This window comes from Actinoallomurus spadix (genome assembly GCF_024055725.1).
Taxonomy (GTDB): domain Bacteria; phylum Actinomycetota; class Actinomycetes; order Streptosporangiales; family Streptosporangiaceae; genus Actinoallomurus; species Actinoallomurus spadix.
Window position 1 is genome coordinate 1 of the sequence record NZ_JAMXMX010000017.1, and the last position, 57,040, is coordinate 57,040.

Genomic DNA, 57,040 nt, shown 5'->3' on the forward strand with positions numbered 1-57,040 from the left:
GGCCGGGCCCACGGGCGCGGCGGGCACGGCGGCCACGCCTCGCCCCACCGGCCGCTCCACGACCGCCGAGAACGCCTGACGGCCGGCCGGGTTCCCGACTCATGCCGCTGCGAGGCCTGCTCCGGACCGCGTCCGGTCTGCTCCAGACGACGGCGACGGCCCGCGGCACGGCCGCGCGGGCGTCGGGCACCCTCCCGGGCGCCGTGCGCCGGGCCTCCCGTGAGGCGGTGCGCCTGCCGGGCCTGCTGGCGCGTCTCCCGGCGGCCACCGTACGGGCGTCCGAGGCGGTCGTCCAGGATCCGGCGGCCGCGCTGCGCGCCGCCATCGAGACGGTCGAGGAACGGCGGGTACACCGGGGCGAGGAGCGGACCAGCATCCGGGTCCGCGGCCTGCACCGCCCGGACCGCGCCGGCATGGCGAGCGACCTCACCGCCGGGCTGAACGGGATCGCGGGAGTGCGCCGCGCCGAGGTGAACGGCGTGCTCGGCATCGTCATGGTGGTCCACGACGGCGACGTGCCCGTCGCCGCGCTCACCGAGGTGGTCGACGCGGTCGAGAACCGGCACGGCGCCGCCGCCGAGCCGTACGCAGCACATCCCGACCCCGGCCACCGGCAGGCGGTCCTGCGGGAGACCGCGCTCACGGCGGCGTACGCGGCCGGCGCGACCGCCGCCATCGCGGGCAGGTTCGTGCTGCGCGCCGTGCCGATCCCCCCGGCCGTGGGCACCCTCGTGGCGATGGCGGACTCGACACCACAGGTACGGGAACGGCTGACGCGGCTGATCGGGCGCCCGGCCACCGACGTCCTCATCGGCGGTGGCCTCGCGAGCCTGCAGGCGCTGGCGCAGCAGCCGACCGGTCTGCTGATCGGCTCCGTGCACCGGCTGTTCCGTGTTCAGGAGGCGCGCGGGTACCAGGCCCTGTGGCACCGGCGGGCGGGGCACCTGATCCGGGAGGAGGGCTCCTTCGAGGCCCCGGCGCTGCGGGTACCCGAGCGGCCCGTGCCGCTGCCGTACGGGCCGGTGGAGCGCGCGGCCTGGACGGTGCCGACGGCGATCACCGGCGCGGTGGGCGCGTACGCCTTCACCCGCGACGCCGCGCGGGCGCAGGGAGTGCTCGCCGCCGGCGTGCCGAGGGCGGCGCGGATGGGCCGCGAGGCGTTCGCCACCCAGCTCGGCCTGGTCCTCGCCGGCCGGGACGTCGTCGTCGTCGACCTGGAGAGCCTGCGCCGGTTCGACCGGGTCGACCACGTCATCGTGGACGCGTCGGTGCTGCGCACCGGCGACATGGTGATCGAGGACGTCGTCCTCCTCCCGTCGCCGGTCACCGCCGAAGAGGCGCACGACCGCGCGCACGCCCTGGTGGACCTGAGGCGCCCGGAGGCCCGGCGGGAGGAGGGCCCCTGGGCGGTCTCCCCGCTGCGGCCGGCCGTTCTGCCGGCGGAGGCCCGGGCGCGCGCGGCCGAGCTGCGGGAGCGCGGCGCGACCGTGCTCCTGCTGACCCGGGACGGCGAACCGGCCGCCCTCGTCTCCGTCGTGGCCGAGCTCGACCCGCTCGCCGAGGCCCTGATCGACGCCGCGCGAGGAGCCGGGTCGGTGGCCGTGGCCGGCGCCTCCGCGCTGGCGCAGCGGCTGTCCGTCGACGACGCGGTCCCCGGCGGCGACCGGCTCCTCGGCTCCGTGCGCGAGGCCCAGGAGGCCGGCCGCGTCGTCGCGCTCGTCGCCGCGGGCGACGGTGCGCCGCTCGCGGCGGCGGACGTGGGGATCGGGGTGCTGGGGCCCGGCCGCCGTCCGCCCTGGGGCGCCCCCCTGCTGTGCGGGCCCGGTCTGGCCGAGGCGTGCCTGCTGCTCGGTTCCATGCCGCCGGCCCGGCGGATCAGCACGCGCGCCGCGCGGATCGCGAACGTGGGGTCGGTGGCGGGGGCGCTGCTGGCCGCGGCCGGGTCGTCCGCGCGGGCGCCCCGGCGGGCGCTGCTGGCGGTCGACCTCGCCACCGTGTCGGCGTTCACCGTGGGGTCCCTGTCGGGCCGTGCGCTGGCCCGGCGGCCCGCTCCCGTACCGCAGGACCGTACGGCCTGGCACGCGTGGCCCTCCAGAGCCGTGCTCAAGCGGCTGGGGTCGTCGGCGTCCGGCATCGACGAGGAGGAGGCCGCGCGGCGCCGCTCGGACCTGGGCGAGGTGACCCGCCCGCCCGGGTTCGCCCAGGTGACCGTCGACGAGCTGGACAACCCGCTGACGCCCGCGCTCGCGGCCGGCGCCGGGGTGTCCGCGGTGGTCGGATCGATCATGGACGCGGCCCTCATCGGCGCGGTCCTCGGGGTGAACGCGATGATGTCCGGCCTGCAGCGGGTCCGCGCCGACCGCGCGCTGCGGCAGCTCGTCGACCTGAGCGCGGTCCGTGTCCGGCTCCGGCGGCCCGGCGCGGCCGGCGCCGAGCCGCGGGCCACCGCCGACCAGCTCGTTCCGGGCGACGTCGTCGTCCTCACGGCCGGGGACGCGGTCCCGGCGGACCTGCGCCTGTTGTCGGCCAAGGACCTGGAGGTCGACGAGTCGAGCCTCACGGGCGAGTCGCAGCTGGTCACGAAGAACCCGCGGCCCAGCATGGCCCGGTCCGTCGCCGACCGGCACTCGATGCTGTACCAGGGGACGGTGATCGCGGCGGGTGACGCGGTCGGCGTTGTCGTCGCGACCGGCGCTCAGACCGAGGTGGGGCGGACGGCGCGGCAGGGCGGCGCCGAGGACCGCCCGGGCGGGGTCGAGACGCGCCTGCGCGCGCTGACCCGGGTCACCCTGCCGGTCGCCCTCGGGGCGGGTGTGGTGCTGTTCGGGACGGACCTGCTGCGCGGGGCCACGCTGGCCCGTGCCCTCGGCCCGGCGGTCAGCCTGGCCGTCGCCGCCGTGCCCGAGGGGCTGCCGTTCGTCGCCACGGCGGCCGAGCTGGCCACGGCGCGGCGGATGTCCCGTCGTGGCGCGCTCGTCCGCAATCCGCGCACGATCGAGGCGCTCGGCCGGATCGACGTCCTCTGCTTCGACAAGACCGGCACGCTGACGGAGGGGCGGCTGCGGCTGGGCCAGGTGTCCGACGGCATGGCGTCCCGTCCCGCCGAGGAGCGGCTGTCGCCGGCGTTCCGGGAGATCATCGCGGCCGCCGTCCGCGCGACGCCGGATCCCGGCGGCGGCCGGGTGCCCCACCCGACCGACCGGGCGATCCTGCGGGCCGCCCGCAAGCTCGGCATGGACGCCGCGGAGGGGCTCGGGTCGTGGGAGCGGGTCGACGAGCTGCCGTTCGAGCCCGCGCGCGGCTACCACGCCGTGCTGGGCCGTACGAACCGTCGGCAGCGGCTGAGCGTGAAGGGCGCGCCGGAGATCGTCCTGGAGGCGTGCGACACCTGGCGGCGCGACGACGGACCCGTGCCGTTCGACCAGGAGGCGCGGGAGAAGGTCGATCAGGAGGTCGACCGGCTGGCCCGCCTCGGCTACCGGGTGCTGGCGGTCGCGGAGCGCGCGGCGTCGGGACGCCGGGACCTCACCGCGGAGCGCATCGACCGGCTCGGCTTCCTCGGCCTGCTCTGCATCGCCGACCCGGTCCGGCCCACCGCCGCCGAGGCGGTGGACCGGCTGCGCAGGGCGGGCGTCGACGTGATCATGATCACGGGTGACCATCCGACCACCGCGGAGGCCATCGCGGCCGAGCTGCGGTTGCTGAACGGCCGGATCATGACCGGGCCGGATCTCGAGGCCCTGCGCGACGACGAGCTGGCCGGCGCGCTGTCGAAGGTGGCGGTCTTCGCGCGCGTCAGCCCGGCGCAGAAGGCCCGTGTCGTCCAGGCGCTGCGGGCCGCCGGGCGGGTGGTCGCCGTCACCGGCGACGGCGCCAACGACGCCCCGGCCATCCGGCTGGCCGACGTCGGCATCGCGCTCGGCGAGCGGGCCACTCCCGCCGCGCGGGAGACGGCCGACGTGGTCATCACCGACGACCGGATCGAGACGATCACCGACGCGATCGCCGACTGCCGGGCGATGTGGCGCTCGACGCGGGACGCCCTCGCCGTGCTGCTCGGCGGCAACCTCGGCGAGATCGCCTTCACCGTCGGGACCGGGCTGCTGAGCGGGCGCAGTCCCTTGAACGTACGTCAGCTGCTCCTGGTCAACCTGCTCACCGACATGCTCCCGGCGATCGCCCTGGCGGCCCGCCCGCCGTCCGGCGTGACGAGCGAGGAGCTGCTGGCGGAGGGCCCGGATCGCTCGCTCGGGAGCGCGCTCACCCATGACGTCACGGTCCGCGCGGGCACGACGGCGGGGGCGGCGCTGGCGGCCTGGACGCTGGCCCGGACCTGCGGAACGCGCGGCCAGGCCGACACCACGGGCCTCGTCGCGCTCGTCACCACACAGCTCGCGCAGACGATCGTCGCGGGCGGGCGCGACCCGCTGGTGCTCGGCTGCGGTCTCGCGTCCCTCGGCGCCCTGGTGTTCATCGTGCAGGTGCCGGGCCTCAGCCACTTCTTCGGCTGCCGGCCGCTGCTGCCCCACTGCTGGGCCATCGCCCTCGGGTCGGGTCTGGGCCTGGCGCTGACGGCCGTGCTGCTCACCCGGATCCGGCGACCAGCCGTCTGACTTGGGAAAATGTTCACCTACCCGTCACCTGCCACCGTAACCATCGATCCGGACAACAAGGCATAATTCAGGCGGAAGGTATCCCCACTCACCCCGTAGGTGCCCCACCATGCCTGACCTCGTGTCGACCGTCCTCGCCAAGGCCCTCGTGATGCTCGTCGAGGCGCTCGTGACCCGGCTGGCCCTCTACCTGGTCCGCACCGGAACGTCCGGACAGCTCTGGGCCGCCGCCTGAGCCGCGATCTCCCGGCGTCCCCACCCGGCCCCGCGGCCGCGCGTCGTCCCGGGCCCGGCCCGCGGTCGCTCGTCGTCTCCTAGAAGTCGGCGAGCAGGCGGGCCGCCGCGATCTCCAGCCGCGCCTGGATCTCCTCGTTCGTGGTGTGGCCGCGGAGCATCTCGATCATCTCCATCACCCACACGCTGCCGAGCGAGCGCAGGAGGATCCGGCTCTCCTCGCCCTCCGCGGCGTGGAGGTCGGTCCCGGTCACCCGGGCCAGCATCCCGGTCATGCGGTTGCCGAAGTCGGTCTTGACGTCCGACAGCAGCAGTGACCGGATCAGCGCGTCGGCCAGCTCCGGCTCGCGCATCAACCCGCGCGTCGCGCGCATCAGGACCTCGACGGCGCGCCCGGCCGCGGTCGCCGAGCGCGGCGGCCGGCGCTCCAGGCTCCCCTCGAGGGTGTCCATCTCCTCGCTGACGACCGCGACGACCAGGTCCATCTTCGACGGGAAGTAGCGGTAGAGCGTGCCGAGGGCGACGCCGGCGCGCTCGGCGACGGTCCTCATCTGCATCGCCTCGACCCCGCCGCGAGAGGCGAGGGCCGCTGCCGCCTGGACGATGCGCCGGCGGCGCTGGTGCTGACTGCGGGAGCGGACCCCCGGGTGGCTGGCGGCTGTGGACTCTGCCGTCACGACGACTCCTCGGCTGTGGGCGCGGTGCCCCGCCCGCGCGTTCCGGAGATCAGCCTACCGCCCGGTGAGAACACGTTATGCATGGCCGTTTCCGGGACGCCTGGGGTCCGGTCGGCCGAGGTAAGCGGAGCCTGACGTGACCGGGAGGCGGGCGGGCGATCACCGATGGTGGACACTTACTAGAATCTGTTCTAGTTTTCTTCCGGTGAGCCCGGGAGGTGACGCGGTGTCCATGACGGTGGCCGGGCTGCTCCGGGAGCGGTCCGCCGACGACCGCGTCGGACTCCGCGCCGCCGGCGACGCCTGGACCTGGCGCGCGGTCACCGGGGAGTGCGCCGAGCGCGCCGGCTGGATGGCCGGGATCACGGGCGGCCGACCCGGGGCGCGCCCCCTGCACGTCGGCGTCCTGCTCGACAACGTCCCCGAGATGGTCTTCCTGCTCGGCGGCGCGGCCCTGTCCGGCAACGTGATCGTCGCCCTCAACACGACGCGCGGCGCCGGCGAACTCGCCGACGACGCCGCGCGCGCCGACTGCGACCTGCTCGTGACGGAGCCGCGCCACGCCGCCCTCGCACAGGAGATCGCCGCCCGCACGGGCCTGCCGGTCACCCCGCCGGGGCGCGCCGCGCCCATCGGCGAGCCCGCGCCGGTCGCCCCGGACACCCTCCTGATGCTGATCTTCACGTCCGGCACGTCGGGGCGGCCCCGGGCGGTGCGGGTCACCCACCGCAAGATCGTCGTCCCCGGCACGGTGCTGGCCGGCCGCCTCCTGCGGCCCGGCGACGTCGTGTACTGCCCCATGCCGCTCTTCCACTCCGGCGCGATCATGGCGGCGTACGCCCCGGCGCTGGTCGCCGGCGCGCAGCTCGTCCTCCGCGCCCGGTTCTCCGCCTCCGGGACGCTCCCGGACGTCCGCCGGTACGGCTGCACGTACCTGCACTACGTCGGCACGGCGCTGTCCTACGTCCTGGCGACGCCCGAGCGCGCCGACGACGCGGACAACCCGCTCCGCGTCGCGTTCGGCAACGAGGCCGCGCCCCTGGAACAGCGGCGGTTCGCCGAACGGTTCGGCTGCGCGGTCGTCGACGGGTACGGCTCGACCGAGACCGCGATCACCCTGTCGCCCGATCCCGCCGGCCCGCCCGGGGCGCTCGGCCGCCTCGGCGACGGGATCGAGATCCTCGACCCGGCCACCGGCCGGGAGTGCCCGCCCGCGCGGCTGGACGCCGCCGGCCGCGTCCTGAACGGCGACGAGGCCATCGGCGAGCTCGTGAACACCCGCGGGCCCGGCCTCTTCGACGGCTACTACGGCGAGGACGGCGGCGACCGGCTCCGGGACGGCATGTTCTGGAGCGGCGACCTCGCCTACCGGGACGCGGACGGCTTCGTGTTCTTCGCCGGGCGGGACGCCGACCGCCTGCGCGTCGACGGGGAGAACTTCGGCGCCGCCCAGGTCGAGCGGGTCCTCGGCGAGCTGCCCGGCGCCGCGGCACTCGCCGTGTACGGCGTGCCGGACGCCGCGGCGGGGGATCAGGTCATGGTGGCACTGGTCGGCTCCTTCGACCCCGGGCGGTTCGCCGCGTTCCTGCGCGGGCGCGCCGACCTGAGCCCCAAGTGGACGCCGCGCTACGTCCGGGTCGCCGAGCGGCTGCCGTCCACCGCGTCGAACAAGGTGATCCGGCGCGCGCTGGCGGCGGACGCCTGGAACACCACGGACCCGGTCTGGTGGCGGCCCGGCCGGGAGCTCCGGTACCGCCGGCTGACCGGCGAGGACACCGACCGGCTGCGCGCTGCGTTCGAGAGCCGGGGCAGGGGACACCTGTGGCCCGCCGGAACCGGCCGGGCGGCGGGAACCGCGACGTGAGGAGGGCGACGATGGACTTCGACCTGGACGAGAACGCGCGCGAGCTGCGGGACCTGGCGGCCGGTCTGTTCGACCGCGAGGTGACGGCGGAGCGCCTGGCCGCGCACGAGAGGTCCGGCGCGCCGTACGACGCCGGGCTGTGGCGGGCGATGGCGCGGGCCGGCCTCCTCGGGGCCTGCCTCCCCGAGGAGGCCGGCGGCGCCGGCCTCGGCGCGGTGGAACTCGCCGTGCTCCTGCGCCAGGTCGGCACGCACGTCGCCCCGGTCCCCGCGTGGGGCTCCCTCGTCGCGGCGGCGACCGTGGCCGCACACGGCACCGGGGAACAGCGAGCCAGGCTCGCCGACCTCGCCGCGGGCGGCGCGGTCCTCAGCGTGGCCGTCCGCGAGCCGGGCGCCGGCGCGACCACCACGACGCGCCCCGGGACGGGTTCCGGCCGGACCACGGCGGCGGCCCACGGACCGGGCTCCGGTCTCATCACGACGGCGCGCCGGGACGGGGACGCGTACGTCCTCGACGGGGTCAAGACCTTCGTCCCGTACGCCGAGCAGGCCGACGCCGTCCTCGTCCCGGCGCGGATGGGGGAGGAGACCGGCGTCTTCCTCGTGGAGCCCGGCACGGTGGCGCTCGCCCCGCAGCCGTCCGCCACCGGCGAGCCGCTGTGGCGCATCGGCCTGGACGGCGTACGGGTCGGCGCGGACGCCCTGCTCGGCGGCGGCGCGCACGAGACCCTCGCCGAGTACGCCACCGCCGGCGCGGTCGCCATCGTCGCCGGAGCGCTGGACGCGGCCCTCGAACTGACCACCGCGCACGTCAGGACCCGTGAGCAGTTCGAGCGGCCGCTCGCGGAGTTCCAGGCCGTGACCATGCAGATCGGCGACGTGTACATCGCCAAGCGGGCGCTCGACGTGGCGGTCTGGGCGGGCGTGTGGCGGCTCGCCGAGGGCCTCCCCGACGCGGCCGAGGTGCTCGCCGTCGCCGCGTACAACGCGTGCGACCCCGCGCTGCACGCCTTCTACACCTGCCAGCACCTGCACGGCGGCCTCGGCCTGGACGTGACCTACCCGCTGCACCGGTACTTCGCCTGGGCCAAGCACCACGCGCACCTGCTGGGCGGCGCCGAGGCGCAGTTGGACGCGATTGGAGCTCTGGTGGCCTGATGTTCATCGACCTGACCGGCGAGCAGAAGACGCTGCGCTCCGAGCTGCGCGCGTACTTCGCCTCGTGCCTGACCGACGCGCAGCGGAACGAGATCGCCGACGACCCCTTCGGCACCGCGTACATGGCGCACTGCCGGCGGCTCGGCCGGGACGGCATGCTCGGCCTCGCGCTGCCGAGGGAGTACGGCGGCGGGGGGTTCGGCCCCGTCGAACAGCAGATCTTCGCCAACGAGATCGCCCGCGCCGAGGTCCCGTACCCGATCATCACGCTGAACACCGTCGCGCCGACGCTCGTGCAGTTCGGCACCGACGCGCAGAAGAAACGGTTCCTGCCGGGCATCCTCGCCGGGGAGTGCCACTTCGCGATCGGCTACAGCGAGCCCGGCGCCGGAACGGACCTGGCGGCGCTGCGCACCACGGCCGTACGGGACGGCGACCACTACATCGTCAACGGCCAGAAGATCTTCACCTCGGGCGCGCACTACGCCGACCACATCTGGCTGGCCGCGCGGACCGACCCGGACGCCGAGAAGCACAAGGGCATCTCGATGCTCATCGTCGACTGCCGGGACCCCGGCTTCTCCTGGACGCCGATCGTCACGATGGACGGCCGCCACCACACCAACGCCACCTACTACCAGGACGTCACCGTCCCGGCCGACCTGCTCGTCGGCGAGGAGAACCGGGGCTGGGACCTCATCGTCAACCAGCTCAACCACGAGCGGGTCACGCTCGGCCCCGCGGGCAACATCGGGCATACCTACGACCGGTTCGCCCACTGGGCGCGGACCAAGACGGGACCCGACGGCCGTCCCCTCATCGAGCACCCCGACGTACGGCGCGCGGTCGCGCGGGTCCACGCGTACCTGCGGGTCAACGAGCTGCTGAACTGGCAGGTCGCCGCCAATATGGACCTCGGCTGGCTCGGCGCGCCCGACGCGTCCGCCACCAAGATCTACGGGTCGGAGCGCATGCAGGACGTCGGCCGCGTCGTCGGCGACGTCCTCGCCCGGTACGGCGACCCCGGCGACGAGGAGACCCGCGACCTCATCGAACGCCTCGACCACGGCGTGAAGGGCGCGATCGTGCTGACGTTCGGCGGCGGCGTCAACGAGATCCAGCGGGAGTTGATCGCGATGATCGGCCTCGGACTGCCGCGAGCCCCCCGGTGACCGCCGCGAGCCCCCGGCGGGGGGACGCACTGCACGATCGGTTGACGGTCCTCGCGGAGGAGCTGACCGCCCTCGGGGAGCGGCCCGCCGGACCCTGCCCGGACCCGGTGAACGCCCCGATGATCCGTAACTGGACCCAGGCGCTCGGCGACCACGACGCCCGCTGGGCCGAGACGGCGCCGCCCGCGATGATCCAGGTCTGGTCGATGCCCGGCCTGAACCGGGACAAGCCCGGCACCATCGCCGACCGGATCCTCGCCCTGCTGAACGAGTCCGGCTTCACCGGCGTGGTCGCCACCAACTGCGAGCAGACCTACGACCGGTACCTGCGGCACGGCGAGGAACTGCGCTCGACGATGCGCTTCGGCGGCCTCACCGGGCCGAAACGCACCGGCCTCGGTGAGGGCTACTTCGTCACCTGGCACCAGACCTGGTACGCCGAGGGCGAGCGCGTCGCCGAGATGATGTTCCGGGTGCTGAAGTTCCGTCCGCGCGCGGCGGGCGGCCCGCCGGCGAAGGGACGCCGGGCCCGGCCGGCCATCGGCCCGGACACCCGGTTCTTCTGGGACGGCCTACGGGACGGAGAGCTGCGCGTCCAGCGCTGCGCCGAGTGCGGACGGCTCCGCCATCCGCCCGGCCCGATGTGCCCGGAGTGCCACGCGACCAAGCGCGAGCACGTCACCGTCAGCGGGCGTGGCACGCTCCACAGCTACGTCGTCCACCACCATCCGCCGGTCCCCGGGTTCGACCCGCCCTTCGTCGTCGCGCTCGTCGACCTGGAGGAGGGCGTGCGCATGGTCGGCGACCTCCTCGGCTGCCCACCCGACCAGGTACGGATCGGCATGCCGGTCGAGGCGGTCCTCCAGAAGATCGACGACGACCTAGTCCTGCCCCAGTGGCGCCCGGCCGGCTCCGCCCCGAAGCCGCCGCCCGCACAGGGCGCGGAGCCGGCGGCGCAGGGCGCGGAGTCGGTCGCCCAGGGCACGGAGCCGGCGAAGGCCGCGGCGGAGCTGGCCGCGCTGAGCGTCGACCTGACGCCGACCTTCGTCATCTCCACCGCCCTCGCGACCCGCGACTTCACGCCGGTCCACCACGACACCGCACTGGCCCGGGCCCAGGGATCCACGGACATCTTCCTGAACATCCTCACCACGATGGGCCTGGTCCAGAGGTACGTCCTCGAACGTCTGCCGGGCGCCGTCCTGGAGGGCGTCTCCGTACGCCTCGGCGTCCCCGCGTACGCCGGGGACACGCTGACCCTGACCGGCCGCGCTCTCGATGACCGCACCGTGGAGGTGCGCGGCGCCGTGAGCCTCGGCGACCACGCCATCGCCACCGTACGACTCAAGGGGTGACCATGAGCATCTCCGGGACGGCGGCGATCGCCGGGATCGGGGCGACCGAGTTCTCCAAGGAGTCGGGCCGCTCGGAGCTCCAGCTCGCCGCCGAGGCCTGCATCGACGCGCTCAAGGACGCCGGGCTGACGCCGGCCGACGTCGACGGCCTGGTGACCTTCACGGCGGACGCCAGCACCGAGATCGCGGTGGCGCGTGAGCTCGGTGTCCCGGGCCTGTCCTTCTTCTCCCGTGTGGACTACGGCGGCGGCGCGGCCTGCGGGACCGTCGCGCACGCGGCGATGGCGATCGCGACCGGGCTGGCGGAGACGGTCGTGTGCTACCGGGCGTTCAACGAGCGCTCGGGGCGCCGCTTCGGCCGGGCGGCGGCCCGCTCCGAGCACGCCGCCGGCACCGCCGACCTGGAGTTCTCCTGGCACCTGCCGTACGGCTTCGCCACGCCGGCCGCCTGGGTCGCGATGTACGCCCGGCGGTACATGCACGAGTACGGGGCGACCAGCGAGGACTTCGGCCGGGTCGCCGTGGCGATGCGCCGCCACGCGGCGACCAACCCGAACGCGTGGTTCCACGAGCGGCCGATCACCCTGGAGGACCACCAGGCCAGCCGGTGGGTCGTCGAGCCGCTCCACCTGCTGGACTGCTGCCAGGAGTCCGACGGCGGCGTCGCGATCGTCGTGACGAGCGCCGAACGCGCCCGCGACCTGCCGCACCCGCCCGCCGTGATCGGCGCGGCGGCGCAGGGTTCCGGGCCCGGCCAGATGATGATGTTCTCCTACTACGAGGGCGACCTGACGACCCTTCCGGCGATGGGCCGCGTGGGGGAGACGCTCTGGCGGCAGGCGGGCCTGGGGCCCGCCGACGTGCAGGCGGCGATCCTGTACGACCACTTCACGCCGTTCGTGCTCGTGCAGCTGGAGGAGCTCGGCTTCTGCGGACGCGGCGAGGCGAAGGACTTCGTCGCGGACGGCGGCATCGAGGTCGACGGCCGGCTCCCGGTGAACCCGAACGGCGGCCAGCTCGGCGAGGCGTACATCCACGGCATGAACGGCATCGCCGAGGCGGTCCGCCAGATCCGCGGCACGTCCGTCAACCAGGTCCCCGGCGTCGCGAACGTCCTCGTGACCGCCGGCACCGGTGTCCCCACCAGCGGCCTCATCCTCACCCGCCCCTGACCCTCACGGGGCGCCACGCCGCGCCGCTTCTTGAGGCGCCGACCACTCAGGCACGTTGGCGCCGCCGTTGACGGAGCGGACCTGGCGAACCGGTCATCGACCCGGCAACCTCGACGGCGAAGTGACCACATCGGTGGCGCGAAGCGGGGCTGGAGCTCGTCGCGGCAGCGTGGACAAGGTGCGGGCGGCGGCACATCCTGGAGGCATGAACGAGGATCAGGATCGCGGAGCCGGCGCACCCTCTCAGCGATGGCGCACTCTTCCGCCGCGAGTGGACCTCCGGGACACGATCGCGGTCCAGGAGACGCCGCCCAAGCCAGAGGTGATCAGCACTCCGGCGGACCCCCTTCGCGAGGCCGTCAACGTCGGCGGCTGACCGCGCGGACCGATGAGGCGAAGTGGCCCGTCCCGGACGGCGATCCCCTCACCCGGGCGTGATCGATCCCTGGGAGCGGGTCTCAGACGGTCCAGTCCACGATCGGTGTCCTACGGCTTGTAGTACATGGGCCGGTGGAGGCCCGATCGTGTGCGGACGAGGGCGTACGGGCCGGGTCAGCGCGCCAGGCACTCGCGCAGGGCGGTGATCAAACGGTTCGCGCGGTCGTCCCCGTGTCCGACCATGCGGTTGGCCAGGTACGCGAACCCGACGCCGAACTCGTCGTCGCCGAACGCGAACTGGCCGCCGGCCCCGTCGTTGCCGAAGCTGCGCCGGCCGAGCATCGGCCGGAACGACGAGTCGAGCAGAAAGCCCGAGCCCCAGCGCACCCCGGCGTCGAAGCCCAGATATCCCGTCCCCGACGACACCTCCCGGACCGCGTCCGTCACCGTGTCCGGCGTGAGCAGCCGTTCGCGGCCCTCGACGCCGGTGACCGCCGCCGCGTACAGCCCGGCGAGCCCGCTCGCGGACGCGGTGCCGCCCGCACCGGGCAGTTCCACGCCGAGCAGCGCCGGGTCGTTCCAGCCGTGCGGCTCGTCCAGGCCGGGGAAGGCCAGCGCGCCGTTCATCGTCACCATGCGGGTGAGCAGGTGCTCGGGCCCTGGCATCGCGGGACGGCCCTCGGCCTCGGCGAGCCAGGCCCGGCCGTCCATCTCCTGTTCCGGCAGGGCGATCCAGGCGCGCAGCCTCAGCGGGTCGCCCACGGCCTCGCGGAAGTAGGCACCCGGGGTCAGCCCGGTGACGCGCCGGATCACCTCACCGAGGAGGAAGCCGAAGACGTGGCCGTGGTACTCGTACGCCGTGTCCGGCTCCCACAGCGGTTTCTGCTCCTCGATGGCGCGGATCACCGGCGTCCAGGCGGCGATCTCCGCGAACGAGAGCGTCTCGTCGAGGACGGGGACTCCCGCGCGATGCCCGAGCACCATGCGGCATGTGATCGCCTCCTTGCCGTTCCGCGCGAACCCGGGCCAGTAGCGGCTGACCGGCGCGTCGAGATCGAGGCGTCCCTCCTGCGCGAGGAGGTGGACGCACACGCTGACGATGCCCTTGGTGCAGGAGAAGATCGGCACGACCGTGTCCCGCTCCCAGGCCCGGCCGGTCCGCTCGTCCGCGACCCCGCCCCAGAGGTCCACGACCTTGCGGCCGCCGGCGTAAACCGCGACCGCGGCCCCGAGTTCGGGGAAGTCCGTGAAGTTACGCGCGAACGCGTCGGCGACCGCTCCGAAGCGCTCGTCGGCCCATCCGTGATATCGCTCCACTGTTTCCGTCCTTACACGTCGTCGATCAGGGCATGCGTTCGTCGCGCCCGCCCGCTTCGGGAGGCTGGTGCGACGGCCAGTTCTCCAGGAGGACATGGAGCGCGTCGAGCGAGCGCGACCACGAGTCCTCGACCTGGCGGGAGTGTGCGAAACCGCCGCTGAGCTCCAGGTGGATGTAGCCGTGGAAGGCCGCGCGCAGCAGCCGCCCGGCGTCGGTCAGGTCCGGCTCGCTCAGGCCGTAGGCGCGGAGCATGCCGTAGGTCAGCTCGACGCTGCGGCGCAGGGCCACGGAGTCCGCGACCTCCTCGGGATCGAACTGCATCTGGGTCGCGGCGTACCGGCCGGGATGCTCCAGGGCGAACCGCCGGTAGGCGTTCGCGAAGGCGACCAGCGCGTCCTTGCCCGCCCGGCCCGCCACCTCGGCGGCGATGCGTTCGGTCATCTCCGCACCGCCGAGCAGGGCGATCCGGACCCGCAGCTCGCGCAGGTTCTTGACGTGCGAGTAGAGGCTGGCGTCCTTCACTCCGAACCGCCGCGCGAGCGCGGAGATGGTGACCTGGTCGAGCCCGACCTCGTCCGCCATCTCCGCGGCCGCCTCGGTCACCTTCGCCGCACTGAGACCTGCCCGGACCACCCGCCGCCCCCAACTCTCCTAGACGCTCTAGGTTTTACCCTAGCGGCATTAGGAAGCTGACGCCGCGCTGTCGGCGCTTCAGCCGCGCGCCGTCTCGGGACGAGGGTCGGGCAGCAGGGCGCCGGTGACGAGCGGCCAGGTGGACGCGCGCAGACTCATCCGGTCCTCGTACGGGTACCGGTCCCACTCGTCGGCCGGCGGCGGCGCGGTGACGAAGCAGCGATGGAGGAGCAGCTCGCGCCGGCGCGCCAAAGGCACTCCGGCGTCGAGGTCGTCGCGACGGCGGCGTCGACGAGGCGTGACGGCGCCCGCACGCGGACACCCGCTCGGCAGAACAGCAGGTCACCGAATCGGTGGCCGGGCCACAGGACGTCCTCCACCGTGACCGCGTCCGCGTCCTCATCGGTCGTGACCGCGAAGATCTCATGGTGGAACGGTGAGAAGACGGCGGCCGGGGGGAGGCGTTCGAGTCCGACCTCGGTGAAGAACCACTCATGTACGGCGAGCGGAGCCCGGTCGAGCGCGCGCCCGCCGGTACGGCCCATGATCGAGGTGCCCGCCGGGCCGCCCAGTTCGAGCAGGAGGTCGCTGACCCGACTGACCGCGTACAACGCGTAGAGCGCCTCCTGGTACCACGCCCGGGACTCCTCCGTGCCGCCCGATGGTTCCGGCGGCGTCTCGCGGTGGCGTAGTGCGGCCGCGTCCGCCTGAGAGAGCGCGCGCAAGGCGAACGTGCTGGATTGAACCGTCGAGCGTTCTGCTCCGTATGCCGGAGAAGAGGGGGTCTGTGTCGCTGGAGCGAAGGGGATGAGGCAGTGCTGTCGGATGAATCGCCGGGCGTACGAGCCCAATGGCAGGCTTGCCGGGCGAAGACCCGCTGTGCGCGTGGTGCCCGGCATGTCACCGGGGCGGACATCGTCCGGATCTCCCGTACGCTCGCCGTGGAACCGTGGCAATTCACGCAGACCGCGCCCGCCGTGGCCGGCGACCCCACCGGGATCGTCCTCGACAAAGGTCGGCGCCGGGTCTTCCTCAAGCTCGCCAACGCCATGCACGGGTGCGTCTTCTCGGTCCGCACTCCTAGCGGTGCGACCTGCTGTGGCCTGGGAGATGTCGCTCCGGCCTCGTGCCGGATCTTCCCGGCCGCCACGAAGGACGGCGCTCCGGAGGTACGTTCCGAGCCCGGCTGTGACTGCCGGGAGTGGAAGCTGGAGGATCTGGACCAGGAGGCGCTGACCGAAACCCTGCGCACCTGGTCGGCCGATCGCGACCATTGGTTCGAGGTCGTGGCGCGGTGGAACGCGCTGGCCACCGAGTCCGATGAGGACCTGAGCATCGAGGACTTCCAGCGCTACCTGCTCGAGGCGCAGTACGCCCGTGAGGCCGGTGCCGGGTGGCCCGAGGAGGTGACGGCATGAACGGCAGCGGTGCCAATGTCGCGGGTTGCGCCGGTTGCGCCGGCAAATGCTGCCGCTCGTACGCCGTCGGAGTCACCATCAGGGATGTCCGGGCGCTCGTCGAAGGAACCGCCATGCGTCCCAGCGACTTCCTCAGGCTTCGGGACGCCGACGGGGAGGGCTTCCGCCTCCGGCCGGACGGGCCCGCGAAGGAGGTCTATCTGCAACGCAGGTCGGCGACCGGCGCCTGCGTGTTCCTCATGGAGATCGCCTCCGGCAATGCCAGGTGCGGTGTCTACGCCCACCGCCCGCTGGTGTGCAGCACCTTCCCCCTGACCCTTCAACGTGGCGTGGTGACGACCCGCGAGGACACGGTCTGCGGTCCCGGCTCCTGGAACCTCGCCACGATGGACCTTCCCGCCTACCGGCGCGACCTCACCCGCGACCGATCGGCCCGGGCCGAAGATCGACAGGTCATGCGGGCCTGGAACAAGACCATCGATCTCCAGGGTTGGAACGCGACCCCCGACGACCTCTACGAATATCTGCTGAACTGCCCGCTCGAAGTGGCGGCGGAAGGTCACGAGGACTGAGCACCACGGCCGCGCGTAGGCCCCTTTCTCGTTCGTCGCGCGTGACGGCCTTGGCCTCAACGCAGGACCTCGGCCGACCGCCGCGCGGGTTGGAAGCCGCTCACGGGCCGAAGCGGGCCCAGACGACCTTGCCGACGCGCCGCGCGGGGTACCAGCCGAGCCGCCCGCCGGTGAGCTCGTTGATGATGAACAGGCCGCGCCCGGTCTCGGCGGCCGCGTCCGCGGCGACGATCCGGGGCAGGTTGGCGCCGTCCGGGTCCCACACGCCGACCTCGCCGACGCCGTACCGCGGAGTCGCGACCCAGGTGAGGATCACCCTGCCCGGGTAGAGCCGGCAGGCGTTCGTCGTGAGCTCCGTCAGGATCAGCCGGCCGAGATGGCGGGTTTCCTGCGACAGGCCCCATGAGTCGGCGGCCTGGTCGACGAGATTGCGCACCAAGTAGACATTCTCGGCGCAGGCGTGCAATTCAAGCGTGAGACGGGGCGGCGGGGCCCATTCGTACGGACATGTCGAGACCATGGAGCGTCCTTTCGGGAAAACTCCCTGCATTCGCGTGATGACGTGTGGTGACATGGTCTGTGGAAAGAGAAGCCGCTGGTGACGACTGTCGCTTGCAGGGGCGAACATGCCGGCCCTCGCGACGTGAGTGGCGACGAGTGGCGAGACCGAGGAGGAGTGGCGAATGGTGATCGGCAAGAAGCGTCCCAAGACGCTCGAACTGTTCGGCTCCGAGGTGAAGCGGTACCGCTCGATGGCGGGGCTCTCACAGGATCAACTGGGGGAGAAGGTCCCCATCTGCGGCTCTCACGTCGGCAAGATCGAGCGCGGTGAAACGCGCTGCGACCGCGCCATCGCCGTCAAACTCGACGAGATCCTCGACACCCGCGGAGCCCTCCCGTCCCTCTGGGACGAGCTCGTCTTGGACGCCGCCTTCCCGGTGTGGTTCGACTGGCCCGAGGTCGAGTCCGAGGCCGACTTCCTCGGCAGCTACCAGTGCCTGGTCGTGGACGGCCTCCTCCAGACCGAGGACTACGCGTCAGCGCTGCTGGGCGGCGACAAGGCCGCCACGGCGGCCCGAATCAAGCGGCAGGCGATTCTCTCTCGTGAGGATCCACCGCCGCCGCGGATATCGGCGCTGCTCGCAGAAGGTGTCCTGCGGAATCAGATCGGTGACCGCGACACCATGCGCGGCCAGCTCGAACATCTGCTGGCCATCTCCTCTCCGCGGCTGACAGTCCAAATGGTTCCCGGGCCTCTCCGCCCGGGAGACACAGCCGGAGCTTTCGTCTTGGCGACTCTGCGGGATCGGACGGAACTCGCATACGTAGAGAGCGCCGTGCGCGGCATCACGGTGAGCGAAGCGGATGATATTCGCCTACTCTCGGAGGTATACGACGACATCCGGTCAAGAGCTCTCCCGGTAGGGATGTCGAAGGAGCTCATCAGCCGGATCTTGGAGGAACAGTGGATGTGACCGGCAGCATATGGAGAAAGAGCAGCCACAGCGCTGGAAACGGCGGCCAATGCGTTGAGGTGACCGTCGCTTACCTCGCGACTTCCTAGTCCTGCTGGAGGAGCGATGGACGTAACGCTCGGTAGCTGGCGGAAGAGCAGCCGCAGCGGCGGAAACGGCGGAGATTGCGTCGAGGTGACCGTCGTCTGGGCGTAGCGGGCCGCGCCGGGTCGTTATGGTCCCGGGCGCTTGAGCCGGAGCGGCGCGGGGCGGCGGCCCGGCCATCCGAGAGGGCCGGGCCGCCGACGTACGCCGGAGCGGCTCAGGGGCACTGCATCCAGGCGAAGTGGTAGGTCGTGGTGATGCTGCCGTCCGCCGAGTCCATCGTGATGAAGCTGGTGGTCTTGGTCGGGTCGGAGGTGCCGGCGCTGACGCGGAGCTCCGTGTTGATGTTGAAGTTCCGCGACTCACCGCACGGCAGATAGACCAGCTGCGCCACGTCGGTGGTGTCGGTGTTCTGCCAGTTGTCGTCGAAGGCGCCCTTGAGCGTGTGGGTGATGGCCGTGGTCTGCTGGTGGCCCTGGAAGTAGTAGCTCGCCTTCTCGGTGGCGCTGGCGCCCTTCTCGAGGTGTGCGTAGCCGCGATAGTCGGATTCGGCGATCGCGTAGGTGAACCCCTGCGGGACGTGCACGGCGAGGTTCAGCTGGCAGTTCTTGCGGAAGTCGGTCGGGGCGGCGCCGACCCCGACCTGGGCCAGGTAGTCGCTGTAGGTCACGGTGAACGCCGTGTTGTCCGGGGAGACGGCCACCGCCGCCGTTCCGGCCGGGCAGCCGGAGCCGTTGACCGTCGCGACGTCGATGACGATCTTGTCCGGGGGCGGTGTTCCGTCCCAGGGTTTGGCGTTCGCCTGTGTTGTGGTCGCGGCGAGGAATGCCACGACCGCGGCGGCGGCGATCACTAATCTGTGCATCTGCTGTCCCTTCTTCTGGGGATCGATATTTCCGGAATCAAGGGCACTGCTTCCAGCGGAGGCGATACAGGCTGTTCACCGCTCCTCGCGTGGTGTTCATCGACAGATAGCTGGTCTTCTTCGCGTCCGCGCCGTCGGCGGAGACCCGCAATTCCGTGTTGATATTGAGAATGCGGTCCTCACCGCAGGGTTTGTAGACCAACGTCGCCACGTCGGCCTTGTCGGTGGTGGCCCAGTCGCCGTCGTAGGGGCCGCTGAGCGTATGGCCGACCGGAAGGGTCTCGGAGTCGCCCTGGAAGTAGTAACTGGCCTGCTGGAGGCCGGCCGCGCCGCCCTCGAGGTGGGCGTGCCCGCGGTAGTCGGCCTCGGCGATCGCGTACGTGAACCCTTGAGGCGCGTGCACGAGGACGCTGATCTGGCAGTTCTTGCGGAAGTCGGTCGGCGCGGCGGCCGGCCCGACCTCGGCCAGGTAGTCGCTGTAGGTGACGGTGAACCCCGTGTTGTCGGCGAGTTCCGTCACCGCGGCCGTTCCGCGTGGGCAGCCGGAGCCGTTGACCGTCTTGACGTCGACCGTGATCCGGTCTGTGGGAGGGGCGGTGTCCGTGGCTGCGGCGGCGGGAGCGCTCGCGATGAGGAACGCTGCGGCCGCGCCGACGATCGTCAGATTCTTGAGCATGGGAAACCCTCGGTTAAGAAAGGTGCCTGCCGTATTTCGCGGCACGGTGGCGCGCGGAACCGATAGCGACATATGAAACGGCTGGTGGGCGCTCCGCTATGCGGTTTCAAGCTCGGTGAACGCATATTAAGAACGACCTCGAAAAAGCGTCAATGGTTGTGCGTGATCAATTGGCCTGTTTCATGAATATCTGCGGGTGGTAGCCGAGTCATGCCGGTCGGTGACGGTTTATGGGCGAGGATCGAATCCGCTCGCCGCCGGAGAATGCCGTTCGGAAGTGCTCCGGCCCGGTTCGCTGACCGTGGACATGTCGATGCCGGATCGATGTGCAGCGTTCTAACGCCGAGGGCGGGCCGCCGGGCATGACGGCGCGGCCGTATTCGGCTCGCCGGAACCGGGTCTTTCATCAGGGCGCGCCGGGGCTCGGTCGTCAGGCGACGGGCTCGCGCTCGCGGTACAGCCCGGGCGGAAGACCGAACTGCCGTTTGAAAGCGTGGGAGAAGGCGTACGGGGAGCCGTAGCCGACCTGGCGGGCGATGGTGAGAAGCGGCAGGTCGGACTCGCGGAGAAGGCGGGCGGCGGTGGTCATGCGCCACCAGGTCAGGTAGGCCATCGGGGGCCGTCCGGTCAGCGCGGTGAACCGCCGGGCCAGGGTGGCCCGGGAGAGACCGACGTGCGCGGCCAGGTCCTCGATCCGCCAGGGCGCGGCCGGCCGTGAGTGCAGCGCCTCCAGCGCGGCGGCGATCTCCGGGTCGCGGAGCGCGGCGGGCCATCCGCCGCCGGCGTGATCCTCCAGCCAGGCGCGCAGCATGTAGACCAGCAGCAGGTCGAGCAGGCTGGTGATGACCGTCTCCCGGCCGGCTCCGTCGCCGCGCACCTCACCGCCGAGCAGGTCGATGGCGGCCCGCAACCGGGCGTGCCGGCCGAGGTCCGCGGGAAGGTGGACGAGGTCCGGCATGCCGGTCAGCAGGGGATGCGCCCGGGACCGGTCGAGCCGGTACTTCCCGCACAGGAACTCCACGGGGCCGTCGGCTGCGGGAACCGCCGCCTCGAACGGCACCGCCCCCTCCGCGGTGGGCGAGTCCGCCAGCACGTGGGGGGCTCCGTGCGGCACCAGGACGGCGTCGCCCACGCTCAGCGGGACCGGCTCGCCCTCATCCGCGACCAGCCAGCCCGAGCCGCGGAGCAACACGTGGAAACCGGCGCCTTGGTACGGCGCGAACCGGAAGCGCCACGGCGGGCCGACGCTGAGGCGGCTGGAGGCGGGCCTCCCGATGCGCATCGTCTCGATGGCGTCGCTGACCACGTCCATGGAGTCATGGTACGTCGCATGAGTGAGACGGACACGTATTCGTGAGCGCTGGACGCGTATTGGAAAGCGCATCGGTGGCCACGAGTCTGGTCTCATGAGCGAATTTCAGATCGGTGACGTCGAGGTCACCAAGGTGGTCGAGTGGCAGGGCGAGATCGCGCCGGCGCGGTTCATCATCCCGGACAGCCCGCCGGAGATCTGGGAGCGGAACAAGTCCTGGCTGGCGCCGGATCACTGGCGTCCGGAGACCGACGCCTACCATGGGGCCGCGCAGACCTGGGTCCTGCGCAGTGAGGGGAAGACCGTACTGGTCGACACCGGAGTGGGCAACGACCGGGACCGGCCGCAGATCCCGCTGTTCGACCATCTGCGGACCGACTTCCTCGACCGGCTGGCCGCGGCCGGCGTACGGCCCGAGGACGTGGACATCGTGATCAACACGCACGTCCACTACGACCACGTCGGCTGGAACACCGAGTCGCGGAACGGGGAGTGGGTCCCCACCTTCCCGAACGCGACCTACCTGATCCCCCGTGTCGACCAGGAGTTCTTCGACCCGCGCAACGCCCACCGCCGCCGCGCGCCCCAGGACGAGCACGAGCGGCTCCGGCAGGAGGGCAGCCGGATCGTCTACGCCGACAGCGTCGCCCCCGTGCTCGGCCGCGCCGTGCTGTGGAGCGACCGCCACCGCGTCGACGGGAACATCACCCTGGAGCCGGCGCCCGGCCACACGCCGGGCTCGTCCATCGTCCGGGTGGCGTCCGGCTCGGACCGTGCCGTGTTCGTCGGTGACATCCTGCACAGCCCGGTACAGATCCTCGAACCGGACTACCGCAGCTGCTTCTGCGAGGACCCCGTGCAGGCGGCGGTGACCCGCCGCAGCGTGCTCGAACGCGCGGCCGACACCGGCGAACTCGTCGTGCCGGCGCACTTCGCCGGGCCGGGCGCGGCCGAGGTCCGCCGCGACGGCAGCCGGTTCGCCATCAAGCGGTGGGCGGCGTCCGCCGGATAGGGCCGGCCCTCGCGCGCGTAGTGGGGACGTCCTCGTGGCCCATCAGCTCGGCGAGGAGGTCTCCACCGCGGCTGCGGGGAAGTTGATCCCGTCCTCCAGGGACCGCAGCAGCTCGGACAGCACGTCGGAGAACCGCTCGGCCCCGAGGATGTCGCTGCTGAACAGCTCGAACGCCGTGTGGAACACGCCGTTCACCACGGCCGCGACGACGTGCGGGCGCACGTCGGTGGCGGGGTCGACGCCCATGCGCTCGGCCATCAGGCGGGTCATCTCCGCGTGCTTCTTCTGCCCGTGCTCGAGGCTGCTGCCGAAGACGGCGGGGCTCGACTCCATCAGGTGCTGGATGCAGCCGAACCGCTCGGGGTCGAAGCCGAACTCGCCGTCCTCGCAGGCGCGGACGACGGAGACGGAGGCACGGCGCAGGGCGGTGATGACCGGCTCGTCGGCGGGCCGGGCGGCGAACGCCTCCTTCATCGCGGTGAACTGCTCGTCCTGGAACGTGAGGAGGACGTCCTCCTTGGACGCGAAGTAGCGGAAGAACGTCCGGGAGGACACGTCGACCGCGTCGGCGATCTCTTCGACGGTCGTGGCCTCGAATCCTTTCTGCGCGAACAGCCGGAACGCGCTGTCCACCAGGGCCTCACGGGTGCGCTGCTTCTTGCGCTCACGACGACCGGCCGTCGGAGAGCAGGCCTGAACAGCAGGGGTCGTGTCCATGCCCGCAGGGTAACCGACATCGGACTGTCCGGCCAAGACTTTCTTCATGACGTGACACTCGTCATGCCGAGACTTAAGTCGCTTGACGACAAGTGTCACTTCATGACACTTTGAGGACCTCACGAACTCTCGGAGGCAGTTCATGACGTCCCCAGCGACGCTTCCGTCCCGCCCAGGGACGCATCAGAGACCGGGCCGTGCCGGGCACGGCCACCCCTGGCTCACGCTGCTCGCGGTCGCGCTCGGTGTGATGATGGTCGGCCTCGACGCCACCGTGGTGTCGATCGCGAACCCGGCCATCGCCAAGGACCTGCACGCCGACCTGTCCGGCCTGCAGTGGGTCACCAACGGCTACCTGCTCGCGCTCGCGGTCACCCTGATTCCGGCCGGCAAGATCGCCGACCGGTTCGGGCGCAAGCGCACCTTCCTCGTCGGAGTGATCGGCTTCGCCGTCGCGTCGGTCCTCGTCGGCGTGTCCGGCGGCATCGGCATGGTGATCGCCTTCCGGGTCGTTCAGGGCTTCGCCGGCGCGCTCCTGCAGCCCGCCAGCCTGGCGATCCTGCGCAACACCTTCCCCGCGGAACGGCTCAACGCCGCGATCGGCATCTGGGGCGCCACCGTCGGCATCTCCATCGCCGGTGGCCCGATCGTCGGCGGCCTGCTCGTTCAGCACGTGAACTGGGAGTCGGTCTTCTTCCTCAACGCCCCGCTCGGCCTGATCGCCCTGCTGGTCGGCCTGTGGGTGATCCGCGAGTCCCGCGACGAGGGAGCCGTCGGCTCGTTCGACTTCGCCGGCGTCCTCCTGCTCTCCGGCTCGCTGTTCGCCCTGGTCTGGGGCCTGATCAAGGCCGGGACGTACGGCTTCGGCGACGTGGTGCCGCTGGTGTCGTTCGCCGCGTTCGCCGTGCTGATCGTCGGGTTCGTCATCCGTGAGCTGCGGGCGTCCCACCCGATCCTGCCGATGAGCCTGTTCCGCTCGGCGTCGCTGTCGGCCGCGACCGGACTCATCGTCCTCGGCGCGTTCGCCCTGTTCGGCACGATCTTCTTCATCACCCTCTACATGCAGCAGGTCCACGGGATGTCGCCGGTGCAGGCGGGTGTCCGGATGCTGCCGATGACCGCGATCTTCATCGTCTCCTCGCCGCTGGGCGGGGCGCTGACGCAGCGGTTCGGGCCGCGCGTGCCGCTCGCCATCGGCATGGTGCTCACCGCGGGCGCGCTGTTCGGGCTGTCCCGCATCGGGGTCGACGCCTCGTACAACACCATCTGGCCCTGGTTCATCATGATGGGAATGGCGTTCGGCTTCATTCTCACCGCGGGCACCGAGGCGATCGTCGCGAACGCCCCCGCGCACCTCGCCGGCGTCGCGGGCGGCCTGCAGCAGACCGCGTTCCAGGTCGGCGGCGTACTCGGCACCTCGGTCCTCGGCACGATCCTGTCCAGCCGCGTCGGGAACGTCCTCGTCGACCGGCTGACCGGCGCGGGACTGCCGTCACCGGCGGCCCACCAGCTCACCACCGCCAAGGACTACATCGCCCAGGGCGTGGCCCCGGTGCCCAACGGCGCTCCGGGACCGGTCGCCAAGGCCATCACGACCGGTAGCCACCTCGCCTTCATGGACGGGTTCCAGACGTCCATGACCGTCGCCGCGGTGGTCGCACTCGTCGCCGCGTTCGCCGCCCTCCTCGTACGGCGCGGCGAGTCCCCGGTCGAAGGCGCCATCGCCATCTGAGTCCCACCCGGGTACGGGCGGCCGCCGCCGCCCGTACCCGCGCCCCGAACGGAGTTCGACCATGTCCCACGCGATGGCGTTCCCCGCCACACCGTTGCCCGCGAGCGGCTGGGAGCTGCGCGTCGGCCGCGGCAGCCGCCGGCGTCCCGCCCTCGAGGTGCACACCGGCGACGGCCTCATCGACGTGGCCGTGGCCCGCGGCGTCGACACCACGCTGATCCGCGGCGCGGTACGCGGCCGGGGCTGGTCCGTCGCCTGGGGCGAACTCCCGTCCGGCGGCGAGGTGCTCGTGGAGTTCCACGCCGGGCGGTCCGTGCTGAAGGCCCCCGCGGTGACGATCGCCGGGGCCTTCTGGGTCGCGGAGGTGCCCGGGAGGTTCCGTTCCGTCGTGGTCACGACCGCGGTCGGCCGGGTCTCCCTCCGCGTCCGGCGATTCCGCCAGGCCCGGCTGCCCTCGCGGTAGGGCCCTCATCGGGGGGCACCGTCCTCGAGCGTGACCGGCGGCCCCCGGTATCCCGGCAGTGGCCGGAGTGCCCGGAACGAACGGCTGACGCCGGCGGGTGATCACCGGGGGCGGTGATCACCCGCTGAAAGCGTCATGCCCCTCTGCCGATGCCCTGCTCTCCAGGAGCTCCGTCTCGTCCGCGGCGGCCGGCCGGGGCGGGCCGGCCTTCTTCAGCGGCACCTCCTTGACGGCGAGGGCGAGGGCGAACGCGGCGGCGCACAGTACCGCGATCACCAGGAAGATCTGCCCGGTCGCGTCGGCGACCCCGTCCGCGTAGGCGGCCCTGGCCGCGGCGGGCAGCGTGGCCGGTGTTCCGGAGCCGGTGGCGCCGGGCAGGTGGTGCCGGACCGCGCGGGTGAACATCGACCCGAACGCCGCGATCGCGAGGGAGCCACCGAGTGTGCGGAACAGCTGGGCCGACGACATCGCGGCGCCCATGTCGCGCAGCCCGACGCTGTTCTGCGCGATCGTGGTGGCCATCTGCATCAGGAAGCCGAGTCCGACGCCGATGAGCACCATGGACGAGGAGGTGGCGAGGCGGGAGGTGCCGGCGTCCATGGTGGCCAGGAGGGCCGCGCCGGCGGTCAGGAAGGCCGCGCCGAGCACGGGGAAGATCTTGTACCTGCCGGTGGCGGACATCACCTTGCCCGCGATGGTGGAGACGATCACGATCGGGACCAGCATCGGCACCATGAGGAGTCCCGAGCCGGTGGCCGACGCGCCCTGCACGGTCTGCTGGAAGAGCGGCAGGTAGAGCCCGCCGCCGAACATCACCACGCCCGCGACCAGGATCATGCCGAGGGCGAGCGGGAGGTTGCGGTGCCCCGTGAAGATCCGCAGCGGCATGAGCGGCTCCGCAGCCCTCTTCTGGCGGGCGATGAACCCGGCGAGCCCGGCGGAGGTGGCGGCGCCGAGCCCGACGATCTGCCAGGAGCCCCAGGCGTAGGTGGTCCCCGCCCAGGTCGTGGCCAGCACGGCGGCGGTGATCGTGGCCGTCAGGAGCGCGATGCCCGGCCAGTCGATGGTCGCCTTGCCGCGGTTGAGGGGCAGGTACAGCTTCGCCCCCAGCCAGGCGAAGGCGAGCACGCCGAGCGGCAGGTTGAGGTAGAACGCCCAGCGCCAGCCGAGGTGACCGGTGACGAAGCCGCCCAGCAGCGGCCCGCCGATCGTGCCGATCGCCAGCACCGACGCCGACATGCCCTGGTACCTGCCGCGCTCCCGCGGTGGGACCAGCGCGCCGATCAGCGCGAACGCCCCCGCGCCGATCCCGCCCGCTCCGATGCCCTGCAGAGCACGGGCGAGGATGAGCCAGGTCATGGACTGCGCCGCTCCGCACACCGCGGATCCGGCGACGAACACCGCCACCGAGGCGAGGTAGGTGTGCTTGCGGCCGTACAGGTCGCCGAGTTTGCCCCACACCGGGGTCGTCACGGCGGTGACGAGGGTGTACGCGGTCACCACCCAGGAGATGTGCCGCAGACCGCCCAGGTCGCCGACGATCGTCGGCATCGCGGTGCCGACGACCATGGTGTCGAGCATCGACAGCAGCATCGCGAGCATCACGCCGAGCAGGACCCAGCGCACGTTCGGGGAGGTGGTGGCTCCGGCGGCCGGACCGCCGGGGGAGGGGGGAGGGGTGGACGCGGGCATGCGGAACGGACCTTTCACCAGGGGAAGGGCGTCGGCGAAGAAGGGCCGGGGTACGGCCGGCCCGACCGACCGTTCCACGAAAGCACACCCGTTCAATAACTGCAACGGTACAACTTTTCACTCGGGTTAACCGGGCGGGTAGGATCGGCGCCATGACGGACGCGTCGACGGCACCAGCACCACTGGGCCGGCGTGAGCGCAAGAAGGCCGCCACCCGGCAGGCCCTCGCGGACGCCGCCCTGCGCCTCTTCCTCGAACACGGCTACGACCAGGTGGGCATCAGGGACATCGCCGACGCCGCCGACGTCTCCACCACCACCCTGTTCAAGCACTTCCCCAGCAAGGAGGCCCTCGTCTTCGACGAGGACGCCGCGCTGGAGGCCGCCCTGGTCGCCGCCGTACGGGACCGGCCCGAGGGGTGGTCGATCCCCCGTGCCCTGCGCGAGTACGTCGGGCGCTCCCGGCGGAACAAGGGCGACGACGCCGACGAGCACTTCACCCGATTCGTCGAACTCGTCGAGAACACTCCCGAACTGCGCGAGTACGAGCGCCGCATGTGGATGCGCCACGAGACCGCCCTGGCCCGGACGATCGCCGAGGAGACGGGCGCGCCCGCCGGCGATCCGACCTGCCGGGCACTGGCCCACTTCGCCCTCGCGACCCGCTACCTCACCTCCGAGGGGACCGACGCCGACACCGCCATCGCCCGCGCCTTCGCGTTGCTCGAACACGGCTGGAACACGGCCATCGGCGGCGCCCAGGACTGATCCGCACCGAACCGGGAGGGTCGCCTGTCCCACGGGTAAGACCGGACTCACGATCATCTGGATCTCATGGGTCGCTCAGGAACAGCCCCTACGCTTTCACCCGTGCACTCGCTCCTCAGGCGCTATCCCCTGCCCATGCTGTTCATCCTGGCGTTCTGCGCCGTCTCGGCCGTCTACGCGTACGGCCTGGAGCCGGCCCAGCAGCGCTCGGTCGTCGCCACGACGGCCACGAACCTGGTGAACCTGAGGAGCGACCCCTTCGGCACCATGATCGCCTCGGCGTTCGTGGCCGAGACCGCGCCGTGGATGTGGGTGGCCCTGGCGGTCGTCGGGCTGTTCCCCGTGGCGCACCGGTTCGGCAACGTCCGGACCCTGGCGCTGGTCGGCGGAGCCCAGGTCATCGGCACGCTCATCAGCGAGGGCCTGCTCGCCTGGCGGATCTCGACCGGCGCCCTGCCCGCATCCATGCGCCACATCGACGACGTCGGCCCGTCCTACGTCATCGCCTCGGCGCTCGTCGCCACGATGCTGTACGGCGCCGAGCCCCTCGTCCGCACCGCCCGGCACGGCCACTGGCTCTTCGACCGCCTGCCGAGCCGCTGGTGGCGCATCGGCGCCGGGGTGGCCCTGGCCTTCCTCGCACCGCACCTGTTCAGCGGCCTGGACCACCTGGACGTGGCCGCGGTCGGCCACCTCGTCGCCATGCTCGCCGGCGCCGCCACCGGCCTGCTCTTCGCCCGCCGCGAGCGGCCGGAAACGGACCAGGACGGCCCCGGCGGAGCCGGACCACGAGACCTCGCCCGCGAGGCCGTCCTCGGCAGGGCCTGACGCCAAAGCCGTCTCGACCAGCCACTGTGACGCCGGTGACGACGTCACAGGCCCGGCAAATCGGTCAACCGTCCGTCAACTTCGGCGGCACCGTGGCCATGGCGGCGGCAAAGCGCTCCGCCGCTCGCCACGAACGGGACTTCGAGACAGGCCCTAAGACTTCTTCGGGGCGGACTTCTCCGGGGCCGGGGTCGCGGTCGGGCTTCCGTGGCCTCCGCGGACCGGCACCGGGAGAGGGAACGTCGACAGGCTCGGTGCGGGCGTCGGCGTGGAGGCGGTCGGAGACGGCGTCGGGGTGCCGGACGGGGCCGGGCTCGTGGGGGACACGGGCGGGCGGCTCGGCGTCGGTGCCGGCGAGGACGAGGCGCGCGTGGCCGAGGCCGACGGGGACGGGGCCACGCTCTTCGGCGCGGTGCGCGGAACGCCGACGTGAGAGGCTCCGTCGCCCGGCGCCCCGGCCCGGCCCGGCGACGGGCGGCTCGTCGAAGTGCCTTGACGCACCAGCCTGCTGTTGTCGCCGACGTGGGAGACGCCCTGGTCGGGCCCGCCCGGCCAGACGAGGATCGCGCCGACGACCGCCGCGGCGCAGGCGGCCAGGGTGAGCGTCTCGGTGAGCAGCGCGTTGCGCCGCCGGGGCCCGCGCCGGTGGCGGGCGAGTGCCGGGGTGTCCGGCCTGGCGTGCCTCGGGTGGTGCCCGGTCGCCGCGGACGCCGGTGCGAACACCCCGTCGAGGGACAGGGGCAGGCCGTCGGCGTCGGACAGCGGCACACCGGCGGGCGCGCGCACGGCCGCGGCGCAGGCGGCGACCACCTCGTCCCGCAGGGACGCGGGCGGCTCGGCCGCGCGCCTGCTCACCAGCGCGGGCAGGCGGCCCTTCGCGAGCGCCGTCAGCAACTCCTCGTCCGCCGCGGTGCCGGCCTCCAGCACGGTGACGACGGCCTGTTCGAGCCGGCGGCGCGCCTGGCGGGCGAGCAGCTCGGCGGTGTCGTCCGCCACTCCGGTGAGCCGCGCGAGCCCCTCGGCGTCGAGCGCGCCGGTCAGCGCGAGCGCCTCCCGGTGCTCGGGGCGCAGGCGGGCCAGGGCGCGCTCCAGCGCGGGCGCCCCCGGCTCCGCGGCGACGGTGCGCGTCAGGGCGCCGCGGCGCAGCAGCTCCGCCCGAGCCAGCGCGTGCAGCCAGAGGGGCAGCGCGTCGTCGTTGGACGGGGCTTCGGCGCGGTGCCGGGCGGCGGCGGCGAAGGCGTCCCGCACGGCGTCGGCGGCCTCGTCACCGGCCATGCGGTGGCAGTAGGCGTGGATCCGCGGCCCGTGCTCGTCGTAGAGCAGGCCGAAGACCTCCGGCTCGCCGGCGCGCAGCGCCTCCGTCAGGGACACCTTCCGACTCCGTTTCACCGCTGGGCTCGTCACTGCAGGTAAAGAGCAAGCTACCAGGGTGGCAAAAATCGGTGCCAGCGGAAATCGCCCGGGCGATCAGGCGGCGGGGTCCAGGGGGCGGAGTTCGTCGGCGTAGCTGACCGAGACGCGGCGCATGACGCCGCCGTCGTCGATGGAGTACTGCCCCATGCGCCAGAGCGGGGGCGAGTAGGCGTGGATGGAGACGCTGCGGTCCGCAACCCCGACCAGGCGGTGGATGTGCTCGGGTCCAAAGCAGAACGAGGCGCCCGCCTCCACCTTCACCTCGACGTGCTCGCCGCCGATCCGGGGGTTGCACTCCATGAGGACGCCGTCGACGACCGTGACCGCGCCGGAGGAGATGTCGTGGTCGTGCCAGCCGGTGTCGCTCTCCGGCGTCCAGCACAGCAGCCACACGTCGACGTACTCGTCCCGGTGCAGCGACACGTAGTGGCGGTGGCCGTCGGGGAAGTCGACCAGCTCGCGCCACTCCTCGGGGCGGGCGGCCAGGTCGTCGACGAGCCGGCGCAGTTCGTGCCGGTCGAGGCTTCGTTCGGGCAGGGACTCGAAGGCCACGGGGGTCAGTCCTTTCCAGTGAGGAGCCGGTGCGGGTTGGCCACGCGGATGGCGTGCTCGGCGGCGTCGCCGACGCAGAAGTCGCCGGGGATACGGGCGTACGGGCGGTCGGAGCCGCTGACGATCGTGTCGATGCCGATCGCCCGGACGGTGGCGTCGACGGCACGGGGTCCGTAGGAGGAGGTCTCGACGTAGGCGTCCGGGTCGACCTGGCCGCGTCCGCCGCCGCGTGCGGCGAACCGCTCGCCGTGGATGGGGGCGAGCCCGGCGAGCAGGGCGAAGCAGACGCGGAGCCGTGGGTGGCGGGGCCGGCCGAAGGCGCGGAAGGCGAACCAGGCGGCGTGCATCTGGTGGACGTACGGCACGAGCGCGGGCCACCATGCCGGGCCGTCCGCGGCCGGGGCCGGGCCGGGGTGGACGAACAGCGGCAGCCCGCGCTCCTCCAGCACGGTGAGGAGGGGCGCGCAGCGCTCGTAGCCGGCCGCGTCGAGGAGCGCCGTGGCGGGCAGCTGCAGGCCGGCGAGGCCCTGGTCGAGGAGCCGGGCGAGGGCCGGCGCGTCGATCTCGGCGAGGCCGGCGGCGGCCCACGCGCGGAACGGCGCGGGTAGCGCGAGCGCGTCCGCGTGGTAGGCGTCGAGGAGAGGGGTGGCCTGGTCGGGCGGCAGCGATTCCACGCCGAGCGGAGCGGACAGTGAGGTCAGCACGAGACCGAGGCCGTCCCGCGCGGCCTCGTCGGCGCGGCGCCGGAGGTCGTGGTCGGCCGGGTCGACGTCGTACGGGGCCTCGCCCGCGAGGTGGAGCGTCCAGCCGTCGAGCCGGGGGGTCTCGGTGCGTCGTCTGAGGGCGTCCAGGAAGGCCGGGCCCCAGAGGTGCTGGTGCACGTCGATGCGCACGCGAGTGCTCCTTCCTTGCACGTCAGGGACACTGAACCGGTTCACTGAACCGTATCAGTGTAGCGGTTCAGTGGAACGGTTCACACCTGCCCCCGTCACCACAACGACATCTGCCGCTTCCCCCAACGAAAGGTGCTTTTCGGATTATTGATGCGGTTCAGTAGGGAAAGACCTCCGTTCGTTCGCCTGTTCGGAGGTGCCGATGAGCCGACTGACCATCGACGAGGTCTACGAGCACGTCAAAGGCGTGTGCTTCAAGACCGGCCCGCCCGGCCTGGTCGGGGTCGAGACCGAGTGGTTCGTGGTCGACCGGAACGCCCCGTCGCGGAGCGTCCCGGTGTCGCGCGTCCGCGCGGTGATGGAGGCGGCCGGCCCGCCGCCCGCCGGAAGCCGCGTCACGTACGAACCCGGCGGCCAGCTCGAGCTCAGCTCGGCCCCGCGGCGCGGCCCCGCCGCGGCGCACGCCGCCGTCGCCCGCGACATCGCGCACGTCACCGCCCACCTCGCCAAGGAGGACCTGGTCCTCGACGGGCGCGGCGCCGACCCCCGGCCGCCGGTGTTCCAGGCGACCGCGGGCCGCTACCGGTGCATGCGCGAGTACTTCGGCGAACACGGCCTGCGGATGATGTGCGGCACCGCCTCACTCCAGGTCTGCCTCGACATCGGCGCGGACGACGCGGACGCCGCCCGGCGCTGGCGGCTCGCCCACGCGCTCGGGCCGGTGCTCGCCGCGGCGTTCGCGAACTCGCCGGGACCGTCCGCGCGGTCCGGCCGGCAGGTCGTCTGGGAGACGCTCGACCCGGGGCGTACGGCGGCGGTCGGCGGTGACGATCCCGTCGAGGCCTGGGTCCGGTACGCCCTCGACGCGCAGGTCATGCTGATCCGCGACGGCTGGCGGGCGGCCCCGGGCATGACGTTCCGGGAGTGGATGGCGACGGGCCGGCCCGACCTCGGCGACCTGTCCTACCACCTGTCGACGCTGTTCCCGCCGGTCCGGCCGCAGGGCTGGCTCGAACTCCGGATGATCGACGCGCTGCCGGAGCCGTACTGGCCGGTGCCGGTCGCCGTGGCCGCCGCGCTGCTCGACGACCCGGTCGCGGCGGACCTCGCGGCCGAGGCCGCCGAACCCGCGCGGGGCCGCTGGCGCCAGGCCGCGCGCGACGCCCTGACCGACCCGGTGCTGGGCCGCGCCGCGCGCCGCTGTTTCGCCGCCGCCCTGGACGCCCTGCCCCGGCTGGGCGCCGACGCGCTCGTCCCGGCCGTGGACGCCTACGCCGGGCGCTTCGTCGAACGCGGCCGCTGCCCGGCCGACGAGCGCGCCGGCCACCCCCCGAAACCCGACGTGTTCACGGCCGTGCCGGGCACCGCGTCGCCCGCCCCGGCCACTGAGGAGGAACCCACGTGGACCTGAAGGAACGGATCGCGGCGGAACTGATCGCCGCGCGCGACCGGAGCGTCGGCCTCACCCTGGAGGCGCTCGAGGACCCGGACCTGATGGTGCAGGTATCGCCGCTGATGTCCCCCCTGGTCTGGGACCTGGCGCACATCGGCAACTACGAGGAGCTGTGGCTGCTGCGCGCCGCCGCGGGCCAGGAGGCGATGCGCCCGGAGATCGACGACCTGTACGACGCCTTCGAGCATCCCCGGGCCGAACGCCCGAAGCTCCCGCTGCTCACCCCCGCCGAGAGCCGCGCGTACATCGACACCGTACGGGCCAAGGTGCTCGACTCGCTGGAGAAGGTGCCGCTGACCGGGCCGCTCGCGGAGGGCGGCTTCGTGTACGGGATGGTCATCCAGCACGAGCACCAGCACGACGAGACGATGCTCGCCACCCACCAGCTCCGCAAGGACGGCCCCGCGCTGCTCGGCTCCGTACCGGAGGAGCCGCCCGCCGGCGCCCCGGCGTCGGCCGGGCACGAGGTGCTGGTCGAGGCGGGCCCGTTCGTCATGGGCACCTCCGACGACCCGTGGGCGTACGACAACGAGCGCGGCGCCCACACGGTCGACCTGCCCGCCTTCTTCATCGACGTCACGCCGGTGTCGAACGCCGCGTACCTGGCGTTCATGGACGACGGCGGGTACGACGACCCGCGCTGGTGGAGCGCCGGCGGCTGGGAGTGGCGCACGCGCACTGGGAAGCGGTCGCCCGCCTTCTGGCGGCGCGAGAACGGCCAGTGGCTGCGGCGGCGGTTCGGCCGGATCGAGCCGGTGCCGCTCGACGAGCCGGTGCAGCACGTCTGCTGGTACGAGGCCGACGCCTACGCCCGCTGGGCCGGCAAGCGGCTGCCCACCGAGGCCGAGTGGGAGAAGGCGGCGAGCTGGGACCCGGAGACGGGCCGCAAGCGCCGCCTGCCCTGGGGCGACACCGGCGAGCACGCGAACCTCGGGCAGCGGATGATGCGGCCCGCGCCGGTCGGCGCCTACCCCGAGGGCGCGTCGGCGTACGGCGTGCGGCAGCTGCTCGGCGACGTGTGGGAGTGGACGTCGAGCGACTTCCACGGGTACCCGGGCTTCCGCGCGTTCCCCTACAAGGAGTACTCCGAGGTGTTCTTCGGCGGCGACTACAAGGTGCTGCGCGGCGGTTCGTGGGCGACGCACCCGCTGGCCTGCCGCACGACCTTCCGCAACTGGGACCACCCGATCCGCCGGCAGATCTTCGCCGGGTTCCGCTGCGCGAGGGACGCCGCCTGATGTGCCGCCACATCGCCTACCTCGGAGCGCCGCGCACCCTGCACGAGCTGCTGTTCGCGCCGGAGCACTCCCTGGAGCGGCAGTCGTACGCGCCGAGCATGAACGCCAACTGCGTCATCAACGCCGACGGGTTCGGCGCGGGCTGGTACGACCCCTCCCGCGCCCGGCCCGTCCGGTACCGCCGGTCCCAGCCGATCTGGACGGACCTGTCCTTCGCCGACATCGCGGAGGTCGTGCGCAGCACGTGCGCGGTGGGCGCCGTCCGCTCCGCGACGCCGGGCTTCCCGGTGGACGAGTCGTGCGCCCAGCCGTTCACCGACTTCGAGCGCCTGTTCAGCCACAACGGCGCCGTCGAGGGGTTCCCGGGCGTCGAGGCGAAGCTGCGGGAGCTCGCCGGCGACCTCGCGCCGATCCCCGACGCCCGCGCCCCCGTCGACTCGGCGCTGCTGTTCGCGCTGGCCGCCGGGCGCTGGCGGGACGGGGCGGCCCTCGCGGACGGGCTCGCGTACGCCGTCGAGGCCGTCGCCGCGCTCGCCCCGGGCCGGTACAACCTTCTGGCCGCCGACGGGCGCTCGCTGGCCGCGACCCGATGGGGCGACACGCTGTACGTCCGCCGGGGCGAGGACGTCGTCATCGCCTCCGAGCCGTACGACGAGGGGCCCGGGTGGGAGGAGGTCCCCGACCGCTCACTGGTGACGGTCGATCAGCACGGGGTACGGGTGAGCCCACTGTGACGGGCTCGACCCCACGGACGGACGAACATCGGGAGGCATACGTGGACCGCTTTCTCACTCCGGACGATCTCGGCAAGGCGCTCCGCCGGGACGTCGCGGACGGCCTGAGCGCACGGCCGAAGACCCTGCCCGCCAAGTGGTTCTACGACGAGCGCGGCAGCGAGCTGTTCGAGGAGATCACCCGGCTGGAGGAGTACTACCCGACCCGCCGCGAGCGCGAGATCCTCGCCGGCCGGGCGGGCGAGATCGCCGAGGCGACCGGCGCGGTCACCCTCATGGAGCTGGGCGCGGGCTCGGGGGAGAAGACCCGGGTGCTGCTCGACGCGCTGGGCGGCACGCTGCGCACGTACGTCCCGGTCGACGTCAGCGGGGACTTCCTCGCGCACGCGGCCGAGCGGATCGCCGCGGACCACCCGGACCTGACGGTGCGGCCGGTCGTGGCCGACTACGAACGGCACCTGTCCCTGCTGCCGGGCGGCGAGCGCCGGCTGGTGGTGTTCCTCGGCGGCACGATCGGCAACATGACCCCGTCCGAGCGGGTGTCGTTCCTCAGCGCGCTGCGCGCCACGATGAACGACGGCGACGCCCTGCTGCTCGGCGCGGACCTGGTCAAAAACGAGGGCCGCCTCGTCCGCGCCTACGACGACACGCGCGGGGTCACCGCGGAGTTCAACCGGAACGTCCTGAACGTCATCAACCGCGAGCTCGGCGCCGACTTCGTTCCCGAGCGCTTCGAGCACGTGGCCGTCTGGAATCCCGGCGATGAGTGGATCGAGATGCGGCTGCGGTCGGCCGAACGCCAGGTCGTCCACGTTCCGGCCGTCGACCTGACGGTGGAGTTCGACGCGGGGGAGGAGATGCGCACGGAGATCTCGGCGAAGTTCCGCCGGGACCGGATCGAGGCCGAGGCCGGGGCCGCGGGCCTGACGGTCGACCGGTGGTGGACCGACGAGGACGGTGATTTCTCGCTGAGTCTTGTCAGACCCGCTCTATAGGGTTGGACCCGTGGCGCAGCAACGGAAGCGAGCGACCATCCGCGAAGTGGCGAAGGCGACGGGGCTGTCGCCCGCCGCCGTCTCGTACGCGCTGCGGGGCATCCAGACGTCGGAGGAGACGCAGCAGCGGGTCCGGCAGGCCGCCGCCGAGCTGGGATACGAGGCGCACCCCATCGCGCGTGCCCTCGCCAGCGGGCGCACCGGCATGGTCGGTCTGCTGTGCGGCTCCCTCGAGGACCTCTGGCAGCAGTCGCTCGCGGTCGGCATCGGCCGGGCGCTGTTCGCCCGCGACCGCTACGCCATCATCCTCGACGCGGCCGGCGACCCCGCGCGGGAGGCCATGCTGGCGCGGCAGCTGCGCGACCAGCGCGTCGACGGGCTGATCGTGCAGCCGGTGGACCCGGCCGGCGAGGTGTGGGCCGAGCTGGGGGAGAGCCTGCCGATCGTGTCGATCGGCGACTCGCTGCGCGGCGGGCACGCGTACGGCGAGGTCGTGTTCGACAACCGTGCCGGGGTCACGCTCGCGCTGGAGCACCTGCGCCAGCTCGGGCACCGGCACGTCGCCGTGCTCACGCCCACGCGCGCCAGCACGCCCGACCGCCCCGCCGACCTGCACGTCAACGCGGAGGCCGAGCGGATCGGCATCCAGGTCGACGTGGTGACCTCGCCGCAGGCGCTGCACAGCGCGACCGAGACGGCCCTGGCGGTGCTCCGCCGGCCGGACCCGCCGACCGCGCTGTTCTGCTTCTCCGACTCGATCGCCTACGGCGTCTACGCCGCGACGCGCGAGCTGGGCCTGAGCGTGCCCGGTGACGTGTCCGTCGCGGGCTTCGACAACCACCCGATGTCCGCGCTGCTCACCCCGCCGCTGACCAGCGTCGACTGGGACATCGAGGACATCGTGCACTCGGCGGTGCGGGTCATCGTCGGCGGCATCGAGGGCAAGCCGCGCCGCCGCCGCATCGTCTGCGAGCCCAGCCTCCTCCCCCGGGAGTCGACCGGTAAATGTTCGGCTCAGTAGGCGCCGTACGCCGCGATCCGGGGGAGCAGGTCCGCGGCGGCGGCGATGTCGGTGTCGAGCGGCCGGTCCTCGACGGCCGGGTCGAGCGCGTCGGCGGCCTGGGCGTACACCTCGCCGAGCCGGTCCGGTGGCGTCCGGCCCTGCATCCGCAGCGCCCGTACCGCCGCGACGAGCTCGCAGGCCAGCGCGGTGCGGTAGGCCGTGACGACGTCGGTGGTGGCGCGCGCGGACTGGGTGGCGAAGCCGGCGTGCTCCTCGACGCCCCGCGACAGCACGGCGCTGCCGAGCGCGGCGGGGGAGGCCAGCCGCCGGATGTCGGCGATGGCCGAGTGCGCGACGTACTCCAGGATCATGATTCCGGACCCGGGTTCGCCCGGCGCCGCCTGGAACGCCTCCAGCCCGGTGAAGGACGGCTCCACGAGCGTGCCGAGCCGGGCCGCGGACAGCGCCGCGGTCTGGAACAGCGCGGCCCGCACGGAGTCCAGGGCCAGTCCCACGGACGCGGTGTGGAAGTTGCCGTTGTGCCAGACCGTACGGTTCGCGACGTCGACGAGCGGGTTCTCGGCCGCCGCGTTGATCTCGCGGACGACGATCCCCTCGGCCTGCTCGGCGACGTCCACGGCCGGGCCGTGCACCTGGGGGAACGCCCGATAGCCGTACGGATCCTGGATGCGCGCCGGGGTGACCTCCTCGGGCAGGAGACCGCGCACGGCCTCGGCGACCCGGCGCTGACCGGGGTGCGGGCAGGCCTCGTGCACGGGCGCGGCGAAGGGCTCGGCGGAGCCGCGCACGGCCAGCAGCGACAGCGCGGTCACCGGCACCGAGGCGCGCAGCAGCTCGGTCACGTCCCGGACGGCCAGCGCGGCCTCGCCGAGGGTCGCGGCGTTGGAGCTGATGAAGGCCAGCGCGTCCGTGGGCCGCAGGGCGAAGCGCGGGCCGCCCGCGCCGCCCTGCCAGGGGCGCTCGCCGATCAGGCACAGCGCGGTGGCGGCGAGCGCGGTCAGGTCGCCGGTGCCGATCGCGCCGTACGCCGGGATCGGCGGGATCAGCCAGCGGTTGATCACCTCGGCGAGAGTGCCGAGGACCTCCGGGTCGACGCCGGAGCCGCCGGCGGCGAGCTGGTTGAGGCGCACGACGAGCATCGCGCGGACGATCTCGGAGGCGAGCAGCGGCCCGGCGCCGCCGGCGTGGCTGCGCAGAAGGCGCAGGCCATGGGCGTCGTCGTCCTCGATCGTGACGTTGCGGTTGGCGCCGACGCCCGTGGTCCGGCCGTAGACGGCCTGGCGGCCGGCGACCTCGCGGGCGACCTCCCAGGCCTGCCGGGCCTGCTCCACCGCTTGTGGCGGAACTGTAACAAAGACGCCCTCACGCGCCACAGACGCTACGACCTCGCAGGTCAGGCCGCTACCGTGGACGGCTACGGATGTCGGACTCATCGGTGGAACATTACGGCAAGCAGACAAATCAGACTATCTTGACCTTTAATCCCGGATAACCCCCAGGGGCTGAGTCACTCTTGATCCAATTCGATGGCGTTACGAAGCGCTACGTCGACGGCACCGTGGCCGTCGACGACCTGACGCTGCAGATCCCCACCGGCCAGATCACCGTGCTCGTCGGGCCCTCCGGCTGCGGCAAGACCACGACACTGCGGATGATCAACCGCCTGATCGAGCCGACCAGCGGCACCATCACCATCGACGGTGAGGACGTCCGCGCCCAGGACCCCGCCCGCCTGCGCCGCGGCATCGGCTACGTCATCCAGCACGCCGGCCTGTTCCCGCACCGGACGATCGTCGACAACATCGCCACCGTCCCCTACCTCCTCGGCTGGGACAAGAAGAAGGCCCGGACCACGGCGCTGGAGCTGATGGAGCGGGTCGGCCTCGACACGAAGATGGCCCGGCGCTACCCGTACCAGCTGTCCGGTGGCCAGCAGCAGCGCGTCGGCGTCGCCCGCGCCCTCGCCGCCGACCCGCCCGTCATGCTGATGGACGAGCCGTTCAGCGCCGTCGACCCGATCGTGCGCAAGAGTCTGCAGGACGAGTTCATCCGGCTGCAGTCCGAACTGCGCAAGACCATCGCCTTCGTCACCCACGACATCGACGAGGCCGTCAAGCTCGGCCACACCGTCGCGGTGTTCAAGGTCGGCGGCGTCCTCGCCCAGCACTCCACGCCCGACGAGCTGCTCGCCGCGCCGGCCGACGACTTCGTCCGGGAGTTCCTCGGCGGCGAGAAGGGCCTCAAGCGGCTGCGCTTCAACCGCGACCTCGACCGGCAGGACGAGCCGGGCGTCGAGGCGGCGGAGCGATGACCCTGGCCGCCGCGGACGGCGGCGAGCCGCTGATCCGCTGGGACTGGATCGGCGACCACACCGGGCAGCTCGCCGACCTGACCGCGCACCACCTCAAACTCGCGCTGCTGCCCATCCTGTTCGGGCTCGTCGTCGCGATCCCGCTCGGCCTGCTGTGCGCGCGGTGGCGCTGGCTCTACCCGCCGACGCTCGGCGTCGCCAACGTCCTGTACGGCCTGCCGTCGCTCGCGCTGTTCATGCTGTTCATCCCCTACTTCGGCATCGGCAGCGGCGGCCGCGCGGACTTCACCATCATCGTGCCGCTGACGCTGTTCTCCCTGTCGGTCCTCGTGCCGAACGTCGTCGACGGGCTCCGCTCCGTCCCCGACCCGGTCCGCCAGGCCGCCACCGCCATGGGGTTCGGCACACTGCGGCGGCTGATCCAGGTCGAACTGCCCATCGCGGTGCCCGTCGTCATCGCCGGAGCACGCGTCGCGGCCGTGTCCTCGATCAGCCTGGTCAGCGTCGGAACCCTGATCGGCAACGGCGGGCTCGGGCAGCTCTTCGTCGACGGGTACTCCCGTGACTTCACGACGCCGATCATCGTCTCCTGCGTGCTGATCATCGCGCTCGCGCTGATCAGCGACGGGGTCCTCGTCGCCGCGCAGCGCCTGCTCACGCCCTGGGCCCGGAGGGGGACCAGATGAACCTCGCCGACCAGATCAAGGACGCCTGGACCTGGCTCACCGCCTCGGCGCACTGGAGCGGCGGCGACGGCATCCCGCACCGCCTGCTCGAACACCTCGGGTACAGCGCGCTGGCGCTCGTGATCGCCGCGCTCATCGCGCTGCCGCTCGGCGCGCTCGTCGGCCACACCGGGCGCGGCGGGTTCGCCGTCGTCACCGTCGCGAACTTCGCGCGGTCCATCCCCACGCTGGGCCTGCTCCTGCTCGTCGTCACCGTGACGTCCATCGGCCTCACCCCCGTGATCATCCCGCTGATCGCGCTGGCGACCCCGCCGATCCTCGTCAACACGTACGAAGGCGTCCGCGGCGTCGACCCCGACATCAAGGACGCCGCCCGCGGGATGGGCATGACGGGGCCCGGCATCCTTCTCAAGGCCGAGGTGCCGGTGGCCATGCCGCTCATCCTCCTCGGCCTCCGCACGGCCGCCATCCAGGTCGTCGCGACCGCCACGATCGCGGCGTACGCCGGCATCGGCGGGCTCGGCCGCTACATCGTCGACGGCCTCGCCCGCAAGGACTACCCCTCGGTCGTCGGCGGCTCGGTCCTCGTGGTCCTGCTCGCCGTCATCGTCCAGCTCGCCTTCGTCGGCATCCGCCGAGCGGTCGTGTCCCGCGGCCTGCGCAACTGAGACCGTGATGATTCAACGGAAGGAATCAGCATGATCCGCATCGTCCGGGGCGCCGCCCTCGGCGTGACCGTCGCCCTCGCGCTCGCCGCCTGCGGAGGCGGCGGCGACGACAGTGGCGGCAACCCCCTCGACCAGAAGTCCAGCGGTGGCGGCGGGGGGAACGTCGTCGTCGGCTCGGCCAACTTCACCGAGAGCCAGCTCCTCGGCGAGCTGTACGCCCAGGCCCTGGAGGCCAAGGGCGTCAAGGTCACGAAGAAGTTCAACATCGGCAGCCGCGAGGTCTACTACGACCAGGTCAAGTCCGGCGCCATCACCGTCATGCCGGAGTACAACGGCGGGCTGCTGAGCACGTCGGTCGACAAGGCCAGCAAGGCCGTGACGGCCGACCAGGTGAACTCCGAGCTGAAGGCGAAGCTGCCCTCGACGCTGGAGATCCTCGAGCCGTCCAAGGCCGAGGACAAGGACTCGGTCACGGTCAACTCCCAGACCGCCACCAAGTACCACCTGAAGTCGATCGCCGACCTGAAGGCCGTCGCCGGGCAGTTGACCATCGGCGGACCGTCGGAGTTCAAGACCCGGGAGCAGGGCATGCTCGGGCTGGAGAGCAAGTACGACCTGAAGTTCAAGAAGTTCCAGCCGTTCGACGCGAACGCCCAGACCACACTGGTCAAGCTGCTGAAGGACGACAAGGTCCAGGCCGCCGACCTGTTCACGACCGACCCGGCGATCGCGGCCAACAAGTTCGTCGTGCTGGAGGACCCGCAGAACGTCTTCAGCGCGCAGAACGTCGTGCCGCTGGTCTACAAGTCCGGCGTCAACGACACCGCCCGGGCCGCGCTCAACGCGGTCTCGGCCAAGCTCACCACCGCGGACCTGCAGACCATGCTGGCGAAGGTGAACGACGAGAAGAAGGACCCGAGCGAGGTCGCCAAGGACTGGCTCAAGCAGGCCGGCCTCGGCGGCTGAGCCCTGCCGATCAGGTACCGCGCGGCCCCTCGGTGATCGCCGAGGGGCCGCGTGACCCGGGTGAGAGGAAGGGCGCGTGGGGGTGAGCGCACGCGAACAGGCGCAGTGGACCAGGGCGCGGCTCGGCCGGGGCGGGCCGCCGGTGGACCTGCTCACCGCCCGCTTCGACAGGCACGTCTACGCCCCGCATACGCACGAGGAGTTCGCCATCGGCGTCTGCGTCGGCGGGGTGGAGTCCATCGACTACCGCGGCGGCCGGATCCATACCGGCCCGGGCTCCATCGTCGTCCTCGCGCCCGGCGAGATGCACACCGGTGGTCCGGCGACGCCCATCGCCGGTTACGCCTACCGCGCCCTGTACGCTCACCCCGCCCTGCTCGCCGACGGCATCCGCGGCGTCCCGCACTTCCGCGAGCCGCTCGTCGACGACCCCGAACTCGCCGAGGCCCTGCGCGTCGCGCACATCGGCCTCGTCCGCCACCCCGACCCGCTGGAGGCGGAGTGCCGCCTCCCCTGGCTGCTGACCGCGCTCGCCCGCCGGCACTCCACCGCCCGGCCGGCCGGCGGCACGGTCCCGGGCGCCGCCCGGATCGCCCGTACCGTCCGTGACCGTCTGGCCGACGACCTCACGGCCCCACCGTCGCTCGCCGGTCTCGCCGCCGAGCTGGGCCTGTCCCGCTACCAGCTCCTGCGCGCCTTCCGCGCGGCGATGGGGGTCCCGCCGTACGCGTGGCTCGCCCAGCACCGCGTGACGAGGGCCCGCGTGCTCCTGGAGTCCGGGCTGCGCCCCGCCGAGGTGGCCGCGCTCGTCGGTTTCGCCGATCAGGCGCACCTGACCCGGTGGTTCCGGCGGGTGCTGGGGGTGACCCCGGCGGCCTACCGCGCCGGCGTGGCAGGGGCGGCGTAGCCGTACCGGCGTGGCGGAGGCGGCCGGCGCGCACCGTGGCAGGAGGGGTCCGGCCGCAACAGCGTTCAAGACGGCGCCCGCCGTCCCGGCCGATACTCGCCGCATGACTGCACGCGGCTGGTCCCTCTTCTCCCTGATGGGAGTGGTCTGGGGCATCCCCTATCTGATGATCAAGGTGGCGGTGGACGCGGTGTCCCCGTTCACGGTGGTGTTCACGCGCTGTGCGCTCGGCGCCCTGTTGCTGCTGCCCTTCGTGCTCCGGCAGGGCGGCCTCGCCCGCACCGTGCGGGCGCACTGGCGTCCCCTGCTGGCCTTCGCGTGCGTCGAGATCATCGTCCCCTGGTTCACCCTCAGCGACGCCGAGCGCCATCTGTCCAGCTCCACGGCGGGCCTGCTGATCGCGGGCGTGCCGATCGTCGGAGTGGTCGTGGCCCGCTTCTTCGGCGACACGGACCGGCTCGGACCCCGGCGGGCGGCCGGCCTGGCGGTGGGCCTCGCGGGCGTCGCGGTCCTCACCGCACCGCACCTGACCGGCGGTGACGCCCGCTCCCTCGTCGAGGTGCTGCTGACCGTGATCGGGTACGCCACGGCCCCGCTGATCGCCGCCCGCCACCTGAAGGGCGTCTCCTCACTCCAGCTCACGACCGCCTGCCTGGCCCTGTCCGCCGTGGTCTACGCGCCCGCGGCCGCCGTCACCGCTCCGTCCGCCATGCCGTCCGCCACGGTCCTGGCCGCCCTCGCCGGTCTCGGCGTGGTGTGCACCGCGGTCGCCTTCGTGGCCTTCCTGGAGCTGATCAAGGAGGCGGGTCCGGCTCGCGCGACCGTCATCACGTACGTCAACCCGGCGGTCGCGGTGGCGGCCGGGGCGGTGTTCCTCGGCGAACGGCTGACGCCCGGAATCGTCACCGCCTTCGCCCTGATCCTGGCCGGCTCGGTTCTGGCGACGGCGGGCCCCGTCGCCGCCGATGAGCCGGGCGACGGGTCCGACGCCGCCGGCGGGGCCAATGCGCCGCGTGCGCCCGAGGCTCTGATCGGCACGGCCGACGAGTCCGGCTGACGGCCAGGTCGAGCTCCCGTGCCGCGTCGTCACCACGCGCGGAGCCGGTCGCGGAGGGTTCGCGCGACCCGTCCCATCAGCGCCTCGGCCTCGGGCTGGTGCAGGGCCGGCACCCGCGACTCGGTGAGCGCCGCGACGCCGAACACGCGGCCGTCGGCGTGCTCGACCACCCCGACCTCGTGACGGAGGTTGAGGAGCGTCCCGGTCTTGGAGGACCAGCGGGTCGCGTCGGACCGGAAGTCGGGTGCGAGGCGCTGCCGCAGCAGGTTGTCGCCCATGAGCTCCCGGACCCGCGCGGCGACGTCCGGGTCGATCTTCGACGGTGTCCACAGCGCCTGCAGCAGGTCCAGGTACGCCCGCGCGGACCCGGAGTTGGCGAGGGTGACGTCGAGCTGGGGGATGCGGTGGCCCCGACCGGTCGTGCCCGCCTCGATCGCCAGGACGTGCGCGAAGTGCACGTCCTCGGGAGGCAGCAGTTCGGCGAGGGTCTCGGTCAGCTCGTGGATCGTGTGCCGTACCGTGACGCCGCGCACGCCCAGCTCCTGCAGGATCGCGGCGACCCCGGCCGGCGGCGTCAGGGCGAACAGCGCGTCCGTCGCGGCGTTGTCGCTGACGGCCACGCTGAGGTAGAGCAGGTCGTCGACGGCGACCCGGGTGGGATGCCGGAACCTGCTCAGCCCGTTCGGCCCCGGAGACGCGTCACCCGGCTCGATCGAGATCCGCGCGGAGCCGTCGAGCTCGCCGCGCCGGATGCGCTCGAGGGTGGCGACGGCGAGGGGGATCTTCACCAGGGAGGCGACCGGGAACTCCAGGTCCGGATCGATGCCGAGCTCGTCCCCGGAGTGCAGGTCCCGGACCAGGAACGACCCGCTCAGCCCGCCCTCGTCCAGTGTCCGTCGCAGGTCACGCAGCAACCCCTCGACGCTCGTCACCGTGCCGGGCCTCCCTCGGTCTCATCGGTGCCCAGGCAGCGGCCGATCTCCTCGCGCAGCCGCGTCCGGACCCGCTCGGCGTCGTCGCCGATCGCGGCGGCCACGTCGAAGCCCCGCCCGACCCGGACGTCACCGATCGGACGCCAGTGCAGCCCGAGCTCTGCGGCCTGGCGCGGCGAGCACAGCAGGAGATCGTCCGTGGCGAGTACCTCCGCCGCCGCGACGACGAGAGTACGCGCGACGGCGACCTGAGCGGGCAGCAGACCGACCGCGTCGCGGACCCGGAACAACCGGTCCCGTACGTGCGGCACGTCGTCCTCGGGCTGGATCCAGATCCGGCGCGGGCGTGCCGAGAGGCCGGTGCGGCCCGCCCGGAGGGTCTCCAGGTAGAGCGTCCGGGCGGCGGGGGCGGCGGCGCCGGCCAGCCCGAGGCGCACGGACCAGGCGCCGTCGTCCGGCGGCGTCGCCGTCAGGGCGGCGCGGACCTCGCGGGACCGGACCAGTTCGGCGCGCTCGGCCGGTGGCGCGGGGTGGAAGTCCAGGTAGACGTCCTTACGACGGGCCTCGGCGGCGAGCACGGCCAGGTCCCGCACGGAGCAGACGCCGGGGACGGCGAGCCGCAGCGGGCTGAGCCGGGCACGCTCGGCCTCGTCCTCCATGGCCTCCGCCAGGCGGACCAGGCGCTTGGCCGACGGCAGCAGGTCGCGGCCGAACCGGGTAAGCGTGACGCGGCGCGAGGACCGGTCCAGCAGGCGCTCACCGAGGTGCCTCTCCAGGGCGGCGATCCGGCGGCTCGCCACCGACTGGGGGATCCGCGTCGCGGCGGCGCCCTCGGTGAAGCTGCCGTGTTCGCTCACGTTCACGAACGCGCGCCACGCCCCGAGAAGATCCACGACCAGAGTCTATGCCGGAACAGCATCGATTCTTCCATTCGCGTCTTTGACGGCATAGGACGCCCTCGGAAGACTCCTCGCCATGACCAGCACACGACAGGATCAGCGGTCCCTGCGCCTCCGGGCCCCCTTCGCGGCGCTCGCCGCGCTCGCCCTCGTCCCGCTGAGCGCGTGCGGCGCCGCCGGCGACGCCACGACCGCGTCGGCGAAGGCGACCGCCACGACGGTGCCCGCGGCCCAGCGGAACGACCAGGCGTTCCAGGCCCTGGAGAAGCGGTACGACGCCCGGCTCGGCGTCTGGGCGCTCGACACGGGCACGGGCAAGGTCGTCGCCTGGCGCGCCGACGAGCGGTTCGCCTACGCGTCCACGTCCAAGGTCCCCATCGTGGGCACCGTCCTGCGCCAGGACTCGATCAAACGGCTGGACCACGTGGTGAAGTACACGACGGCCGACCTCGTCACGTACTCTCCCGTGACCGAGAAGCACGTCGCCACGGGGATGACCATCCGCGAGCTGTGCGACGCCGCGCTCCGGTTCAGCGACAACACGGCCGCGAACCTGCTGTTCCGCGAGATCGGCGGCCCGAGCGGTCTCGGTGCCGCCCTGCGGCGGATCGGGGACCGCACCAGCCACGTCGACCGCGTCGAGCCGGACCTCAACAGCGCGGTCCCCGGCGACATCCGTGACACGAGCACGCCGCGGCAGTTCGGCACCGACCTGCGGGCGTACACGCTCGGCCACGTGCTGCCCACGCCCAAGCGCGACCTGCTCATCGACTGGATGCGGCGCAACACCACGGGCGACAAGGTGATCCGCGCCGGCGTCCCGGACGGCTGGACCGTCGGGGACAAGACCGGGACCGGCAGCTACGGAACGCGGAACGACATCGCCGTGGCCTGGCCCCCGCACCGTGCGCCGATCGTGATCGCGGTCCTGACCACCCACGCGGCGAAGGAGGCCGCGACCAGCGACGACCTCGTCCGCGACGCCGCAAAGGCGGTAGTCGACCGCCTGACCTGACCGGCCGCCACGCGGACGCCTGCGCCGAGGATCCCCGTTCCCGGGACGACGGCGATCCTCGGCGCCGAGCCGGACGGGTCAGCCCTTGACCGTCAGCAACGGCCGGAGCTCGGCGACGGGGTCGGCGACGCCCGCGCGGCTCAGGCTGGAGACGACCGGCCCGATGTCCTTGTAGACCCAGGGCGCCTCCTGCTTGAGGTCGCGGCGCCACGCGGCCATCACGTCCGACCGGCGGGTGAGGGCCGGATCCCGGTGGTCGAGCGGCGTCACGACCCGGAACTCCCGCAGGAAGGCGTCCAGGTCGGCGTCGTTCCCGCGTGAGGCGGCGCCGCGGGGAACGCGCCGGCCCGCGCCGTGGCAGGCGCTCACCAGCGTCCGTGGATTCCCGTGCCCGCGCAGGACGTAGCTCGCCGCGCCCATCGAACCGGGCACGATGACGGGCTCGCCCCACAGGGCGTACGGGCCGCCCGCCGCCTCGGCGTACCCACCCGCCGGGGTCGCGCCCTTCCGGTGCACCACACGGTCGACCGGTTATCCGGCGTCAGGCGGGGGCGTGGCCGGAGAGGCGGCGGGTGAGCTCCGCGGCGGCCTCCCGTACGCGGGCGGCGAGGTCCGGCCACTCCGCCTCGTCGTGGGTCTCGCGGCGGAAGGTCACGGCCATCGCGGCGGCCGGGCGGCCGACGTGGTCGAAGCTGCACGCGGCGATGCTGGCGAAGCCGTCGGTCACGTGCCCGTCCTCGACGGCCCAGCCGCGCCGCGCGTCCTCGGCGAGCGCGCGCCGCAGCTCGCGCAGCGACCGCGGCCCGGCGCCGGTCCGGGTCACGAACTCACCGGGGAACAGCGCGCGGACCTGCGCGGCCGGAAGGTGCGCCAGCATGGACCGGCCGCTCGCGGTGAGGTACGCCGGGAGCCGGACGCCGACATCGGTGACGAGCGTCGCGTGGTGCCGTGGCTGCTCCTTCAGCAGGTACAGCGTCTCGGCGCCGTGCAGGACGCCGAGCTGGCCGATCTCCCCGAGCCGGTCCACGAGGCGTACGAGGAGGGGGCGGGCGAGCCGTTCGAGCGGACCCTGCCGCAGGTACGCCGAGCCGATCTCGAACGCCGTCACGCCGAGGCCCCACAGCCGGTCCTCGGGAAGATAGGTGACGAAGCCGTCCTCGGCCATGGCGGTGAGCAGGTGGTACGTGCTGGACCTCGGCAGGGACAGCTCGCGGGCGATGGCGGACGCGGCGAGCGGCCGGGCCGAGGACGCCAGGAGGCGGAGAACGGCCAGCGCGCGCCGCGCCGCGGGCACCTGTCCGGCCACCGTCCTCACCCACCTCTCCGCACAAGAGTCTCGCATCTCAGACACGACCGCCGCCCCCCGGTCTCCGCCATGGGGACCGGTCGAGTGCAATGGGGACATGGATACGACGACTGGTGCGTGTGTCGAGGTCGGAGTGGGGCCGCTCGCCTTCGACCAGGTCGTGGCCGTGGCCCGCCACGGTGCGCGGGTCGCGCTGACCGACGAGGCGCTCAAGGCCATCGCCGCCGCCCGTGCGCACGTCGACGAGCTCGCCGCCCGGCCGACGCCCGCGTACGGCATCTCCACCGGGTTCGGCGCGCTGGCCACCCGGCACATCCACGAGGACCTGCGGGCCCGGCTCCAGCTGAACATCGTCCGCTCGCACGCCGCCGGCTCCGGTCCGGAGGTGGAGGCCGAGGTCGTCCGGGCGATGATGCTGCTGCGGCTGAGCACGCTCGCCACCGGCCGTACCGGAGTGCGTCCCGTGACCGCCGAGACCCTCGCGGCCCTCCTGAACGCCCGGATCACGCCCGTCGTGTACGAGTACGGCAGCCTCGGCTGCTCCGGAGACCTGGCGCCGCTCTCGCACGTGGCCCTCGCGCTGATCGGCGAGGGCGAGGTCCGCGACGCCGAAGGGCGGCTGCGGCCCGCCGCCGAGGCGCTGGCCGAGGCCGGGATCGCACCGCTGAGCCTCGTCGCCAAGGAGGGCCTCGCGCTGCTCAACGGCACCGACGGCATGCTCGGCATGCTCGTGCTGGCCATCGAGGACCTGCGCCGCGTCCTCACGGCCGCGGACGTCGCGGCCGCCATGAGCGTCGAGGCGCAGCTCGGCACCGACCGGGTGTTCGCCGCCGACCTGCAGGAGCTGCGGCCGCACCCGGGCCAGGCCGTCAGCGCCGCCAACCTGCGGGCGCTGCTCGCCGACTCGGCGATCATGGAGTCGCACCGCGGCCCCGACTGCACGCGCGTGCAGGACGCGTACTCGCTGCGCTGCTCGCCGCAGGTGCACGGCGCCGCCCGTGACACCCTGGAGCACGCCGCCCTCGTCGCCTCCCGCGAGCTGGCCGCCGCGGTCGACAACCCGGTCGTGCTGCCCGACGGGCGCGTCGAGTCGAACGGCAACTTCCACGGCGCGCCCGTCGCGTACGTCCTGGACTTCCTCGCCATTCCCGTCGCGGACGTCGCCTCGATCTCCGAGCGCCGTACCGACCGGATGCTCGACCCCGCCCGTTCGCACGGGCTGCCGGCGTTCCTCGCCGACGACCCGGGCGTGGACTCCGGGCACATGATCGCGCAGTACACCCAGGCGGGCATCGTCTCGGAGCTGAAGCGGCTCGCCGTCCCGGCGAGCGTCGACTCGATCCCCAGCTCCGCCATGCAGGAGGACCACGTCTCGATGGGCTGGAGCGGGGCCCGCAAGCTGCGGCGGGCCGTCGACGGCCTGACCCGTGTCGTCGCCATCGAGATCCTGACCGCCGCCCGCGCGCTCGACCTGCGGGCGCCACTGCGGCCCGGCCCCGCCACCGGCGCGGTCGTCGCCGCCCTGCGCGCCCGGGTGCGCGCGCCCGGCCCCGACCGCTACCTGGCGCCGGAGATCGCCGCCGCCGTCGACCTGGTCCGCGACGGATCCCTCGTCGCCGCCGCCGAATCCGTCACCGGCCCGCTGGCCTGAGTAAGGAGATCACACGATGGGTCCTCGTCCCGTACGCGCGCCGCGCGGCACGACGCTGAGCGCCAAGGGCTGGCAGCAGGAGGCCGCCCTGCGCATGCTCATGAACAACCTCGACCCGGAGGTCGCCGAGCACCCCGACGAGCTGATCGTCTACGGCGGGTCCGGCCGGGCCGCGCGCTCGTGGGACGCGTTCGACGCGATGGTCCGCTCGCTGCGCTCCCTGGAGGCCGACGAGACGCTGCTCGTCCAGTCCGGCAAGCCGGTCGGCGTCATGCGCACCCACGAGTGGGCGCCGCGCGTGCTCATCGCCAACTCCAACCTCGTCCCGCAGTGGGCGACCTGGGAGGAGTTCCGGCGGCTCGAGGCGCTCGGGCTCACGATGTACGGCCAGATGACGGCCGGGTCGTGGATCTACATCGGTACGCAGGGCATCCTTCAGGGCACGTACGAGACGTTCGCGGCGGTGGCCGCCAAGCGGTTCGGCGGCTCCCTCGCCGGCACGATCACGCTGACCGCCGGGCTCGGCGGCATGGGCGGCGCGCAGCCGCTCGCCGTCACCATGAACGGCGGCGTCGCGATCTGCGTCGAGTGCGACCCCTCCCGCATCGACCGCCGCGTCGAGCACCGGTACTGCGACGTGCGCGCCGACGACCTCGACGAGGCGCTGCGCCTGGCCGTCGAGGCCCGCGACGCCCGGCGGCCCCTGTCCATCGGCCTGCTCGGCAACGCCGCCGACATCGTCCCGCAGCTCCTGGCGATGGGCGCGCCGATCGACATCGTGACCGACCAGACCTCGGCGCACGACCCGCTGACGTACCTGCCGCGCGGCGTCGCGTTCGAGGACATGGCCGACGCGCGCGCCAAGGACCCCGAGGGCTTCACCACGCGGGCCCGCGAGTCGATGGCCGCGCACGTCGAGGCCATGGTCGGCTTCCAGGACGCCGGCGCGGAGGTCTTCGACTACGGCAACTCGATCCGCGGCGAGGCACAGCTCGCCGGGTACACCCGCGCGTTCGACTTCCCCGGCTTCGTCCCCGCCTACATCAGGCCGCTGTTCTGCGAGGGCAAGGGCCCGTTCCGCTGGGCGGCGCTGTCCGGCGACCCGAAGGACATCGCCCGGACGGACCAGGCGATCCTCGACCTGTTCCCGGAGAACGAACAGCTCGCCCGCTGGATCCGGATGGCGGGGGAGAAGGTCCACTTCCAGGGCCTGCCCGCGCGGATCTGCTGGCTCGGCTACGGCGAACGCGACCGCGCCGGCCTGGAGTTCAACAAGCTCGTCGAGACCGGGGAGATCAGCGCGCCGATCGTCATCGGCCGCGACCACCTCGACTCCGGCAGCGTCGCCTCGCCGTACCGCGAGACCGAGGGCATGGCCGACGGCTCCGACGCGATCGCCGACTGGCCGCTGCTGAACGCCCTGGTCAACGCCTCCTCTGGTGCGTCCTGGGTGTCGATCCACCACGGCGGCGGCGTCGGCATCGGCCGGTCCATCCACGCCGGGCAGGTCTCGGTGGCCGACGGCACGCCGCTCGCGGCTCAGAAGCTGGAGCGCGTACTGACCAACGACCCGGGCATGGGCGTCATCCGGCACGTCGACGCCGGGTACGACCGCGCCACTGAGGTCGCGGCCGAGCGCGGCGTCCGCGTCCCGATGAACGAGCAGTAGATCGAGGTTCCCGCCGCTCCGCCCACGCCGGTGGGCGGAGCGGCACCCGCGTGAGGAGAGGCGATGGGCTACGAAGAGATGTGGCGGGACCTGCTGCCGATCGGGCGCGTCTCCGGCGGCGGGTACCGCCGGTTCTCCTGGACGGCCGCCGACCGGGAGTGCCGCGCCTGGTTCACCGAGGAGGCGGGCCGGCGCGGCCTGACCGTCGAGGAGGACCGCAACGGCAACCTCTTCGCCTGGTGGGACGTACCCGGTGAGCGCCGGGACGCCGTCCTGACCGGCAGCCACCTGGACTCCGTGCCGGACGGCGGCGCGTTCGACGGACCGCTCGGCGTCGTCTCGTCGCTGGCCGCGATCGACGTTCTGCGCGAGCGTGGCGTCACCCCCGCCCGGCCGCTCGGCATCGCCGTCTTCGCCGAGGAGGAGGGCGCCCGGTTCGGCGTCGCCTGCCTGGGCTCCCGCCTGCTGACCGGCGCGATCGACCCCGTACGGGCCCGGGGCCTGCGCGACGCCGATGGGACCACCTGGGCCGACGCGATGGCCGCCGACGGCTGTGATCCGGACGCGATCGGCCCCGACCCCGACCTGCTCGCGGGCATCGGCTCCTTCGTCGAGCTCCACGTCGAACAGGGCCGCGCCCTCGACGTGCCCGTCGGCGTCGCGAGCGCGATCTGGCCGCACGGCCGCTGGCGGTTCGACTTCACCGGCCAGGGCAACCACGCCGGCACCACGCTGCTGCGGGACCGCCGGGACCCGATGCTGCCGTTCGCGCGGACCGTGCTGGCCGCCCGCGACGCCGCGGCCCGCCACGAGGCCGTCGCGACCATGGGCAAGGTCCACGTCACCCCCAACGGTGTCAACGCCATCCCCTCCCTCGTACGGGCCTGGCTCGACACCCGCGCCCCCGACGACGACGCCGTGCGCGCGACCGTCGCCGAGATCCACGCCGCCGCGGAGAAGGCCGCCGGCGAGCACGGCGTCGAGGTCGCGCTTTCCGAGGAGTCCTACACCCAGGTCGTCGGCTTCCACGCCGAACTGCGCGACCGGCTCGCCATGACGCTCGGCGGCGCGCCCGTCCTGCCGACCGGCGCCGGGCACGACGCGGGGATCTTGTCCGCGCACGTCCCGACCGCGATGCTGTTCGTACGCAACCCCACCGGCGTCTCGCACGCCCCCGAGGAACACGCCGAGACCGGCGACTGCCTCACCGGCGTCGAGGCGCTCGCCGCCGTCCTGGAGGACCTGCTCTCGCCATGAGACTCCACGCCGAACACGCCTGGCTCGGAGACCGCGTCGCGGCCGACGTCCTCATCGAGATCGCCGGGGAGCGGTTCGTCCGGATCACCCCGGGCGTGCCGGCACCGCCGGACGCCGAGCGCCTGCCCGGCCTGACGCTGCCCGGCATGGCCAACGTGCACTCCCACGCCTTCCACCGCGCCCTGCGCGGACGGGTCCAGGCCGGTGGAGGCACCTTCTGGACCTGGCGCACCCACATGTACGAGGTCGCGGCCCGGCTCGACCCGGACTCCTACCTCGCGCTGGCCCGCGCGGTGTACGCCGAGATGGCCCTGGCCGGGATCAGCTGCGTCGGCGAGTTCCACTACCTTCACCACGGCCCGGGCGGCACCCCCTACGCCGACCCGAACGCCTTCGGCGAGGCGCTCCTGCAGGCCGCCCGCGAGGCCGGCATCCGGATCACGCTCCTCGACGCCTGCTACCTGACCGGCGGCATCGGCAAGGATCTGGAAGGGCCGCAGCTCCGGTTCGGCGACGGCACGGCCGACGCCTGGGCCGACCGGGTCTCGCGGCTGCGCGCGGACGACCACGCCCGCGTCGGCGCGGCCCTCCACTCCGTACGCGCCGTCCCCGCCGACCAGATCCGCACCGTCGCCCAGTGGGCCCGCCGGCTCCGCGCCCCGCTCCACGTCCACCTGTCCGAGCAGCCCGCCGAGAACGAGGCGTGCCTCGAGACGTACGGCATGACGCCGACGCAGCTGCTGGCCGACAAGCGGGCGCTCGGCGGCCGGACCATCGCCGTCCACGCCACTCACCTCACCGCCGAGGACATCGGCCTGCTCGGCGCCAGCCAGAGCGGCGTGTGCATGTGCCCCACCACCGAACGCGACCTGGCCGACGGCATCGGACCCGCCCGCGGCCTGGTCACCGCCGGATCGCCGCTCTCCCTCGGCTCCGACCAGCACGCGATGATCGACCTGTTCGAGGAGGCCCGCGCCGTCGAACTCGACGAGCGGCTCCGCACCCGCAGGCGCGGTCACTGGACCGCCGGGGAACTCCTGGCCGCCGCGACGTGCAACGGCCACTCGGCGCTCGGCTGGCCGGAGGCGGGCCGCATCGAGCCCGGCTCGTACGCCGACCTCGTCACCGTCGATCTGGACTCCGTACGCCTCGCCGGCGCCGCCCCGGACCACCTCGCCGAGTCGGCCGTCTTCGCCGCCTCACCCGCTGACGTCCGCCACGTCATGGTCTCCGGCCGGCAGATCGTCCGCGACGGCCACCACCTGCTGATCGACGACGTCCCCACCGCCCTGTCCCGAGCGATCGCCGCCCTGACCACCTAGTCGCGACAGCGGTCTTGTATTTCAGACGGTGGTCACGTGCCGCGTGCCGGGAGGTCGCGGCGAAGGTGCGATGCTGGCGGGGAGAGGGAGGTGTGCGTGAGCATTGTGATCACGAACATCGGGGAGCTCGTCGGGGCCGACGCGGAGCGGTGGGTGATCGAGGACGCCGCGCTCGTCATCGACGGTGACCGGATCGCCTGGGCCGGAACGGCCGCCGCCGCGCCGGCCGCGGACGAGGCGGTCGACGCGGGCGGACGGGCGGTGCTGCCCGGGTTCGTCGACTCCCACGCCCATCTGGTCTTCGCGGGGGAGCGAGCGGAGGAGTTCGCCGCGCGGATGAGCGGCCGGCCGTACGCCGCCGGCGGCATCCGGACGACCGTCGCGAAGACCCGCGGCGCGTCCGACGACGAGCTGCGCGCCAACGTACGGCGGCTGGTGGCGGAGATGGCCCGGCAGGGGACCACGACGATCGAGTGCAAGTCGGGGTACGGGCTGACCGTCGCCGACGAGGAGCGCGCGGTGCGGATCGCCGCCGAACTGGTCGACGAGGTCACCTACCTCGGCGCGCACGTCGTTCCGAACGGGACGGACGCCGGCGACTACGTCCGGCTCGTCGCGGGGGAGATGCTGGAGGCGTGCGCGCCGTACGCGCGGTGGATCGACGTCTTCTGCGAACGCGGGGCGTTCGACGCCGACCAGACGCGGGAGATCCTGTCGGCGGGCAGGGCCGCCGGACTGGTCCCGCGCCTGCACGCCAACCAGCTCGGCCACGGGCCGGGCGTCCGGATCGCGGTGGAGTACGACGCCGCGTCGGCCGACCACTGCACGTTCCTGTCGGACGACGACGTGGCCGCGCTGGCGGACTCGGAGACGGTGGCGACGCTGCTGCCCGGCGTGGAGTTCTCCACGCGTCAGCCGTACCCCGACGCCCGCCGTCTCCTCGACGCCGGTGTGAAGGTCGCGCTGGCGACCGACTGCAATCCAGGGTCCTGCTACACCTCGAGCATGGCGTTCTGCGTGGCCCTCGCGGTCCGGGAGATGCGCATGACGCCGGAGGAGGCGGTGCGGGCGGCCACGGAGGGCGGTGCCCGGGCCCTGCGGCGGGCCGATGTGGGGCACCTGCGGCCCGGGGCGCGCGCCGACGTGCTCCTGCTCGACGCCCCCTCGCACATCCATCTCGCCTACCGGCCGGGAGTGCCGCAAGTGGCCCGGGTATGGCGGACCGGACTGCCGGTCTGACTATTCAGAAACCATTCGTGTCAATTATCTTAGTCATTGATCTTGCTAAGTAAGACGCCGCCGAGGCGGCCCGAGGTGGCCATGCCACGATGCGGGATTGACTGTTAACGCTTCGTCATTCACTCTTGGGGGAATCGCCCCCAGCCCCTCGGGAGCCTCCTGATGTACCTGCGTGGCCACCTACTGCCTGAAACCCGTCTCTCACGGTCGGTCGCCGACCGCATGTCCTTCTGAGCCGGCGTACGAAAGGCTTTCACCGAGCCCGGGGAATTCATCGGCTCGGTGGAGTCAATAATGCCAAGAGGCGGGAATGATACGCGTTCTCATCGTGGAGAATACGAACCTGGTCCGTGGCGGGCTCGTCGCCCTGCTCAACGCCCAGCCTGACATGTCGGTCGGCGCCGCCTTAGATTCCGCGGACAAGGCACTGCCCACCGCCCTGGAGACCGACCCCGACGTGGCCCTGATCGGCACGGGCCTGGCAGGAGGAGATGGCTTCGCGGTCGCGCGCGCGTTGCACGACGAACTGCCCTCCTGCGGCATCCTGATCATGGCCGACCGCCGCCGGCCGGGCGACCTGCGTCGGGCGGTGGCCGCCGGGGTGATGGGGTACCTCCTCATCGACACCCCGCCGGAGGACCTCGCCGACGCCGTCCGGCGGGTCGCGCAGGGCGAGCGGGTGATCGACGCGGAGCTGGCCTTCGCCGCCCTCGAGACCGTCGAGAGCCCTCTCACCGACCGTGAGCTGGACGTCCTGCGGCTCGCCGCGCAGGGGGCGTCATCCGCCGAGATCGCGGATCACCTCTTCCTGTCGGTCCGCACCGTCCGGAACCACATGTCGCGCATCATCGGGAAGGTAGGCGCGCGCAACCGGGTCGACGCCATCCGCATCGCCGGCGACGCGGGCTGGCTCTGAGCGGTCGCCGTTCGCACGGCCGGCGACGCGTGCCGGCTGTGAGCGGTCGCCGTTCGCGTCGCCGGCGACCTGGGCCGGTTCCGAGCCGTCCGCCGCCCAGTGCCCGTGCAGGTCGCGGTACGGCTCGCAGCGGGTGAGCAGGTCCTCGTGGCCGCCGAGCCAGGCCCGCGTGCCGTCGAGCATGAGCACGCGGCGGGCGCGCCGCGCCGAGGTCATCCGGTGCGCGATGACGATGAGGGAACCGGGCCGCGCGGCGAAGGCCGCCTCGGCGCGCTCCTCCGCCGCCGCGTCGAGATGGCAGGTGGCCTCGTCCAGCAGGACGAGCCGCGCCGGGGACAGGTAGGTGCGGGTCAGCGCGACGAGCTGGCGTTCCCCGGCGGACAGCGTGGCCGGGTCGATCCGCGCGTCGTATCCGCCGAGGCGTTCGGCCAGGGCCGTCAGGCCGACGGCGTCCGCGGCGGCGTCGAGCTCGGCGTCGCCCGGAGGCGCGGTGTCCGCCCGCAGGTAACCCAGGTTGTCCCGCAGCGTGCCGCCGAAGACGTACGCCTCCTGCGGGATGAGCGCGCGGAACTCCGGCGCGACCTGCGAGGCGGGCGTGCCGCCCAGGAAGACGGTGCCGCGCGAGGGAGTGAGCAGCCCGGCGACGAGCAGGGCCAGCGTCGACTTGCCGATGCCGCTCGGGCCGACGATCGCGAGGTGGTCGCCGTCGGGCACCGTCAGGGACAGGTCGTCGATCACCGGCTCGGCGTCCGGCCCGTACGCGAAGGTGACCCGGGACAGCCGCAGGTCACCGCCGCCTCCGGCCGGGCGAGGCACGGCGGGGACCTCGCCGGTCTCGATCAGGCGGCCGAGGGTCACCGCCAGGCGCAGGCCGCTGCCGCCCAGGCCCCGGATGGCGGTGTGCAGCGCGGGGGTGAGCCCCTGCAGGACGTACGTCAGCGCCCCGAGTACCGCACCCGGTGTCGCGCCGTGCCGCAGCAGCCACGGCGCGGCGGCGACGATCGCCAGGAGCGGCAACCGGCCGCCGACGGCCAGCGCGATCGTACGTCCGGCGGCGATCCGGGCGACGGACCGGGCCGCCGCCGCCTGAGCGTCGATCAGCCGCCCGATCTTGGCGGACCTGGCGTCCTCCGCGCCGCAGGCGACGATGTCGCGGAGACCGGTGGCCAGCGCGGTCGAGGACCCGGCGATCCGCTCCTCGGCGAGGATGAGGTCACGCTGGCGGGCCATGGCCCGCGACACCATGCCGAGGAACAGGCCGAGCCCCAGCGCGACCGGTGGCACGACGAGGAGGAGCGTCACCGGCAGCAGGGCCGACAGGCCGATCAGCGCGCTCGCCAGCGTGAACACGAATCCCCGGATGACGACCAGCAACCCCGCGAAGGTGTCGCGGACGATCTCGACGTGCTGGGTGAGCCGGGCGACGGCGGCGTCACCCGGGCGGCCTGTGCGGACGGCCTCGTGGACGGCGCCGCGGACGACCTGGCGGACCAGGGCGTCCCGGAGCGGTTCGACGATTCCGGCCAGCGGCCGGTACGCCGCCGCGCTGCCGACCGCTCCCGCGGCGGCGGCGACGGCCAGCGCGGCCAGCCAGGCCAGTCCCGTTCCCGTGCGGTGGGTCAGGAACGCGTCGGTGGCGCCCGCGACGGACCGGCCGAAGACGAGGACGGGTGCCGCCTCGACCGCCGACCAGACCGCGAGCAGCGTCGCCTCACGCGGACGGCGGCGTACCGCGCCGGCCAGCACCCGGC

General features: G+C 73.0%; 53 protein-coding genes and 2 pseudogenes (1 of these 55 cut by a window edge). 36 read left to right on the forward strand and 19 right to left on the reverse strand.

Annotated features, from left to right (window positions below; translation table 11 throughout):
* Window positions 1-101 precede the first annotated feature (101 nt).
* Both NE235_RS23905 and NE235_RS37630 read left to right on the forward strand, forming a co-directional pair.
* The gene (locus NE235_RS23905) at window positions 102-4,613 is read left to right on the forward strand and encodes a cation-translocating P-type ATPase (protein ID WP_252806682.1); all 4,512 of its coding nucleotides are present in this window, start codon (window positions 102-104) and stop codon (window positions 4,611-4,613) included.
* Between the two features lie 109 nt (window positions 4,614-4,722).
* A complete protein-coding gene (locus tag NE235_RS37630) occupies window positions 4,723-4,848 on the forward strand; it encodes a hypothetical protein (RefSeq protein WP_289849127.1) in 126 nt (41 codons plus the stop codon).
* A 79-nt stretch (window positions 4,849-4,927) separates the two neighbouring features.
* Here the strand turns inward: NE235_RS37630 and NE235_RS23910 are convergent, their stop codons facing one another.
* Window positions 4,928-5,524 (reverse strand): TetR family transcriptional regulator, encoded by a 597-nt coding sequence (locus NE235_RS23910; protein WP_252806684.1) that lies wholly within the window; start codon window positions 5,522-5,524, stop codon window positions 4,928-4,930.
* Between the two features lie 232 nt (window positions 5,525-5,756).
* Here NE235_RS23910 and NE235_RS23915 point away from each other — a divergent pair, with 232 nt between their 5' ends.
* The 6 genes from NE235_RS23915 (at window position 5,757) to NE235_RS23945 (ending at window position 12,620) form a co-directional block, all read left to right on the forward strand.
* On the forward strand, window positions 5,757-7,388 hold the full coding sequence (locus NE235_RS23915; RefSeq protein ID WP_252806952.1) for an AMP-binding protein: 1,632 nt from the start codon (window positions 5,757-5,759) through the stop codon (window positions 7,386-7,388).
* An 11-nt stretch (window positions 7,389-7,399) separates the two neighbouring features.
* Window positions 7,400-8,545 (forward strand): acyl-CoA dehydrogenase family protein, encoded by a 1,146-nt coding sequence (locus tag NE235_RS23920; protein ID WP_252806687.1) that lies wholly within the window; start codon window positions 7,400-7,402, stop codon window positions 8,543-8,545.
* Entirely contained in the window at window positions 8,545-9,717 is a 1,173-nt protein-coding gene (locus NE235_RS23925; protein WP_252806689.1) for an acyl-CoA dehydrogenase family protein, read from the forward strand. Before NE235_RS23920 ends, NE235_RS23925 begins: the two co-directional genes overlap by 1 nt.
* Before the next feature lie 41 nt (window positions 9,718-9,758).
* Window positions 9,759-11,072 carry an OB-fold domain-containing protein gene (locus NE235_RS37635; RefSeq protein WP_289849128.1) on the forward strand — a complete coding sequence of 438 codons (1,314 nt, stop codon included), beginning with the start codon at window positions 9,759-9,761 and terminating at the stop codon, window positions 11,070-11,072.
* A 2-nt stretch (window positions 11,073-11,074) separates the two neighbouring features.
* Complete coding sequence (locus NE235_RS23940) at window positions 11,075-12,244, forward strand: lipid-transfer protein (RefSeq protein ID WP_252806690.1); 1,170 nt, start codon at window positions 11,075-11,077, stop codon at window positions 12,242-12,244.
* 205 nt (window positions 12,245-12,449) lie between these two features.
* Window positions 12,450-12,620, forward strand: a complete 171-nt coding sequence (locus tag NE235_RS23945; RefSeq protein WP_252806692.1) for a hypothetical protein — start codon at window positions 12,450-12,452, stop codon at window positions 12,618-12,620.
* A gap of 176 nt (window positions 12,621-12,796) precedes the next feature.
* On the opposite strand, the gene NE235_RS23950 is transcribed toward NE235_RS23945, so the two are convergent.
* The 3 genes from NE235_RS23950 to NE235_RS23960 form a co-directional block, all read right to left on the reverse strand.
* Window positions 12,797-13,939, reverse strand: a complete 1,143-nt coding sequence (locus tag NE235_RS23950) for a serine hydrolase domain-containing protein (protein ID WP_252806694.1) — start codon at window positions 13,937-13,939, stop codon at window positions 12,797-12,799.
* Window positions 13,940-13,964: 25 nt separating this feature from the next.
* Window positions 13,965-14,573 (reverse strand): TetR/AcrR family transcriptional regulator, encoded by a 609-nt coding sequence (locus NE235_RS23955; protein ID WP_252806696.1) that lies wholly within the window; start codon window positions 14,571-14,573, stop codon window positions 13,965-13,967.
* A gap of 155 nt (window positions 14,574-14,728) precedes the next feature.
* Complete coding sequence (locus tag NE235_RS23960; RefSeq protein ID WP_252806698.1) at window positions 14,729-15,298, reverse strand: hypothetical protein; 570 nt, start codon at window positions 15,296-15,298, stop codon at window positions 14,729-14,731.
* Between the two features lie 216 nt (window positions 15,299-15,514).
* Between NE235_RS23960 and NE235_RS23965 the strand changes: the two genes are divergently transcribed.
* Window positions 15,515-15,991 (forward strand): hypothetical protein, encoded by a 477-nt coding sequence (locus NE235_RS23965; RefSeq protein ID WP_252806700.1) that lies wholly within the window; start codon window positions 15,515-15,517, stop codon window positions 15,989-15,991.
* A complete protein-coding gene (locus tag NE235_RS23970; protein WP_252806702.1) occupies window positions 15,988-16,563 on the forward strand; it encodes a YkgJ family cysteine cluster protein in 576 nt (191 codons plus the stop codon). The genes NE235_RS23965 and NE235_RS23970 overlap by 4 nt, the downstream gene beginning before the upstream one ends.
* A 100-nt stretch (window positions 16,564-16,663) precedes the next feature.
* Here the strand turns inward: NE235_RS23970 and NE235_RS23975 are convergent, their stop codons facing one another.
* Window positions 16,664-17,002: an ATP-binding protein gene (locus NE235_RS23975; RefSeq protein ID WP_252806704.1), complete on the reverse strand. Its 339-nt coding sequence runs from the start codon at window positions 17,000-17,002 to the stop codon at window positions 16,664-16,666.
* A 244-nt stretch (window positions 17,003-17,246) separates the two neighbouring features.
* Between NE235_RS23975 and NE235_RS23980 the strand changes: the two genes are divergently transcribed.
* The 3 genes from NE235_RS23980 to NE235_RS38760 are packed head-to-tail and all read left to right on the forward strand — an operon-like array spanning window position 17,247 to window position 18,233.
* Window positions 17,247-18,038 (forward strand): helix-turn-helix domain-containing protein, encoded by a 792-nt coding sequence (locus NE235_RS23980; protein WP_252806706.1) that lies wholly within the window; start codon window positions 17,247-17,249, stop codon window positions 18,036-18,038.
* Entirely contained in the window at window positions 18,035-18,127 is a 93-nt protein-coding gene (locus NE235_RS23985; protein WP_252806708.1) for a DUF397 domain-containing protein, read from the forward strand. Before NE235_RS23980 ends, NE235_RS23985 begins: the two co-directional genes overlap by 4 nt.
* Window positions 18,128-18,143: 16 nt before the next feature.
* Window positions 18,144-18,233 carry a DUF397 domain-containing protein gene (locus NE235_RS38760; protein ID WP_406567629.1) on the forward strand — a complete coding sequence of 30 codons (90 nt, stop codon included), beginning with the start codon at window positions 18,144-18,146 and terminating at the stop codon, window positions 18,231-18,233.
* Between the two features lie 106 nt (window positions 18,234-18,339).
* Here the strand turns inward: NE235_RS38760 and NE235_RS23990 are convergent, their stop codons facing one another.
* From NE235_RS23990 to NE235_RS24000, 3 genes are all read right to left on the reverse strand, one after another.
* Window positions 18,340-18,987: a DUF4360 domain-containing protein gene (locus tag NE235_RS23990; RefSeq protein ID WP_252806710.1), complete on the reverse strand. Its 648-nt coding sequence runs from the start codon at window positions 18,985-18,987 to the stop codon at window positions 18,340-18,342.
* 37 nt (window positions 18,988-19,024) lie between these two features.
* On the reverse strand, window positions 19,025-19,663 hold the full coding sequence (locus NE235_RS23995; protein ID WP_252806712.1) for a DUF4360 domain-containing protein: 639 nt from the start codon (window positions 19,661-19,663) through the stop codon (window positions 19,025-19,027).
* A gap of 430 nt (window positions 19,664-20,093) precedes the next feature.
* Window positions 20,094-20,975, reverse strand: coding sequence for an AraC family transcriptional regulator (locus NE235_RS24000; RefSeq protein ID WP_252806714.1), 882 nt, complete (start codon window positions 20,973-20,975; stop codon window positions 20,094-20,096).
* A gap of 94 nt (window positions 20,976-21,069) precedes the next feature.
* Between NE235_RS24000 and NE235_RS24005 the strand changes: the two genes are divergently transcribed.
* Entirely contained in the window at window positions 21,070-21,987 is a 918-nt protein-coding gene (locus NE235_RS24005) for an MBL fold metallo-hydrolase (RefSeq protein ID WP_252806716.1), read from the forward strand.
* A 42-nt stretch (window positions 21,988-22,029) separates the two neighbouring features.
* Here NE235_RS24005 and NE235_RS24010 read toward each other — a convergent pair whose 3' ends face one another.
* A complete protein-coding gene (locus NE235_RS24010) occupies window positions 22,030-22,704 on the reverse strand; it encodes a TetR family transcriptional regulator (RefSeq protein WP_252806718.1) in 675 nt (224 codons plus the stop codon).
* A gap of 142 nt (window positions 22,705-22,846) precedes the next feature.
* On the opposite strand from NE235_RS24010, the pseudogene NE235_RS24015 reads away from it, so the two are divergent.
* Window positions 22,847-24,461: pseudogene (locus NE235_RS24015) on the forward strand (MFS transporter); the annotation flags it as partial.
* A gap of 36 nt (window positions 24,462-24,497) precedes the next feature.
* The gene (locus tag NE235_RS24020; RefSeq protein WP_252806722.1) at window positions 24,498-24,899 is read left to right on the forward strand and encodes a hypothetical protein; all 402 of its coding nucleotides are present in this window, start codon (window positions 24,498-24,500) and stop codon (window positions 24,897-24,899) included.
* Window positions 24,900-25,016: 117 nt separating this feature from the next.
* Here the strand turns inward: NE235_RS24020 and NE235_RS24025 are convergent, their stop codons facing one another.
* Entirely contained in the window at window positions 25,017-26,591 is a 1,575-nt protein-coding gene (locus NE235_RS24025) for an MDR family MFS transporter (RefSeq protein ID WP_252806724.1), read from the reverse strand.
* 152 nt (window positions 26,592-26,743) lie between these two features.
* Between NE235_RS24025 and NE235_RS24030 the strand changes: the two genes are divergently transcribed.
* Together NE235_RS24030 and NE235_RS24035 are read left to right on the forward strand one after the other, a co-directional pair.
* Window positions 26,744-27,358, forward strand: coding sequence for a TetR/AcrR family transcriptional regulator (locus NE235_RS24030; RefSeq protein WP_252806727.1), 615 nt, complete (start codon window positions 26,744-26,746; stop codon window positions 27,356-27,358).
* A 102-nt stretch (window positions 27,359-27,460) separates the two neighbouring features.
* Window positions 27,461-28,186 carry a rhomboid-like protein gene (locus NE235_RS24035; protein ID WP_252806729.1) on the forward strand — a complete coding sequence of 242 codons (726 nt, stop codon included), beginning with the start codon at window positions 27,461-27,463 and terminating at the stop codon, window positions 28,184-28,186.
* A 153-nt stretch (window positions 28,187-28,339) separates the two neighbouring features.
* Here NE235_RS24035 and NE235_RS24040 read toward each other — a convergent pair whose 3' ends face one another.
* From NE235_RS24040 to NE235_RS24050, 3 genes are all read right to left on the reverse strand, one after another.
* Entirely contained in the window at window positions 28,340-29,557 is a 1,218-nt protein-coding gene (locus NE235_RS24040; RefSeq protein WP_252806731.1) for an RNA polymerase sigma factor, read from the reverse strand.
* A gap of 96 nt (window positions 29,558-29,653) precedes the next feature.
* Window positions 29,654-30,151 (reverse strand): cysteine dioxygenase, encoded by a 498-nt coding sequence (locus tag NE235_RS24045; RefSeq protein WP_252806733.1) that lies wholly within the window; start codon window positions 30,149-30,151, stop codon window positions 29,654-29,656.
* Window positions 30,152-30,156: 5 nt separating this feature from the next.
* Window positions 30,157-31,044 carry an amidohydrolase family protein gene (locus NE235_RS24050; protein WP_252806735.1) on the reverse strand — a complete coding sequence of 296 codons (888 nt, stop codon included), beginning with the start codon at window positions 31,042-31,044 and terminating at the stop codon, window positions 30,157-30,159.
* Window positions 31,045-31,246: 202 nt separating this feature from the next.
* Between NE235_RS24050 and NE235_RS24055 the strand changes: the two genes are divergently transcribed.
* From NE235_RS24055 to NE235_RS24075, 5 genes are read left to right on the forward strand one after another with little or no spacing between them, the layout of a single operon-like run.
* A complete protein-coding gene (locus NE235_RS24055) occupies window positions 31,247-32,455 on the forward strand; it encodes a glutamate-cysteine ligase family protein (RefSeq protein ID WP_252806737.1) in 1,209 nt (402 codons plus the stop codon).
* On the forward strand, window positions 32,446-33,735 hold the full coding sequence (egtB, locus tag NE235_RS24060) for an ergothioneine biosynthesis protein EgtB (RefSeq protein WP_252806739.1): 1,290 nt from the start codon (window positions 32,446-32,448) through the stop codon (window positions 33,733-33,735). The genes NE235_RS24055 and egtB overlap by 10 nt, the downstream gene beginning before the upstream one ends.
* The gene (gene egtC, locus NE235_RS24065; RefSeq protein ID WP_252806742.1) at window positions 33,735-34,469 is read left to right on the forward strand and encodes an ergothioneine biosynthesis protein EgtC; all 735 of its coding nucleotides are present in this window, start codon (window positions 33,735-33,737) and stop codon (window positions 34,467-34,469) included. Before egtB ends, egtC begins: the two co-directional genes overlap by 1 nt.
* A 41-nt stretch (window positions 34,470-34,510) precedes the next feature.
* The gene (gene egtD, locus NE235_RS24070) at window positions 34,511-35,464 is read left to right on the forward strand and encodes an L-histidine N(alpha)-methyltransferase (protein ID WP_252806744.1); all 954 of its coding nucleotides are present in this window, start codon (window positions 34,511-34,513) and stop codon (window positions 35,462-35,464) included.
* 10 nt (window positions 35,465-35,474) lie between these two features.
* The gene (locus tag NE235_RS24075) at window positions 35,475-36,485 is read left to right on the forward strand and encodes a LacI family DNA-binding transcriptional regulator (protein WP_252806746.1); all 1,011 of its coding nucleotides are present in this window, start codon (window positions 35,475-35,477) and stop codon (window positions 36,483-36,485) included.
* On the opposite strand, the gene NE235_RS24080 is transcribed toward NE235_RS24075, so the two are convergent.
* A complete protein-coding gene (locus tag NE235_RS24080; RefSeq protein WP_252806748.1) occupies window positions 36,479-37,921 on the reverse strand; it encodes an aromatic amino acid ammonia-lyase in 1,443 nt (480 codons plus the stop codon). The two genes, NE235_RS24075 and NE235_RS24080, sit on opposite strands and share 7 nt — an antisense overlap.
* 80 nt (window positions 37,922-38,001) lie before the next feature.
* On the opposite strand from NE235_RS24080, the gene NE235_RS24085 reads away from it, so the two are divergent.
* The 6 genes from NE235_RS24085 (at window position 38,002) to NE235_RS24110 (ending at window position 43,083) form a co-directional block, all read left to right on the forward strand.
* Window positions 38,002-38,799 (forward strand): ABC transporter ATP-binding protein, encoded by a 798-nt coding sequence (locus NE235_RS24085; RefSeq protein ID WP_289849132.1) that lies wholly within the window; start codon window positions 38,002-38,004, stop codon window positions 38,797-38,799.
* Window positions 38,796-39,485 carry an ABC transporter permease gene (locus tag NE235_RS24090; protein WP_252806750.1) on the forward strand — a complete coding sequence of 230 codons (690 nt, stop codon included), beginning with the start codon at window positions 38,796-38,798 and terminating at the stop codon, window positions 39,483-39,485. Before NE235_RS24085 ends, NE235_RS24090 begins: the two co-directional genes overlap by 4 nt.
* The gene (locus NE235_RS24095; protein WP_252806752.1) at window positions 39,482-40,153 is read left to right on the forward strand and encodes an ABC transporter permease; all 672 of its coding nucleotides are present in this window, start codon (window positions 39,482-39,484) and stop codon (window positions 40,151-40,153) included. Before NE235_RS24090 ends, NE235_RS24095 begins: the two co-directional genes overlap by 4 nt.
* Window positions 40,154-40,183: 30 nt before the next feature.
* Window positions 40,184-41,119: an ABC transporter substrate-binding protein gene (locus tag NE235_RS24100; RefSeq protein WP_252806754.1), complete on the forward strand. Its 936-nt coding sequence runs from the start codon at window positions 40,184-40,186 to the stop codon at window positions 41,117-41,119.
* A 76-nt stretch (window positions 41,120-41,195) separates the two neighbouring features.
* The gene (locus NE235_RS24105; RefSeq protein WP_252806756.1) at window positions 41,196-42,026 is read left to right on the forward strand and encodes an AraC family transcriptional regulator; all 831 of its coding nucleotides are present in this window, start codon (window positions 41,196-41,198) and stop codon (window positions 42,024-42,026) included.
* A gap of 103 nt (window positions 42,027-42,129) precedes the next feature.
* The gene (locus NE235_RS24110; protein WP_252806757.1) at window positions 42,130-43,083 is read left to right on the forward strand and encodes a DMT family transporter; all 954 of its coding nucleotides are present in this window, start codon (window positions 42,130-42,132) and stop codon (window positions 43,081-43,083) included.
* Window positions 43,084-43,112: 29 nt separating this feature from the next.
* Here NE235_RS24110 and NE235_RS24115 read toward each other — a convergent pair whose 3' ends face one another.
* The gene (locus NE235_RS24115; protein WP_252806759.1) at window positions 43,113-44,015 is read right to left on the reverse strand and encodes a serine hydrolase; all 903 of its coding nucleotides are present in this window, start codon (window positions 44,013-44,015) and stop codon (window positions 43,113-43,115) included.
* Entirely contained in the window at window positions 44,012-44,908 is an 897-nt protein-coding gene (locus NE235_RS24120; protein ID WP_252806761.1) for a LysR family transcriptional regulator, read from the reverse strand. Before NE235_RS24120 ends, NE235_RS24115 begins: the two co-directional genes overlap by 4 nt.
* A gap of 112 nt (window positions 44,909-45,020) precedes the next feature.
* Here NE235_RS24120 and bla point away from each other — a divergent pair, with 112 nt between their 5' ends.
* On the forward strand, window positions 45,021-45,929 hold the full coding sequence (gene bla / locus NE235_RS24125) for a class A beta-lactamase (RefSeq protein ID WP_406567632.1): 909 nt from the start codon (window positions 45,021-45,023) through the stop codon (window positions 45,927-45,929).
* Window positions 45,930-46,007: 78 nt separating this feature from the next.
* Here bla and NE235_RS24130 read toward each other — a convergent pair whose 3' ends face one another.
* Both NE235_RS24130 and NE235_RS24135 read right to left on the reverse strand, forming a co-directional pair.
* A complete protein-coding gene (locus NE235_RS24130) occupies window positions 46,008-46,448 on the reverse strand; it encodes an RtcB family protein (protein WP_252806766.1) in 441 nt (146 codons plus the stop codon).
* 22 nt (window positions 46,449-46,470) lie between these two features.
* The gene (locus NE235_RS24135) at window positions 46,471-47,271 is read right to left on the reverse strand and encodes an IclR family transcriptional regulator (protein ID WP_252806956.1); all 801 of its coding nucleotides are present in this window, start codon (window positions 47,269-47,271) and stop codon (window positions 46,471-46,473) included.
* 61 nt (window positions 47,272-47,332) lie between these two features.
* Here NE235_RS24135 and hutH point away from each other — a divergent pair, with 61 nt between their 5' ends.
* The 6 genes from hutH (at window position 47,333) to NE235_RS24165 (ending at window position 55,289) form a co-directional block, all read left to right on the forward strand.
* Window positions 47,333-48,886, forward strand: a complete 1,554-nt coding sequence (gene hutH, locus NE235_RS24140; RefSeq protein ID WP_252806768.1) for a histidine ammonia-lyase — start codon at window positions 47,333-47,335, stop codon at window positions 48,884-48,886.
* Between the two features lie 16 nt (window positions 48,887-48,902).
* Entirely contained in the window at window positions 48,903-50,555 is a 1,653-nt protein-coding gene (gene hutU, locus NE235_RS24145; RefSeq protein WP_252806770.1) for a urocanate hydratase, read from the forward strand.
* A gap of 63 nt (window positions 50,556-50,618) precedes the next feature.
* Entirely contained in the window at window positions 50,619-51,812 is a 1,194-nt protein-coding gene (locus tag NE235_RS24150; protein ID WP_252806773.1) for an allantoate amidohydrolase, read from the forward strand.
* Window positions 51,809-53,134, forward strand: coding sequence for a formimidoylglutamate deiminase (locus NE235_RS24155; RefSeq protein WP_252806774.1), 1,326 nt, complete (start codon window positions 51,809-51,811; stop codon window positions 53,132-53,134). Before NE235_RS24150 ends, NE235_RS24155 begins: the two co-directional genes overlap by 4 nt.
* A 96-nt stretch (window positions 53,135-53,230) precedes the next feature.
* Window positions 53,231-54,373, forward strand: coding sequence for an imidazolonepropionase (gene hutI, locus NE235_RS24160; RefSeq protein WP_252806775.1), 1,143 nt, complete (start codon window positions 53,231-53,233; stop codon window positions 54,371-54,373).
* Between the two features lie 328 nt (window positions 54,374-54,701).
* Window positions 54,702-55,289: a response regulator transcription factor gene (locus NE235_RS24165; RefSeq protein ID WP_308206144.1), complete on the forward strand. Its 588-nt coding sequence runs from the start codon at window positions 54,702-54,704 to the stop codon at window positions 55,287-55,289.
* 312 nt (window positions 55,290-55,601) lie between these two features.
* On the opposite strand, the pseudogene NE235_RS38315 reads toward NE235_RS24165, so the two are convergent.
* Window positions 55,602-57,040, reverse strand: a pseudogene (locus NE235_RS38315) (ATP-binding cassette domain-containing protein); its annotated part runs 31 nt beyond the window's last position; the annotation flags it as partial.

Coding starts and splice junctions, on each gene's coding strand:
- hutH (WP_252806768.1), top strand. CDS start 47,333: ATGGATACGACGACTGGTGCGTGTGTCGAGGTCGGAGTGGGGCCGCTC.
- NE235_RS37630 (WP_289849127.1), top strand. CDS start 4,723: ATGCCTGACCTCGTGTCGACCGTCCTCGCCAAGGCCCTCGTGATGCTC.
- NE235_RS38760 (WP_406567629.1), top strand. CDS start 18,144: ATGGACGTAACGCTCGGTAGCTGGCGGAAGAGCAGCCGCAGCGGCGGA.
- NE235_RS23925 (WP_252806689.1), top strand. CDS start 8,545: ATGTTCATCGACCTGACCGGCGAGCAGAAGACGCTGCGCTCCGAGCTG.
- NE235_RS23945 (WP_252806692.1), top strand. CDS start 12,450: ATGAACGAGGATCAGGATCGCGGAGCCGGCGCACCCTCTCAGCGATGG.
- NE235_RS24010 (WP_252806718.1), bottom strand. CDS start 22,704: ATGGACACGACCCCTGCTGTTCAGGCCTGCTCTCCGACGGCCGGTCGT.
- NE235_RS23915 (WP_252806952.1), top strand. CDS start 5,757: ATGACGGTGGCCGGGCTGCTCCGGGAGCGGTCCGCCGACGACCGCGTC.
- hutU (WP_252806770.1), top strand. CDS start 48,903: ATGGGTCCTCGTCCCGTACGCGCGCCGCGCGGCACGACGCTGAGCGCC.
- NE235_RS23940 (WP_252806690.1), top strand. CDS start 11,075: ATGAGCATCTCCGGGACGGCGGCGATCGCCGGGATCGGGGCGACCGAG.
- NE235_RS23970 (WP_252806702.1), top strand. CDS start 15,988: ATGAACGGCAGCGGTGCCAATGTCGCGGGTTGCGCCGGTTGCGCCGGC.
- NE235_RS24020 (WP_252806722.1), top strand. CDS start 24,498: ATGTCCCACGCGATGGCGTTCCCCGCCACACCGTTGCCCGCGAGCGGC.
- NE235_RS24055 (WP_252806737.1), top strand. CDS start 31,247: ATGAGCCGACTGACCATCGACGAGGTCTACGAGCACGTCAAAGGCGTG.
- NE235_RS23920 (WP_252806687.1), top strand. CDS start 7,400: ATGGACTTCGACCTGGACGAGAACGCGCGCGAGCTGCGGGACCTGGCG.
- NE235_RS24095 (WP_252806752.1), top strand. CDS start 39,482: ATGAACCTCGCCGACCAGATCAAGGACGCCTGGACCTGGCTCACCGCC.
- NE235_RS24000 (WP_252806714.1), bottom strand. CDS start 20,975: ATGGACGTGGTCAGCGACGCCATCGAGACGATGCGCATCGGGAGGCCC.
- NE235_RS23990 (WP_252806710.1), bottom strand. CDS start 18,987: ATGCACAGATTAGTGATCGCCGCCGCCGCGGTCGTGGCATTCCTCGCC.
- NE235_RS24030 (WP_252806727.1), top strand. CDS start 26,744: ATGACGGACGCGTCGACGGCACCAGCACCACTGGGCCGGCGTGAGCGC.
- NE235_RS24005 (WP_252806716.1), top strand. CDS start 21,070: ATGAGCGAATTTCAGATCGGTGACGTCGAGGTCACCAAGGTGGTCGAG.
- NE235_RS24155 (WP_252806774.1), top strand. CDS start 51,809: ATGAGACTCCACGCCGAACACGCCTGGCTCGGAGACCGCGTCGCGGCC.
- NE235_RS24110 (WP_252806757.1), top strand. CDS start 42,130: ATGACTGCACGCGGCTGGTCCCTCTTCTCCCTGATGGGAGTGGTCTGG.
- NE235_RS24135 (WP_252806956.1), bottom strand. CDS start 47,271: ATGCGAGACTCTTGTGCGGAGAGGTGGGTGAGGACGGTGGCCGGACAG.
- NE235_RS24080 (WP_252806748.1), bottom strand. CDS start 37,921: ATGAGTCCGACATCCGTAGCCGTCCACGGTAGCGGCCTGACCTGCGAG.
- NE235_RS24090 (WP_252806750.1), top strand. CDS start 38,796: ATGACCCTGGCCGCCGCGGACGGCGGCGAGCCGCTGATCCGCTGGGAC.
- egtC (WP_252806742.1), top strand. CDS start 33,735: ATGTGCCGCCACATCGCCTACCTCGGAGCGCCGCGCACCCTGCACGAG.
- NE235_RS24150 (WP_252806773.1), top strand. CDS start 50,619: ATGGGCTACGAAGAGATGTGGCGGGACCTGCTGCCGATCGGGCGCGTC.
- NE235_RS23905 (WP_252806682.1), top strand. CDS start 102: ATGCCGCTGCGAGGCCTGCTCCGGACCGCGTCCGGTCTGCTCCAGACG.
- NE235_RS24100 (WP_252806754.1), top strand. CDS start 40,184: ATGATCCGCATCGTCCGGGGCGCCGCCCTCGGCGTGACCGTCGCCCTC.
- NE235_RS23995 (WP_252806712.1), bottom strand. CDS start 19,663: ATGCTCAAGAATCTGACGATCGTCGGCGCGGCCGCAGCGTTCCTCATC.
- NE235_RS24025 (WP_252806724.1), bottom strand. CDS start 26,591: ATGCCCGCGTCCACCCCTCCCCCCTCCCCCGGCGGTCCGGCCGCCGGA.
- NE235_RS23980 (WP_252806706.1), top strand. CDS start 17,247: ATGGTGATCGGCAAGAAGCGTCCCAAGACGCTCGAACTGTTCGGCTCC.